The organism is Mycobacterium sp. 852002-10029_SCH5224772, assembly GCF_001667315.1.
Lineage (GTDB): Bacteria > Actinomycetota > Actinomycetes > Mycobacteriales > Mycobacteriaceae > Mycobacterium.
In genome coordinates, this window is sequence record NZ_LZHT01000084.1 from 111,730 (window position 1) to 166,377 (window position 54,648).

Sequence of the window (54,648 nt, forward strand, 5' to 3'; positions counted from 1 at the left end):
GTTCGCATGTCGTCAAGGATACGTTCCCCGCATCCGAGACCCGCAGCGGAGCGCCGCCAAAAAGCGCCTATTCGCAGGTGGTGTCGGCCGCGTTGGTCACCGTGAGGTCCTCGGGCAGCTTGGCCGGCGCGTTGCTCGAACCGCGTTCGATCTGCAAACTCATCGGCGATCCGCTGGGCGAGGGAGCGCTAACCGACTCGAAATCGGGGCCCAGTACCACCTGCACGACCTGCCCATATCCGGAAACCCGCTGGACCTTGGCGTTGGCGAACGAGGACGCCACGGTGGCCGCGGCCTCTTCGTTGCCGGGCGAGAACAGCACCGTCGTCGCGGTCACCGAACTCGGATAATCGTCGGGCGTCATCACGTTGAAGCCATCCCGCTTGAGCTGGGTGGTTGCGGTCGCCGCCAGGCCTGTCTGCGTGGTGGCGTTGGAAACCCGCACCGTCACACCGCTTGGTGAGGTCGTCGTGACCTGCTGGTGTTGGGCCTCCGGCGTCGGGGTCGGCTTCCTGGTGGTGGGCGCCTTCGACGCGCCCGTCGTCGAACCCGAACCAGGAGATGCGCTCAAATTCTTTGCGTTCTGGTCGTTTTCCTCGGGCAGCGGATCGTCGTTGATGATGGCGTCGAACAGTGCCCGCATGTCGGACATGCGCGGTGGCTCGTCGCCGTTCTCGTCGGTGACGCCGGTCGGCACCGTCACGAACGTGACGTGGCCGGCCGCCATCCCCTGCAACGACTGACCGAGCTGGACCAGGTCCTTGGACTTCACGTTGTCGACGACCGTGTCGCTGATGAACATGTTGACGACGTTGTTGAGCTTGTTGAGGTCAAGCAACGTGTCTGCGGAGATCAGCGACCTCAGCAGCGACGACAAGAACAACTGCTGGCGCTTGATGCGGCCGTAGTCCCCGTTGATCTCCGTGGTGACCTGGCGGGCCCGCACGTAGTTCAACGCGGTGGAACCGTCGAGGACCTGGCGCCCGCGCTGTTCCAGTACGGTGCCTAGCTCGTAGTCGTGCAGCGGCGTGCTCGAGCACACCTCGACGCCGCCGAGGGCATCGACCATTTTCGCGAATCCGGAAAAGTCGACGGCCATGAAGCGGTTGATGCTCAAACCGGACAGTTTCTGGATTTCCTTCACCAAACACTTCGGGCCGCCGAAGGCGAACGCCGAGTTCAGTTTGGTCTCGGTGTAGATCATCTTCGGTCCCCACGTCTGCGTCTTCGCGTCGTAGAGCGGGCCGTACTTGCCCGTAGCGGGGTTCCAGGCCTCGCATTGCAGCGGGGTGATCGCCAGGTCGCGCGGGAACGACACGGCCACCACGCGTTTGCGGTTGGCCGGGATGTTGACCAGCATGACGGTGTCCGAGCGGGCGCCGTCGGCGTCGTCGGTGTCGCCGGCGCCCATGTTGGCGTTGTCGCCGGCGCGTGAGTCGAGGCCGACGATCAAGAAGTTTTCGTCGCCGTACTGCCCATTCGCGTCGCGGATGTCATCCGAGTGCGGGTCGAGCGCATTGACCGTGTTGAGCCGGGCGTTCTTCGATGTGCTCCACTGCCATGCCCCGCCGGTCATCACCAGGGCCAGCACGGCGGCCAGCGCCGCGACCGAGCGCCCGGCCAGCAGCATCGGACGGCGGCGTTTGGGCTCCTCGGCGGCCATGTCGACGGCGCCGGAGCGCTGCTCGTCGGGCTCGTCGTCGTTCGGGTAGTCGGCGGCGATGAGCTCCCGGAGTTCGGAGACCGCGTCGAACGAGTAGGCCAGGTCGTCGATCACCTGTGTTTTCTGCAGCTCGAGTGGCGGTTCCGGCTCGGGGAACTCGGGCTCGGCCGGCTCGACCTCCGGGGCGGCGCGGCGGTGGATGGGCCGGTCGGGGGCGCCGATTTTCGCGATCAGGTCGGCGACGCTTACCCCGCCCCCGGCGTGGCTTCCGGCCTGTTCGGTGTCGTCTTCCTGCGGGTGGGCGGGCTCGATGGCGGCCTCTGGCAGCCATCGGTGGACGTTGTCGTCGGGCGGTGGTTCGGAGAATCGTTCCCAGGGAGCGGCGCTCAAGCTGGGCGACGGGCCCGCTGGAATCGGTTGGACGTGAGCCTCGCCCGGTGCGTGCCGACCGTTACGAGTGGCGTCGCGCTCGCCGTCACTCATGTCCTACCGGCCTCCGAAGCTCTGATGCAGACGTCATCGTGTCCGTGCGTAGCGGCAGCGCAGCGCAGCGCCGCATTCTCGGCGCTGCGGGCCGTGCCAACCGTGTTCCGTCGCGCTCGTGCGGCGGCGTGAAACTCTTCCGTCATCCAAGCGCATGCAACAAAGCCCACATCGTACTGAGTTATCGGCCCGGAAGCGATCTCGAGCCGGTCGGCTCAGCCGCCGGAGTGCATGACGTCGGCGCCGGCCGGCACGGTGCAGTCGTCGGGGTCGTCCAGCCACCCTTCTGGTAGCACGACGCGGGCGGGTGAACCCTGCCGGCCCCGGGGCCCGTTCGCCTCGTCCGGGAACGGCACCGTCGCGTCCAACCGGTCGAGCAGGCCGTCCAGCTCGTTCAACGTCTTGACCATCGCCAGCGCCCGGCGCAGCTCGGAGCCGGCGGGAAAGCCGTGCAGGTACCAGGCGATGTGCTTGCGGATGTCGCGCATGCCCTTGTCCTCGCCGAAGTGCGCGGCCAGCAGCTGCCCGTGCCGTCGGACGATATCGGCGACCTCGCCCAGCGTGGGCGGTGTGGGCGGCGGGCTGCCGGTGAAGGCGGCCGACAGCTCGGCGAAGAGCCACGGCCGGCCCAGGCAGCCGCGGCCGATGACCACGCCGTCGCATCCGGTCGCGGCCATCATGGTCAGCGCGTCGCTGGCGTCGTAGATGTCGCCGTTGCCGAGCACCGGGATCGTGCGAACCTGCTGCTTGAGGCGGGCGATCTCGTCCCAGTTGGCGGCACCGGAGTAGCGTTGCGCCGCCGTACGGGCGTGCAGCGCGACCGCCGCGGCACCCTCGGCTTCGGCGATGCGCCCGGCATCGAGGTGCGTGGGATGCTCGTCGTCGATGCCGATGCGGAACTTGACGGTCACCGGTATCTGCGTGCCCTCGGTGCCGCGCACGGCCGCGGCGACGATCTGGCCGAACAGCCGCCGCTTGTAGGGCAGCGCCGAGCCGCCGCCGCGCTTGGTGACCTTGGGAACGGGGCAGCCGAAATTCATGTCGATGTGATCGGCCAGGCCTTCGTCGGCGATCATCTTGGCGGCCGCGTAGGTGGTCGCGGGGTCGACGGTGTAGAGCTGCAGCGAGCGCGGCGACTCTTCGGCGGCGAACGTGGTCATGTGCATGGTGACCGGGTGACGCTCGACGAGGGCGCGGGCCGTCACCATCTCGCAGACATAGAGTCCGCTGACGGTGCCGACCTTGGCTTGCTCCAGTTCACGGCACAGCGTCCGGAATGCGACGTTGGTCACGCCCGCCATCGGTGCCAGGACCACCGGGCTGGCGAGCGCGATGGAACCGATGCGCACCGCTTGCTTACCGCCGGCTCATGACCAGCTTGCCCGCGGTCTGATGCAGCTCGAACGCGGTGGTCCTCTTGCCGGTACGGGCTTCCCGCTCGAGCTGGCGATGCTTGGACACCTCGAACTTCTCGCAGGCCTGCTCGAGCTCCTTGATCAGCACACCGAGGTCGTCGCGCATCGCCGCGGCCTCGCCGGTGAAGTCCTCGCGTTCGAAGATGCGCCACTTCTTCAGCACCGGCATCACCACGTCCTCGAGGTGGATGCGCGGGTCATACACACCGCCGACGGCGATGAGCACGGCTTTGCGGCGGAACTCGGGGACCTGGTAGCCCGGCATCTGGAAGTTGCGCAGCACCTTGTGCAGCGATCTCATCGCCTGGTTCGGCGAAGCTTCGAAACCCGCGTCGCTGACGTCGCGGTAGAAGATCATGTGCAGGTTCTCGTCGGCCGAGATCTTGGCCAGCAACTGGTCGGCGATCGTCTCATTGCAGGCCTTGCCGGTGTTGCGGTGCGAAATCCGGGTGGCCAGCTCCTGGAACGTCACGTAGATGACCGAGTCGAATAGGCTTTCGGCGAACAGATCGGCTCGAATCTGCTGGTTCTGGCCCGGGCTGAAGCCCCGGTTCACCACCTCGATGCGCAGCTTCTCCAGCTCGACCGGGTCGACCGCGCGGGTCACCACCAGGTAGTCGCGCAGCGCGATGCCATGCCGGTTCTCCTCGGCGGTCCAGCGGTTGACCCACTGTCCCCATGCGCCGTCCATGCCGAAGTTCATCGCGATCTCGCGGTGATACGACGGCAGGTTGTCCTCGGTCATCAGGTTCTGCACCATCGCCACCTGGGCGAGGTCAGACAGCTGTGATTGACCTGGCTCCCAATCCTGCCCGCCCAGCGCATAGAAGTTCTTGCCGTCCGACCACGGGATGTAGTCGTGCGGGTTCCAGTTCTTGTGCATGCTCTCGTGCCGATTCAGATACTTCTCGACGAAGGGCTCGAGTTCGTGCAGCAGCTGTAAGTCGGTCAGCCCGGCTGACATACGGCCTCCAGTTATCTGTGTCGATGGGTAGCAGTCAATATATCTGTGTACTTCAGTAGCAGCAAGTTCCTCGTCTGGCGTGGCCGGTCACGGTTTGACGTCGGTGATCGGGCCCCCGCTGTCGACAGTCTCCGTTCTACGGCTTGCCGATGCGGCGCGAATGAAAACCCGCTATTGCGACTTGCCGAGATCTCCAGCGGGGACATAGGGCGCCGCCGTGATGTACAGCATGTTGATGCAGTAGTCGATGAACTGTTTGCGAGTCGCCCCGAGCTGCCCATGCAGGTAGGCGGTGAACAAGCTCGACAGGCCACCGATCAGGCTGGTCGCGATCATCTTCTGCAGCACCGCATCGCCAATACGGGACAGCTTGCGCTGTAGCAAATCGATGAAATTGGGCATCCACTCCGCGCCCGACCGGACCAGCACCGGCTCCACCGCGGGCGCCAGCAACAGCACGCGCCCGCGCACCGGGTCATCCACCATCAACTCGACGAAGCGTTCGACGGCCTCTCGCGGGGTCGTCGCCGACGTCAGGGTGTTCATGGCGCGCGCGCAGACATCGTCGTAGACCGCGCGCACGAATTCGTCACGGTCAGCGAAGCTTTCGTAGAAGTAGCGTTCGGTCAGCGCGGCCTCGCGGCATACCGCGCGCACGGTCAGCGCCGGCCCCCCGGAACCGCCGAGCAACTGCACACCGGCGCTGATGAGGTTGTCACGGCGAAGCGCGAGTCGACTCTCCAAGGGGACGCCGGTCCAGCGGCCCCGTCGTTGACCCGTCTGCACATCGCTCCTAAGCTGAAAACTGACAACGGTTGTAGTCAAAAATCTAGATACCTACAGGAATCCAATAGTGACTCAAGATACGTCCGCATCGCACCCCCTGACCAGCGACGTCGCACGCACCGACGAGAACGGCACCGCTGAGCAGTCGATTTCGGCCGGGCGACCCGACGGGTCCGACGGTGTCACGGGCGGCTGTCCGGTATCGCCGCTGGGCTACGAGGCCCCACCCGCGCCGCTGGGGCCCGATTCCCTGACCTGGCGGTACTTCGGGGATTGGCGGGGCATGCTGCAGGGCCCCTGGGCCGGATCGATGCAGAACATGCACCCACAGCTGGGCGCGGCGGTCCTCGACCACTCCACGTTCTTCCGAGAGCGCTGGCCGCGGCTGCTGCGCTCGTTGTATCCGATCGGGGGAGTCGTTTTCGACGGTGACCGCGCCCCCGTCACCGGCGCCGAGGTGCGCGACTACCACACCGACATCAAGGGGGTCGACGACCGGGGCCGGCGCTACCACGCTTTGAACCCGGACGTCTTCTACTGGGCGCACTCCACCTTCTTTATGGGCACCATCCATGTGGCCGAACGATTCTGCGGCGGGATCAGCGAGGCGCAGAAACGTCAGCTGTTCGACGAACATGTCGAGTGGTACCGCATGTATGGCATGAGCATGCGGCCGGTGCCGAAGTCGTGGGAGGAGTTCCAGGTCTACTGGGACCACATGTGCCGCAACGTACTGGAGAGCAACGAGGCGGCCCGGGCCGTGCTCGATTTGAGCGAGCTGCCCAAACCCCCGTTCGCACAATGGATTCCGGACTCACTGTGGGTGGCACAACGCAAACTGATGGCCCCGTTTTTCGTCTGGCTGACCGCCGGCCTCTACGACCCGCCGGTGCGAGAGCTGATGGGCTACCGATGGTCGCGCCGCGACGAGTGGTTGCACCGCCGCTTCGGCGACCTCGTCCGTGCCGTCTTCGCTGTGGTGCCGAGCAGATTCCGTAAGCACCCTCGGGCGCGTGCGGGCTTGGACCGCGCCAGCGGGCGCATCCCGCTCGATACCCCATTGGTGCAGACTCCGGCGCGCAACCTGCCACCCGTCGACGAGCGCGGCGACCCCAAGCACTACTGCCCGATGGTGTCCTGAGCCGTACGACGATGCAGCCCGCGAAGCGGGGTGAGGAGGAGTACGGCAATTCTGTCTTGCCGTTCTGGCGCTGCCCGCGCTAGACGTGGGCGTGAAGGTGAACTTCCTCCAGCCCCACCTGGTGCACGTGCTGATGGATGTGTTCGGTCCCGTCGGCGTGCGCGTGGGAGTGCTCGTGCTCGACGTGGTCATGCTCGTGGGATGTGTGCGCGTGGGCGTGCGTCACGTCGCCGTGCTGATGCTCGTGCGCGTGTGGCGCGTCGTGGGTGTGCTCGTCGTTCATTCGTGTTCCTCCTTGCGTGAAATACCTTGTGCTTCCGGCTCGCTCAGCGGCTGCCGGTGCGCTGTCGGTTCGGTGGGGGCGAGGATTCGGCTACCGCCTTCAGCGCGCTGTCGCCGCGGTGATGACCGGGAACCCCGGGGCCGGCGTGCTCGGCGTTGAAAACTGCATCGATGACGAGCTGGCGGACATGGTCGTTCTCCAGGCTGTAGAAGATCGTGGTGCCCTCCCGGCGGGTGCGGACCAGGCGTGCCATCCGCAACTTCGCGAGGTGCTGGGAAACCGACGGCGCCGGCTTGCCGACGTGCTCGGCGAGTTCGTTGACCGACATCTCGTGGTCCGTCAACGACCAGAGCACCTGCACGCGAGTGGCATCGGCCAGCATCCGGAAAACCTCGACCACCAGCCCGGCCTGGTCGTCGGGCAGACGACCTTTGCTACTACCTGCATGCATACGCAGATAGTAGCGCAAGGCGGCACGGCTGCCAAGGGTGCGGTTCAGGCCGGCGGGACGACCGTTGTCTGGCGCCGTCCGCCATTGCGCTCGTTCCACAGCCGGTAGACATCGATCGCGCCTTCGTGCGGGTCATAGCGCATCGGCAGGCGCCGCCGGTCCCACTCTTTTGCGAATTCGTTGTAGAACGTAGACAACTCGAAATACCTGCGGTCATCGGCGTAGAACTGCTCGTAGCTTTCGCGGGTGGTCAAAAAGACGACCTCCCTGGGCGAGCAGTAGTACAGCGAGCCGAGGCACATCGGGCAGGGGTGGGCCAGCACGTAGATTGTGGTGTCGACGAGATGCTCGGTGCCCAGCTTCATGCAGGCCTCGCGGATGGCGAGGATTTCCGCGTGCGCGGTCGGGTCGTTCGTTTGTGCCACCTGATTGGCACTCTCGGCGAGGACCTCGCCGTCCTTGACGATCACCGTGGCGAACGGGCGCCCGCCTTCGGTCACATTTCGGCGAGCCAGTTCGATCGTTCGTTGAGCGAAGTCGGTCACGGGTCCTCCGGTGTGGACAGGAGCAGATAGGTCGGTGAGTAGCCGCGCGAGGTCGATTTCAGCCCTGTGATACTAACTAGATTATCTATCTTTTTCGGACCTGGTTAAGGGGACGTCATGGCGCGCACCGATCGTGATCGTTGGGACCTTGCGACCAGTGTCGGGGCGACCGCGACCATGGTGGCCGCCCAGCGGGCGCTGTCGTCGGACGCGAAGTTGATCGACGACCCGTATGCGGCGCCGCTGGTGCGCGCGGTCGGGATCGACGTGTATGTCCGGCTGGTGAACGGCGAAATCGCGGGCGGCGGGAACACGGAGTTCGATCCGCAGCGGATGGCACAGGGAATGGCCTGCCGAACCCGCTTCTACGACCAATTCTTTCTGGACGCGACCCGCAGCGGCATCGGCCAGGTGGTGATCCTCGCGTCGGGCCTGGATTCCCGCGCCTACCGCTTGCCCTGGCCGGCCGGGACCGTCGTCTACGAGGTCGACATGCCAGAGGTCATCGAGTTCAAGACCCTGACCCTGGGTGACCTGGGAGCCGAGCCGACCGCCGAGCGGCGCACCGTCGCCATCGATCTGCGCGACGATTGGGCCTCGGCTTTGCGGGCCGCGGGATTCGATCCGCAGGCGCCCTCCGCGTGGAGCGCCGAAGGCTTGGTGGTCTACCTGCCGGACGACGCCCAGGATGCGCTGTTCGACAACATCACCTCGCTGAGCGCCCCGGGCAGCCGGCTTGCCTTTGAATTCGTGCCTGACACTGCCGTTTTCGCCGACCCGCGGTGGCGCGCCCATCACGACCGGATGAGCGAACTCGGATTTGAGATCGACTTCAACGACCTCGTTTATCACGGCCAGCGCAGCCATATCGTCGACCACCTGAACCAGCGCGGCTGGCAGACCTCGTCGCAAACGGTTGCGGAATTGCATGCGGCGAACGGGTTCGTTTACGCCGACGACGACGTCGCCGCGGCGTTCGCCGATGTGACGTACAGCAGCGCTGTACTCGGGCGATGAGCGATCGTCGACTGCGTACAGCCGCGGCGGTGCGGATTTGGTGCCCCCACTAGGACTCGAACCTAGGACCTGCGGATTTATAGTCAACCCGTCCCGTCGGTTGCCAGCTAATCCCAAATGGCGCTGCTCAGCTGCTAGTACCAACCCTGTCGCGGTTCGCTGATTCTCGTTGATTTTGATTGCTTTTCGTTCATTAACGGTGAATTTGTGGCGGGTCGCATAGGGTCTTGGTCGTCGCGTTGAGCGGATAACAGGGAGCAATCAAAGGTGGCAACCGAAGAGCCGGGCAAGCATGTGTTCATTTCATATGTGCACGAAGACTCTGAGCAGGTCGATCAGCTATGTGCGGTGCTCGAGGCGGTGAATATCCCGTACTGGCGAGACCGCTCGAAGCTGGGCCCGGGCGATGAATGGAAGGTGAAAATCCGCGAGGCTATTCGGTCGGGATCGATGGCTTTCCTCGCGTGCTTCTCAGACCAATCGCGGGCCAAAGATAAGTCGTACATGAACGAGGAGCTGACGATCGCCACCGAAGAATGGCGTCTGCGCCCTCCTGGACGAACCTGGCTGATACCGGTCAGATTCGATGACGGCCCGGTGCCGGAGTGGGATCTCGGCGCAGGCAAGACGCTTTCCGATCTCAACTACTCCGACCTATTCGGAACGGCTGTGATGCCGAATACAGCGCAACTGGTAGACAAGATCAAAGAGGTGATGGGTCTGACGTCCGCGCTTGATCCGCGGGTTGTCCAGACCTCAGTGGAGGAGTCCGCTACCTCAGATCGCCCGGCGATTCTTCGTCGCCTGACAAAGGAGATGGTGCGGGATCGCTCGCGAGATATCGAGCTTGACGACCTGGTCAATGCCGAGCTAGCCCGAGCTCTTGCAGCCATACGAGACAGCGACCGGTTCCCCACGTCGTCACCCGGCGGCTCGGACAGCGAGATAGCTGTTCATGGCGCCGGCAGAGCCAACGATTACTGGCAACTCGTCCAACCGTTCTGCTGGTCGCTGCAAGTGGCAGCTAGGTATGGCGAGCCAGGCGCGCTAAGGCCGTGGTCCAACGGGATGAGAGCGTTGAGCGCCGAGGCATACAAGCTCGCTGGCGGTCACACCTACCTTCTTCACCTGCGGTATGTCCCGGCGCTCATCACTGTATTCGTGGCCGCGATGTCGGCCGCCGGTCAAGGCAAGTGGTCGAACTTCAAAGCATTAGTCGTGGATCCGAAAGTGACGGACCGAAGTCGTAGTTTCGGTGATTCATCAAAGCTGTCGCTAGTTGAGGCGGTAAACCCTTACAAGCCTTTCGATTCCGAACTCATAAGCCAGCTTCTCGTTAACGCGTTGGTGATGGGCAAAGGCTTTGCCGATGCACAGGAGGCCCTCGATCGGCGTGAGGGCATGCACTACCACACGCCAGTCCCGGACTGGCTCCACCGAATACTCAGGCCGATTTTCAACGAGCAGTTCCCGGACGACGAGGAATACGACGATGCCTTCGACCGGACCGAGGTCATGCTCGGCATTGTGGATGAGGACCTGGCCAATGAGCGATTTAAGGATCAGCCGACGCGGCCGTTTCATTCGTCCACCATGTGGTTCGGCCGAGCTGGATGGCGATCGAGACACGACCGAGATGATCCTGTCCGGACGCTAGCCGACGAATTAGCTGCCGACGGTGCTGGTTGGCCTCCGCTCGAGGCGGGTTTGTTCGGCGGATCAGTCGAGCGCGCCAACACAGCCATCAGCCAGTACCAAGACAGCTTCGAGAAGTACCGAAGTAATTCCAGATTCTGGTGATCCTGCGCCCGGGAGTCAAGCGAACCAAACACAGCCCGCACGGGAGGGGCGTCCAAGGCCCCCTCCCACCCCCGGCGGACACCGACAAGGTACTGGTGCCCAAGGTTTCTACGGGTCTGGGACATTCGGATGTCGACGCATCGGCGGCAGTTTCCGACACAAATCGGTTGGGCCTCGGGGCACCGTTTTTAGGTCTCCGGACCGTACAAGTCAGAATCACCAGTGCCTTGTCGGCGTGGCGCCGGACCCGGGTCGGGGTGGTGGCCCGTGGGCCAGGCGATGACCGCGCCGTCGGAGCAGCCAGGAGACGCGCCTATCCAGGCCGCCAGCACCCGCCCCGGCAAAGTTCTCGTCACGTATACGGGGTGAACATTTTGCGGAGGAAGTCGACGATTTGTTGCGGCGTTTTGGCTGGCAATTGCCCGTCAAGCCGCCAAGGTGCGGAGAGTGCGGCAGCCACGGCGAGCAACCCTGCTACCAGTTTCTCGGCGCTATCTCTGTCCACATACTTGTCATCGCCGAGGGCATCATCAAGAAGTTGCTTAGTTCCCGGTCCGTCGCCTTCTTCGAGAAGGTAGCTATAGAAGATATCCAACGCTTGGTTGGCGGCGGCGTACTGATCAGGCCGAAGAGGCCATTGACGTCGCGATTCGTCGGCGTCGTCGACGTCGTCGTCGTTGCTCATGGCCAAATTGTTTCATGAGGGCCTGGAAGGCACGATCGCTTCGCCGCGGTAGGTGTGGCCGTCGATGGTGACGACCGATGTCCGTACCCAGGCACGAAGGTTGGTCATCGCTTGCAACCAATCGGTTCTGAGGCGTCGCAGATCGTCGGATGTGTCCGTCCAGTACAGGCGTGGGGTGGCGGTGAAGTTGGTCGCGGCGTCGGCGGTTACGGCTTGCGCGTAGAGGTCAGCGATGTGTGTCGGGTTGGTGAGTGGGATTGTTTCGGTGGCTGTCCAGTAGCCGAAGACCATGAAAGCAATTGGGCTGGGCGGGAAGAAAACGCCAAAGCGGTTGAAGCTCTTGATGGTTGCTGTTCCTCGTGGGCTCTGGCCGGTGATGCGGCGGCGTGCCTTTCGGTAGCGTAGGAACGGGCACGCGGCTGCGGAGTAGAGCACACACGAGTGGTGCGCCGGCCCGAAGGCTTGCGAGAACAGGTGCCCATAGAGGTAGTTCCGGTCTGTCTCGGTGCTGACCACGTAGCCGGGAGACGCGAGTGGATAGCCGCACAACCAGCAGCGGCCCCGGATGGCGAGTATTCGCACCTTGCGCGCGTCGACGCTGAAGATGGGCTTGCCGTCGACCCAATGGGATGCGGCGTGGGAGGGCAGGCCGCGGAATGCTCTGGCGCGCTGGTGGTGTAGATCAGGCATATCCGCGAGCCAGGGCGGCGGTGCCGGCGGGTGCATGGTGTCTCCTGGTGTGGCGGCGGCAGGGCGCAGGTGTCGGCTCGGGCCCGAAAGGAGCAGAAAGCTCGCCGTCGTGGCCGGACCTTGCCCGTGTTGGCGGCGGGTTTGACGCCCGTGCCGCCGCCGGTCTTTGTTAGTCGACGATGGTTGCCCAGCCGTGGCGTTGCCAGTGTTCGGCGACGTCGGTGGGGACGCCGGTCAGTGTGCCGCCGCGCTGCTCGCCGTCGTGGTAGACGAGGTGCGGCTCGTTGACGTTGACGGTGACGGTGCTGTGGTCGCTGGCTGGTGTGCGTCGCTGGCGCTTCGTTGTCATGGTCATCAGGTCGTCGCAATCTTGACGATGGCCGCCGGGTTGGGGAAGCCGAAGCCAGCGCGCAGGATCGCCCGCACGGCAACGCGATCCGAAGTGAAGAACACGGAGCGGTCTTTCTCGACCACCGCATCTTGGCGGAGGATGAAGTACCCGAAGGCCTTCGGGATGCCCCACACGACATTGTTTGTGGTGGAGACGTATGGCGATGTGAGCAGCGGGATTCCGAGGATCTGCCGTCGCCCGGGCATCGTTGGATCCGCGCCGAGCAGCGGCACGTTGGAGTCGGCCGAGGTGTATTGCTTGACCTTCGCCAGGGCTTGCGCGGTTGCGGGATTGGTAACCCACGCGGTGATCTCGCCGTTGTGCTGCGCGGACGTGTAGATCGCGTCGCTGAACGGGTCCACATTGGTGTAGGCGCTGGCTGGGCCGCTCACGGAGGTGACCCCCGAAACACCGGGCAGGCCGCCAGGCCCGTTCGTCGTCGTGGCGGTGAACAACGCTTGGTCGACCTTGCGGGTCAGGTCGCGGACGATTCCGTCACCGACCGCTTGCGCGGCCTCGGGTGTGCTGTCGTTGGCGAGTTCGGATGAGATCACCGACAGGGCAGCCAGTTTCGACGGGGTGATGTCCAGCTCGTCGAGTGTGGCGTCGCTGGCGGCGATTTCGGCGCCTTCGGCCGTCCAGCTCGCCGCTGGGTCAGCTGTCACCAGCGGCACTCGATACGAGTGGGTGGTGATGGGGATGGTGGTGAGGACTTGGCCAGCCACGGACTGCTGAATTAGCGGCTGGATGACAAGGTCGCCCACCTGGGCGGGCGTGAGGATCGGCGCGAACGTCGATGTCGTAGAAGCCATGAGTAAACCTCCAAGGCGATAAATGCGCTGTGTGCGCGACGGATTCGATGTGATCCGGTCACTCGCCTGGAGTTCAGCCGGTTGGGCGCCTGGCCCTCGCTGTGACGTTTCGGCCCGGTCCTGCCGACGCTCCGAACGTCATTTGCGATTCTAGCTGCCCAAGACGTCAGACCAGGCGGCGCCGCGCTGCGGTGGCGGGGGCGCGTATTGCCCGAAGTTCGCCCAGCGCGGGCCAGCGGGTCTCGGCTTGCCCAGCCGGGGGCGCTCCTCGAGGAGAGTGCCGGCCGCGAGGCGCAGCATATCGGCATCGAGTTGTCCGTTGTCGTCGTAGAAGTCGTTCACGTCGATTTGCCCGATGTCGAACAGGTCGGCGGGAACGTCGAGCAGGTCGGACACCGCTGCTTCGCATTCGCGCCGCTGGTAGCCCTGCACGCGTTCGGTCAGCGCGTCGCGTTCGGCCTCCACTTCGCGGAGCTGGCGACGCCACCGCGCGGCCTCAGAATTTGGCGAGGTGTCAGGTGAGTCATCCTCGGGCGCTTCCGGTTCGGCGGCGGGATTCGTCGTCGGATCTACATCGCTGTCGGGGCCGGCGGCTGGGGTGCTCGGGTCCGTGGGGTCGGTTGGTTGAGTCATGGCTGTACTTCCTGGTTTTCGAGTTGCGGCCAGCGGCGGCGGCGCACCAGCGCGGAGGGGAATGAGACTTTGGTGGTGAGGTCGTCGGGCGCGGTGTAGCCCAATGAGGCGAGCAAGGTCTTTTCGGTGTCGGTGGCCGGCCGCTCGAAGTAGTCACATTGATAGCCGGTCGTCTCGTCCCACTCGTAGCGCCATGTGACGCCCTCGGCGCAGAAGTCGGCGTGCTGGGTGCTGTCTTCGGCGCGCTGTAGCTCGTCGGGCAGCGGCGCGGCGAACGCGAGCCATCCGCGCGGATCGGGCTGCGGTACTTGGGGCGGTATGTCAGTCATCTGCCTCTCCTGTTTGTCGGCGGGTCGCTTCGAGCCAGATCACAAGGCGTTCTTCGACGTCGATATCGAAATGGGTCAGTGTCGCGAAGAGGAAGCCGCACAGCTGTAGGGCGACGGAGTAGGGGTCGCAGTTGCCGAGGAGCACTGCGGTGGCTGCGGTGTCGTCCCGGTAGAACGACTGGGCAAGGAGCACCGCGTCGAGTGGGGCTCGGCGGGTGAGCGGATTGTCGGGGTGTCCAAGCGGATTCGTCATGCTTCGGTCCTCTCTGGGGGGTGGGTGGGCTCGCTGAAATCACGTGGGGCATACGGTCGGCCGTCACCGCTGCCGATGCCGGCGGCGGCGCGGTCGACGCAGGGGATTCGGCGGACGCGGCCATCTGGCTTGGTACACCAGTGACCCGGTAGTGCGCCGCAGTTGGGGCAACTCGCCGACAAAGCGTCTGTGTCGGAGTAGGCCGCCCAAATCGCTCCTCTCATCAGCTCGCCCCACCTCCTACGGCGGAGTTTGCTGAGCAGGTGTCGTGGTGCCCCATCGTCGGGATGTGCCAGCCGCATTCGCGGCAGCGGCCGGCGCCGGGGGGCGACTGGAAGTTGGTGCGGCGATGGTGGCCGTGGACGGCCGTCAAGTGGCGGTGCCGCGGCATGGCTGCCGGGGTGGGCGCGACCCCGTTTAGACGGCTCGCCTCGGCGGGCTCCGAAGGTGGCAGATCTTCCGAAGGTGGCGAAGGTGGCACGCTAGGTGGCATGCCTTCTTCGGTGCCACCTTCGCCACCTTCGGGTGTTTTGGTGCCACCTTCGGGCGGTGTGCCACCTTCGTGGCTGATAGCCCAGACCCATCCCTCGCTGAGTCCACTTGCCTTGCGGCTCTCGATTCGAGGCTGCCGATGGCGCCGTCGTGCATCCTTGAGTTCTTGGTCGCTGAAGCCAGCGGATCTGCCCGCTTTGAGGACGTCGGAGGCTTTGGCTTCACCGCCTTCGCGGCTGAGGTAGTCGAGTAGGAAACGCTTTGCTGGGTTGCCGCCGGGCTCTTCGCCGACTTCGGCATTTGCGGCCAGGTGCTCGCGGGCGGTCCGGTCGGACGTACCGGCGTAGACGAGTAGGGGAACGGTGCCGTCGTGCTCCTCACACGGCGTGAAGTACGGGACCGGGTTGATGGTGAACCGCGACGCGGGCAAGGGGGCTGCGCTGTTGGCCTTCTCCGGGCCGATCAGCAAGCTGCCGTCGTCGTCGCTCTGGGCGTAGAGCGTCATGCGCGCTTTCTTGCGGAGTTCACCGGTGGCTCCGTATCGGTCGCGCGGGTTGCCCGACATGATGCGGTTGGTGTGCGTCACGAGCAGCACAGCTGCGTCTGTGTAGGTCGCGAGTTCCTTCCAGGGGTGAAGTGCTTGGCGGGCCTGCTGGGGATCACGCACGGACAACATGGCGGGCACGGTGTCGAGCCAGGCGTCGACCACAAGTAGTGCGGGGGGTGGGTCGGCTTGGGCAATGAGATGGATGTCGCGCGGGAAAACTGGGGCGCCGCTGCCGTCGTGGTCGGTGCAGATGACGCTGATGCGATCGAGGTCGGCGCCGGCCACGACTAAGCGGGGTAGGACGGTGTCGGACCAACCATCTTCAGTGCAGACGATCATCACGTCAGCGGGGTCACGGGCTGGAATCCCGAACTCTGGAAGGGCGTTCCCGGTCGTGATCGGAGCGGTGAACCATACCCAGGCGAGGCTTTTTCCGATGCCCTCGTCTCCGACGAGCAGGCTGACTGCGGCCTTGGGGATCCGGTTGCGTGCCAGCCAGCGCGGCTGGGCCGCAGGTTTGAGATCGCGGGCGCGCCATACCCGCGGCATCTCGACGACTGGTGTGGTTTCGCCATCCATCATGCGACCCGCCTAGGGATGTAGATCCCGCTCCGCTGACGGCTGCTTGACGCGAACCTCGGCCAGTCGGCCGCGGCTGAAATATCCTGCGACGCTTCGGAAAGTGCGGCCTGTGCCGTGTCGACACGCAAAGTGTGATGTTGTGCCGCGTCGTAGATGGCGGCGAGTTTCGCCGGGTCGCCTTCAGCGAGGTTCTGCCAGGTGAGGGTGCCGGCCATTGGCCAGCACCCCACATCCGTCAGCAGTGGTTGGACGAACTGGTGAACGAGCCACCAATGCACTTGGCGCGAGTCGATCACCGATCCTCCCCGCTGTAGACGTTGGCGATGCGCCGAGGGGAAAGGGTTGTGCCGTCGCAGGCGGTTCTGATTGCGTTTCCGAGCTCGTTGTAGAGCAAGGTCGCTTCATCGATCCGCAATTCATAGTCGGCGTCGGCTTGGTCGACACCGCCGTGAGCGTGAACAACCACCTTAGGGGCCGGATCAAGAACCTCGTCGTACCGGAGCCCGATACCCAGCACGGTCACAAACTCCGAGATGAGCCTGCGGTCGTACCCCTTGAAGCACTTCAGCGAGTCGGCAGTGGCCGGGACGTAAACCAGGCCGCTGAAGTGCTCACGTCGGTGGACCTCGTGGGCGTCCATGTCGTTTTCACACCAGCTGAACTGGCAACCGTGGTTTGCCATCGCCTGCTCTGTGTCGGTGGGTGGCTGTAACATGAGAGTGCCTTTCTGTTCTTGCGGAGCGGTTGGTTGTGAGGGCCCTGGGGTTGCAGCCCCGGGGCCTTCGCTTTGGCTGGTGGTCGACATCAGGCGGCGCCACCAGTGGTGAATTGCCCTTCTTCCCAAGCGATTACATCGCTTAGGCGGTAACGAGAGTGCTTGCCGAAAAGTGCATAACGCGGTCCGCAACCACGCGATGCCCATTGCGCCAACGTCTTCGCAGGCACCCGCAGGCGCTGCGCGACCTCTGGCCGGGTGAGCCAGTAGTCCTCCGAAGATGGCATCGCTTCCTCCTGTAATATGTCGCAGTAACGACATTTTTTGATACAAGTACGACACTAACCGGATCTGTTGGGTTTAGTCAAGAACTGTGCAAAAATTGTCGACATGGCGACATCTTGGATGGCATCAGTAGGCGCGGCGATAACGCGCGCGAGAGAGCGTGCCGGGCTTCGGGTCACTCCGCTAGCCGAACGGACACGAGAGCTCGGAGCGCCGGTGCATCGTGTTTCTCTCCCCAAGCTGGAACGTGGCGAACGGGATATCACCATCACAGAGTTGGTCGGGCTGGCTGCTGCTCTGAACATGCCGCCAATTGCGTTGCTATTCCCCGACGTTCTCTCAGATGTGGAAGTGCTCCCCAATAAGCCGATGGACGGTCTTGCGGCCTTCGGGTGGTTCATCGGGGCTGGCCACTCCATAGGGCTCAGCTGGGACGAGAGCTACGCACCCAACGGCGTGCAGACCTCGGGTGCAATGCGAATACCGCTGGAACTACTGCAAATCGAGGCTTCATTGGCGCAGCAGCGGCATAGCTTGCTGCAGAGCGAGCGCGGGCCAGAGGTTCTGGCCATGCCGGATGTGATGCGAGACCGAGCCAAGGAAGACGCTGCTAGAACGCGCGAGGCCATACGCCTACTCGAAGAGGAGAAGTCTCGACTGATCGAGGCGTATCGAGGCCGAGATGGCCGGTAGGCCGCCGCTGCGGATCGGGCAGCATGGGAAGATCACGCGTAAGGCGTTGGGTGGTGGAGTGTGGTTGGCGCGTTGCAGATTTCGTGATCTTGACGGTGTGACGCGGGTGGTGGAGCGTCGTAGCCCATCGGGTCAGCTCGACCAGCACGGCAAGCTTTCGGAGGACCTACTGCTGGATGCTCTGAAGACGCGGCGGCCGCCTGGCGTGTCCGGAGAGATCTCGCTTGATACACGTATCTGTGTTCTGGTCGACCAGCATCTCGAGATGCTGGCGGAGAACGGTAAGTCGCCTTCGACGATGACGACGTACCGCAGTGCGGCCCGCAAGCTCCGGAAGTTCAGCGAGGCGCTGCGGGTGGGTGATGCGACTCCGGGTCGGCTCAATGCGGTGATTCGGTCGATGCGCCAGGCGCATGGCGCGAACATGGCGCGGCATGGCCGCACTCTTCTGCGCGGTGCTCTGCAGATTGCGGTGCTCGATGACGTGCTGGGGGCCAACCCGGTCGCTCAGGTGAGTCGGATCGAGTCGGACCGCAAGCCGAAGGGTGCGCCGGCCCTCGATGGTGTGCAGTTGCGCGACCTGCTGGGCAAGCTGCGAGCTTCGGAGACATGCCAGCAGAAGGATCTCGTTGACCCGATCACCCTGTTCATTGCGACCGGGCTGCGGCGGTCGGAGCTTCTGGCTCTTCGGTGGGAGGATTTCGACGAGAAGGCCGGCACCGTCACGGTGTCAGGGAAGATCGCCCGGATAGAAGGGGTCGGTCTGCGGCGCCTAGACAAGGGCAAGACCGACTCATCGGAGCGGACGGTGCCGCTACCGGAGTTCGCGATCGCTGCACTTGCTGAGCGCCGCGGTCGCCCCTTCTGGGGCGAGCAGAGGATGCTCTTTCCGTCGTCGGCGGGCACGTGCCGTGACCCGGACAACTTCGACAAACAGTGGCGCAAGGTCCGCAACGCGCTCGGCGTTCCCGAGGTCACGAGTCACAGCTTCCGCAAGTCGGTGGCCACGATGATCGACGACGCTGGCCTATCGGCCCGGATCGGCGCGGACCAGCTGGGCCACGCGAAGGTGTCGATGACGCAGGACCGTTACATGCGGCGGGGAAGGGTTCACGCCGAGGTCGCAGCCCTCCTGGACCGCGCCATAACCGACGAATAAACGTCGGCTAGCCTCTCGTTTTGGTGCCCCCACTAGGACTCGAACCTAGGACCTGCGGATTAAAAGTCCGTAGCTCTACCAACTGAGCTATAGGGGCCGCGGAGATTCAGGATACTTGGAAGCAAAACCCGGCTCGTTTGAGGATTGGGCACACCGTGACCTAAGCTGACGTGGCTCCCAACGAAACCACGTTGCGAGTACCCCGGAGTGATTCGGTTCTGGCCCCCATCGTCTAGTGGCCTAGGACGCCGCCCTTTCACGGCGGTAGCACGGGTTCGAATCCCGTTGGGGGTACGCGCGACGCGGCGACGCGGAGCAACAGCAAGGCCCTGTGGCGCAGTTGGTTAGCGCGCCGCCCTGTCACGGCGGAGGTCGCGGGTTCGAGTCCCGTCAGGGTCGCCAGCGCGGCGAGGCACTCGCTGCCTTCCGGCCAGGTAGCTCAGTCGGTACGAGCGTCCGCCTGAAAAGCGGAAGGTCGGCGGTTCGATCCCGCCCCTGGCCACCATTGTTGAGCTGCGCGGACACGGTGACGACACTCTACGGACGTTCCTGTGTGTCCGGTCCCTGTCCGTTCGCGTGATTTGCGGCAGAGCTGCGGACCGGTCGAGGTTGTGGCTACGTGGTCGAGTTCATCGGCGTAGAGGTCACGTAGATATTCGCGGTAACAGTTGGTGTGAGCGGGTGTGGCGCAGGTCGTGAATTATCAAGGGCGCCAATGACGATCTGGGGGAGCGGCAAAAGTCCGTATGGTGGCGCGCGTTTTTAACGGTCCGACGACAATCCGGCCTTCCACCGAAACACTCGGTCAGTGTCGCCGGCGTACGGGACGATGGTCAGTCTCCCGGCGGCCGTTGTCGTCTCGCCTGATCACCCGAATCCGGTAGCAGTTACCTGTAGCAGCCTCACAAGGAGTCCTCGCACTATGCTCTGGGCTTCCCTTCCTCGAAGCATGCGAAGAGATCCCATTCGCCCGGCAGGCCCTTGAGAATGTGCGTACCGCGGGGCTGGAACACAAAATCCGCGTTGCTCGCCAGTGCTCGCGTCGTGGCCGACACCAGGATCTCGTTGGCCGTCGCTGCGCTGAGGATCCGCGCCGCTTCATGCACGGCGACGCCGCGCACGTCGCTCCCCACCAGTTCCACTTCTCCGACGTGTACGCTCGCGCGGATCTGCAGGCCTCCCCGACCAGCGGCACGCCCTACCGCCGCCGCACAGCGCAGGGCGGCAACCGGCCCATCGAAGGTCGCGAGCAGGCCGTCTCCGGTCGTGTTGACCTCGTGGCCATGGTGGCGTTCTAACGCCACCCGCGTCGCTTCGTAGTGTGCGGAGAGCACATCACGCCACGCGGCATCGCCCAGTCGTTTCGCCATCACCGTCGAGTCAACGAGATCGGTGAACAGCAGCGTGACCAGCGCCCTGCTCTGGGTACCGACGAGCCGGAATCCTGCGAAGGCCCGCAACCCCGACCACTCGATCTGGATGCACGGCTCGTTCCCCAGGGTGTATCCGTCATGGCCGGGCGGAATCTCAAATATGTCGTCCGGCCCGAACTGCAGCGTCGTTCCGTCGCGCATCACGACTTCGAACCGGCCCGACACCACGACCCCCACGTGACGCGCCTCGCACCAATCCCCGCCGACATGTGGACGTACGTGGGTAGACCACCGCCATCCAGGCTGCGTCACAATCCGCCCCACGGTCAGGTCGCCCACATCGACCTGCTGAACCTTGATCCCTTCGAACTCGAGGGTCTCGTCCGGACTCATCAGGTTCTTGATTCGAACCTCGCCCATACTCGCATTTTCATGCACGGCCCGCAGACGGTCAATGATCACGAGATGCTCGCGGCTCGCTCTCGCAACCGTGGTCCGAGCCCGCTACGCACGAGGGCGGGGTAGGGGTTTGGCAGTTACGGTGCGGCCCAAAACGCGACAATGAAGCCGAGCGTGCAGGGGCCCCGCACGACCCGATACAGAAGTGGGGAACGAAAGCCCGTCTCGCTGTATGGTTCTGCGGCGATGCCGCCAGAGCTGTGCGCGAACTGCTACTTGAGCATGCTCCCGGCGTCGACGGTGACCGGAAGACCTGTGATGTAACGCGATTCGTCGGAGGCCAGGAACAGCACCGCGTTGCTGATGTCCACCGCCTCGACCCATCCGATCGGCAGCACGTGCATGAACTGCGCGGCGACCTTGAGGTCATCCGGCCCGGGATTCTTCAGGTCGGGCCGGAACAGCTTCATCGTCCCCTCGTTCATGAACATGGGCGTGTTCACGTTGGTCGGGTGAACGGAATTCACCCGGATGAAGTGCTGGCCGAGCTCGACGGCGAAGGTGCGCATCAAACCGACCACGCCATGCTTGGCGGCGATGTAATGACCGGTGTGCGGGTAGGCCTTGAGCCCGCCGACCGAGCTGGTCAGAATGATCGAGCCGCCTTGGCCCTGGGAGATCATATGCGGCACAGCGGCTTTGACGGTTTTCCAGACGCCGGAAAGGTTGACGTCGATCATGTCGCGCCAGTCGTCTTCGCTGGTTTTGTCGAGGGTCTGGCCGCCGTTGCCGATTCCGGCATTGGCACAAATGATATCCAGCCGGCCGAGTTGTTCGACGCCGCTGTCCACCGCCGCTTTCAGCGGGTCGTAATCGCGGACGTCAACTTCGGCGGTCACGATGCGGCGGTTGAGGCCTTTGATGAGGTCGGCCGTCTCGGCGAGGTCATCGGGTGTCGACGGCGGGATCTCGCTGCTGCTGCTTATCGGCGTGCAGATGTCGACCGCGATGATGTCGGCGCCTTCCTGCGCCAGGCGCACCGCGTGGCTGCGGCCCTGGCCGCGGGCCGCCCCGGTGATGAACGCGACCTTGCCCTCAACTCTTCCACCCATGACTGCACCTCACCTAGACGTAGCCGACATTTATTTGTCGATCGATCAGGAAGGTTGGCACCGTTGGGCCGCAGTGTCAACAGGCGTGTGTCTGGCGGTTGCGGTCGGATCCCGCGGCGTGGAACTGGCTGTGGCGCTCTCGCGGCAGCGCCGGCCGGTGCTAGCTGCCGAGCGTGGACGCGGCGGCAGGCGCCGTCAGCAGGCTCATTTGCCGCTCGGCGAATGCGCGCAACTCGTCGTGCCCCTGGGTGACACCGACGGCGCTCTCGTTGCACAGGCTGCGCGCCACCTGCGCGATCAGCATCGAGATAGCGACCGGCGGGAATTCCTCGAGATCGATTCCGTTAGCGCGCAGCACCATGGTCACCGCCGCCGTCTCAATGTCACGAACCCGTTCGGCATAGGCCTTGAGCTCGGTTCCAATTGCCTTGCGGTGGTTGGCCAGTGCCATGAACTCGGCGTTGAGGGTGGTCAATGCCGAGTCGCTGTTCATCACCCACAGCGCCCGCAGGGGGTCGTCCTCGGTCAGCAGGGCGCGCATGCGCGTCAGGGCAGTCTCCGCGCCGGCCCGCAGCACCTCGACGAACAGGTCGTCCATCGTCGGGAAGTAGTAATAGACCAGGGCCTGCTTGACGCCGGCCTCGGCGGCGACCCGCCGCGACGTGGCCGCCGCATAGCCTTCCTCGCGCATGATCCGGGCGGTGGCCTCGATCAGCTTGCTGCGCGCCCCGGCATCGACGGTCCTCTTGTTTTGCCGATTCGCCGCGCGGTTGGGCGCGCCCGCTTTGCTTGACCGGTCCGCGCGATCCGTGGTAGGCATACCGCATCCTAGCAATTTGGTCGATCGATCAGTTTGTGGAGGCGCGCAGGTGAGATCGAACGGACGGAGGGGACGGTGACGACAGCACGCCTGCGTGTCCGGGTGGAACCGCACCTGTGTGAGGCGCACGCCCTCTGCGCGGAGATCGCCCCCGAGGTGTTCGTCCTGGGCGACGACGCCGCGACCTGCGATGAGAAACCGGCTGAACCGTTGCGCCACAGCATGGAAGCCGCGGCGGCCGCCTGCGCGCGCCAAGCCATCAGCATTGTCACCGACGAAGCACCAGCATGATGCAGCGCGCATTTCGGCAAGGAAAAGGAATTGAACTCATGACCGATCTCGCCAACGTCGACTACTTCACCGACGCCGAGGTCGCGCAAGACCCCTACGACTACTGGGAATACCTGCGCACGCAGGGACCGGTGTTCCGTGAACCGCACTACGGGGTCGTGGCCGTCACCGGCTACCAGGAAGTCCACGCCGCCTTCAAAGATGTCGATTCGTTTTCCGCGGTCAACGCGATCGGCGGTCCGTTCCCGCCGCTGCCGTTCACCCTGGAAGGCGACGACATCAGCGAGCAGATCGAAGCGCACCGCCACGAATTCCCGATCTTCGAGCACATGGTCGTCATGGACCCACCCGAACACGAAAAGGCGCGCTCCCTTCTCGGGCGCCTGCTCACCCCGCGCCGGCTACAGGAAAACAAGGACTACATCTGGAAATTGGCCGACCGGCAGTTCGACGAGTTCATCGCCAACGGTCACTGCGAGTTCCTCAGCGAGTACGCGAAGCCGTTCGCGACATTGGCGATCGCCGATCTGCTCGGGGTTCCCGACGAGGACCGACCGGAGATCCGCCGCAACCTTGGGGCGGGCAACGCGCCGGGCTCGCGGGTGGGCGCGCTGGATCACGAGCCGGTGGGCAGCAACCCGTTGCAGTACCTCGACGACCTGTTCAGCGCCTACATCGCCGACCGGCGACAACGGCCGCGCAAAGACGTGCTGACCGGCCTGGCCACCGCCACGTACCCCGACGGGTCGATCCCGCCGCTGTTGGAGGTCGTCCGGCCGGCGACCTTCTTGTTCGCGGCCGGGCAGGAGACCGTGACCAAACTGCTGAGCTCGTCGGTGCAGGTCCTCGGCGATCATCCCGAGCTGCAAGAGCGGCTGCGGGCCGACCGCGGTCTCATCGGCACCTTCATCGAGGAGGCGCTGCGCATGCAGAGCCCGACCAAGGTGGATTTCCGCCTCGCGCGCAAGACCACGACCTTGGGCGGGGTGCACATCCCGGCCGGCACCGTCATCATGCTGTGCCTGGGAGCCGCCAACCGTGACCCACGAAAGTTCGAGAACCCCAACGAATTCCGAGTCGATCGCAAGAACGTTCGCGAACATATCGCCTTCGGTCGCGGAATCCACACGTGCGCGGGTGCGCCGCTGGCACGCGTGGAAGGACAGATCACGATCAATCGCCTCCTGGACCGGACGCGCGAGATCACGATCAGCGAGGCCAAGCACGGATCGGTTCGCGGCCGTCAGTACCAGTACGAGCCGACGTTCCTGCTGCGCGGCCTGACGGAGTTGCACATCGACTTCACGTCGGCCGGCTGACCGCATCAATCCTCCGCCACAAGGCCTTTCACCTGCTGGTAGTAGATGACATTGCCGCCGCCGGCCCAATTCCCTTCAGGGATCTCGTGGATCAACGTCCACACATGAAAGACCATCGGGCCTTGCGGCTCGATTCCCGCCGCGGCGCAGGCAACGGTGTGCACGTCGGCGGCCAGCTGTTCCTTGCGGTCCCGCGACAGTGCGCCGTCGAACACCTTGACATCGACCCTGAACCGGGGCGCGCCCGGACCCCGACCGCCCACCGAGAGCGCCTCCGGGTCTAGCGCGTGTAGATACACCCACGTGTTGTCACGCAAAAACGGTGTGTCCGGGGCGCGTTCGGCCCGCAGCAACACGGTGACCAACTCGTCGGCCAGTCGATTCAGCGCGTCCTGGTCCACCGAGCCACGCACGAACGTCACGTCGATCATCGGCATTGCCGCACCTCCTCGTGACTTCCTGCGGTATCGATGGCCCAGCATCGAGGCTAGCCGCTACGGCCGGCCACGGTCGACAGGAACTGCCCGAGATGCGCGAGTGCCGTGGTGTATTCGTTCTCGGGCGGTGTCCCGTATCCGATGACGATTCCGTCCGTGTGGCGGCTTGTGCCGTGCCAGAAGGGGTCCAGCCCGGTGAGGGCGATGTCGCGTCCGTGCGCGACCTTCAACACGTCGGCCTCCGAAATGCGCTCGGGGAGCGCGACAACGGCGTGAAGCCCGGCCGAGATGCCCAACACCGGCATCCCGGGGGCGCAGCGGCCGAGGGCTGCGACGAGGGCATCGCGGCGGTTGCGGTAGCGCCGCCGCATCCGTCTGATGTGCCGGTCGAGCGCACCGGATTCGATCAACTCCGCGAACGTCAGCTGCGCGAGGACGTCGGTTCCACGGTCGGCGCGGCGCTTGGCTTCGACCACCCCGTCGACCAATGCGGCGGGCAGCGCGAGCCAGCCAAGGCGCAGGCCGGGCGCCAGGCTCTTGCTGGCGCTGCCCGCGTAGACGACGTGCTCGGGCGCCAGGCCCTGCAGCGCGCCGACGGGGTGACGGTCGTAGCGAAATTCCCCGTCGTAGTCGTCCTCGATCAGATACGCGCCTCGGGCGGCGGCGAGGTGCGCAAACTCGGTGCGTCGGTCGGCATCGAGCGTTGCACCGAGCGGAGCCTGGTGTGCCGGGGTGAGCACCGCCGCGGCGACGCGTTTGTTGAATCCCTCGGGCCGCGCACCCCCGTGGTCGACGTCGAGGGGCTCGACGGTGAGGCCGCTCGCCACCGCCGTCGCGCGATGGTCGGGCAGGCAGGGATTTTCGAGGGCGACCGATTGGGCCCCGCTCGCGGCCAGCGCGTCACACACCAGACGCAGCCCCTGCGTGAACCCGCTGCAGACGACGATGTGCTCCCCGGTAGTGAGCACGCCGCGCACTCGACCCAGGTAGTTGGCCAGCGCCGCGCGCAAGCGCGGTGACCCCCGCGGATCCGCCGGCCCGAGCTCGGCGTGGGGAGTGACCTCGAGGACCCGGCGCAGCGCGCGTAGCCATTCGGCGCGAGGGAACATGCTGAGGTCCGGACGGCCGAGGCGAAAATCGGCCGCGTAGCGGTCGATAACCCGCGCGGGATGGGTCGGCGCCTGAAGGTGTGGGCCGCCCGCCACCTGGGTCGCCGCACCTGGACGGGTGCGGAGGTATCCCTCGGCTGCCAGTTGCGCATAGACCTCGACGACCGTTCCGCGGGCAAGCCCGAGTTGTGTGGCGAGGGCACGCGAGGACGGCAGCACTTCGCCCGCGGCGAGGCGTCCACCCCGGATAGCTTGTCGCAGAGCATCTTCGAGCGCCGCGCGCCGGCCCCGCCCCGGGGGAAGGTCAAGGTGCAGGTCGACTCCGGTATCGCGACTGGTCCAAGAATTCGCCATCGAATTGGACCTTACCGATGGGCCGGTCTGCTGGATAGCGTCGAATAGCGGGCAGTTCGTTGCAAAGGGGAGTCGATGGTTGATGTGGGCACTCGGCGCCTAGATCGCGCAGCGAGTTGGACCGCCGAAGTCAATGCGTTCCAGCGCGCAGCGGAAACGCTGCGGCCATCGGGGCGCCGCCTGGTGGACGACACGTACTCCCGGCGTTTCGTCAGGCACCGCGCGCTGCGCGCCCTGCTGACGCACTGGCGCTCAGCCGACGCCGCGCTTCGGATCTTCGACCGGCTGTGGGGCGGGCTGCACGCCCACATCGCGCTTCGGGTGCGCTACGTCGACGACGCATATGAGACCGCGATCAGCGCAGGAATCAGCCAACTCGTGCTGCTGGGTGCGGGCTTCGACACCACCAGCCTTCGCCGGGTCGACACCCCGGTGACAATCTTCGAGGTCGACGCGCCGGCCACTCAAGCGGAGAAGCGACCGGTCGTCGAACGGTTGTTGCCACCGCAGCACCACTGCCGAATGCACTGGGTTGCTTGTGATTTGGAACAGAACACGCTCCGTGAAACGCTGCTCGCCGCCGGCTTCGACCCCACCGCGGCGGCCCTCGTGGTCTGGCTTGGAGTTACTCCCTACCTGACGCGCGGCGCCATCGACGCGACGCTCGCCGACCTCGCCGGACTCTGCGCCCCGGGGAGTCGACTGGTTTTGGACCACATCGCGGCGGGCGTCGTCAGCGCCAGCACGCCGTGGAAAAGCGCGGGCCGGATCACCCGGATGGTAGCCAGGCGCGGCGAACCGTATCGCACCGACTTCACCGAGGCCGACCTGACCGTGACATTGGCAGAGCACGGATTTGAACTACGCGAGCACGTGAGTGTGCCTGCGCTCTTGCGGCGCTACGACCCGTCGCGCGCAAGCCGGCTGTCGGCCGACGACTGGCTCGCCGTCGCGACCGCAGAACGCGGATGAGGCGCGACCCGGCCACGCCCTGACGGCCCAGACAACCTGCAAGGGCCTTTCCACCTGCTGGCAGCAGATGACGTTTCCGCCGCCGGCACTGCCGTTGGCTACCCGAGCACCGGAATGAATAACCTCGAAGACGAGCGCACCGTGTTCAAGCTGGACGTGCCGACGCTGGCATGGCGGAAGTTCATGATCGCCGGTGTCGCTGGGTCCTGGTCGTCGCTGGTGAGCGTCAGGCGGATGCGCTGGCCTTTCTTGAACCGGCGAGCATTGGGCACCAACGGGATTCGGTACTCGACATCCTCGCCCAGCGGCACGGCTTGCGGGTTACGGCAGGGCAGCACCGGCGCACCGGGCCGACTGGCCGCTTCGTCGACCTCGCGCAAGCTGGCGCGCAACCAGCCCGACGTCACGTCGGTCGCTTCCCCGTCAGGCGCCACGTCGTGCAGCGTGGCCATCCACGCGGTATCGATCGCCGTCGCCGAGGCAACCAGCCGCAGCTCGACATCGCCGACCACATCGACATCCTGTCTCAGCGGCGCGCTGGTCCATGCCAACATCGACGGCGGATCGATCTCGCTGGCTTTGATGCGGCCCAGGCCTGATCCCAGCACCATGAATTCGCGACCGCCCGGCTCCCCTTCGTCGGCATCCAAAACGCCGTCGGTGCGCAGGGCCAGCTCGCGATGCGGGGCTCGCGAGGGCGGCCAGGAGTCGGCAGTTCGCCACTCGTCGGCGCCCGGCAGGAAGTAGCGGATCGGCGGCCCCTCGGTGATCCCGGTGTCGCGCCCCTTCAGCCAGTGGTCGTACCAGGCCAGCGCCTCGGTGTGCATGCTTTCCCATGGCCACGTCAGCCCGAACTCGCCGAGCATGCCCATCCGCACACACCCGTTGCCCGACAGCCCCTTCCAGGTTGCGAACGTCGAAGGCAGGTGTAACGGCACATTCTGCCAATCACACCCCAGGTAGACCGGGATGTCGATCTCCTTGAGCAGTGGCAGCAGGTTTCGCTCATCCCACCACTCGTCGCGCGTCGGGTGCTTGACCGCCGCCTCCTGCCATAGTTCGTCCCACGGATGGGGATTGTGCGGCAGCCTGAGCAGTTGGCGCAGCATGGTGACCGCCGCCTCGCCGTTCATGGTCTCGAATTTCTTGTGCACCCTCGGGCTGTTGAGCACGCGCCGCGCCAATCCGATTGGCTTGCTGCGCCACAGCTTGTCGGTGCGGTCGGCAGTCAGGCCCATCATGGCGAGAAACGGCGTGATGAAAGACGAACTCAACAGCCCGTGGTGGTTGGCGCCCTCGTAGAGGTCGCTGGTCACGGCTAGGGGAAAGATCGCTTTGAGGTGAGGCGGCCGCTCGACGGCCGCCTCGAGTTGGGTCATCGCGAAGTAGCTGATGCCGATCATCCCGACGTTCCCGTCGCACCACGGCTGAGCCGCGATCCACTCCACTAAGTCGTGCACATCCCGGCGCTCCTGCGCGTCGAAGAAGTTGAAGGAGCCCTCGGAGCCGCAGGTGCCGCGGAGGTTGGCGATGACGTGCACGTAGCCGCGTGGCACCCAGAAGTCGGTCCTGCCGGCCTCGATGAACCCCGCGGGCGCGCCGAGATCCTGCATCTGCCGCGGATATGGCGAGGCTGCCAGCAGCGCCGGGAAGCGGCCGTCGGCATCGGGCCGGTGAATGTCGGCCAAAAGTGTTGTGCCGTCTCGCATTGCGATCGCGGTGTTGATGTCGGTGCGCGACGCGTACTGCGGCTCGCTGAGATTGCGGTATTCCCGGCCCGTGGTCTGCGGGCCGTTGAGCGATGTCATAGTTTCACGCTACGTTGAGATTAGTCTCAACGCAAGATGAAACTTCGGGTATGGTGAGGCGGTGCCGACGCGATCGATCACCCCGGGTCCGCGCGACGAGCGCGGTGTGCTGGCGGCGCGTATCCTGGCCGCCGCTCGCGACGAATTCGCCGAACATGGCTGGGCCGGAACGGCAATTCGGGCCGTCGCCCGGACCGCGGACGTCGACCCGGCGCTCATCTACCACTACTTCGGTTCGAAGGAGGGCCTGCTTGATGCCGCCACCACGCCGCCGCAGAAATGGCTCGACGCGGTGGCCGCGACGTGGGCGACGCCCAAGGCCGACCTCGGCCGGCAATTGATCCGCACCGTGCTGGACACCTGGACCGACGACGAGGTCGGTCCGATCCTGCGCGCGGTGGTGCTGACCGCCGCCCATGAAGACAAGACCCGGGAGAAGCTGCGGCTGATCGTGGAGCGAGGTCTGATCGGCGGGTCCACCCTAGGGGCCGACGAGGACGAACGGCTGCGGCGCAGCGGGCTGATCGCCACCCAGCTGATCGGCTTCGCGTTGTTGCGCTACGTATGGAAGATGGAGCCGATCGCGTCCATGTCCGAGGACCAGGTGGTGGCGGCGATGGCGCCGAACCTGCAGCGCTATGTCGAGGGCGACATCTCGTAGGAGATAACGCAACTCGGGGTGACCAACTGCGACAATGGCCGAATGCGTCTTTTGCGCCCGGTCCGTGCGCTCGCGATCGTCGCGGGTCTGGTCGCTATCTCCGGCGTTGGGACCGCCCAGGCCGGACCCGACGTGCCGCCGGTCAGTGACGCCGCGCGAGCGGCCGGATTCGTCGACATCCGCACCGTCGTTCCCGACGCGGTAATCGATCTGCGCTACGCGACGACGAACAACTTCACCCACACACAGTTATATCCGTCCGACGCCAGATGCCTTGTGCACCAATCGATGGCCCCCGGGCTCGCCGCCGCGGCGACCGCGCTGCGCCCGCAGGGCCACCTCCTGGTTTTCTGGGACTGCTACCGGCCGCACGACGTCCAGGTGAAGATGTTCACGCTGGTGCCCAACCCGGCGTGGGTCGCGCGCCCGGGCCAGTATGCGCGCAGCCATGAGTCGGGACGCTCGGTCGACGTGACGTTCACAACCACGCAACAGCCGTGCTCCTCGGGGCAGCATGTAGGCGGACTGTGCCTGGCTGACATGGGCACCGACTTCGACGACTTCACCCCTCGGGCAACCGCTTTCAACACTCAGGGCATCAGCGCCGATGCCCTGGCGAATCGAACCGCGTTGCGCAAGGCCATGAACTATGGCGGGCTGAAGGTGTATTCGGGCGAGTGGTGGCATTTCGACGGCCCAGGAGCCGGTATCGACAGCCCGATCCTCGACGTACCGGTCAACTGATCTCATATACTGAGACACTAGTTTCATAGTGCGAGTCATCGCCGGTAGGCTTGCGCCATGAAGGACCGGGCCAGTTATACGCACGGGCACCACGAGTCGGTGCTGCGCAGTCACCGCCGGCGCACCGCCGAGGACTCGGCGGCATACCTGTTGCCTCACCTGAAGCCCGGCCTGTCGGTGCTCGACGTCGGTTGCGGGCCCGGCACCATCACCGCCGACCTGGCCGCTCGGGTCGCACCGGGGCCGGTCACCGCCATCGACCAAGTCGCGGATGTCCTGGGCGTGGCCCGCAACGAAGTCCAGCAGCGCAACCTGTCCAATGTCTCGTTCGGTACCGCCGACGTGCACCACCTCGAGTTTCCCGATGACACATTCGATGTCGTCCACGCGCACCAGGTGTTACAGCATGTGGCCGATCCGGTGCGAGCGCTGCGCGAGATGCGGCGCGTGTGCACGCCGGGTGGCATCGTCGCGGTCCGCGACGCGGACTACGCGGGGTTCATCTGGTACCCGCAACTTCCCGCGCTCGACCTGTGGCGAGAGCTTTACCAACGGGTCGCCCGCGCCAACCGCGGCGAACCGGACGCGGGCCGGCGACTGTTGTCCTGGGCGCGGCAGGCGGGATTCGCCGACATCACGCCCACCGGCAGCATGTGGTGCTATGCCACGCCCGAGGCGCGAGAATGGTGGGGCGGCATGTGGGCCGACCGAATTCTTCATTCCGCCGTGGCCCGCGACCTGGTGAGCCTCGAGTTGGCGACCACCGCGCAGCTCGAAGAGATCTCTGCCGCGTGGCGAGAATGGGCCGCCGCCGAAGACGGCTGGATCGCCATCCCGCACGGCGAAATCCTCTGCCGCGCTTAGCTATTCAGTCCAGGAAAAGGTCCGGAATCGGCTGCTCGCCGCCGCCATACCGGGACAGGTCGGCGATCCCGGCGGATTGCAGCACCTCGGAGTCGATGTGGCAGTTGCCGGTGGCTTCCCGGGCCGGTCGAGAGAAGATCTCGACGGCGGCGTCGCCCATGATCTCGGGGCTGCGCGACGACGCGGCCAACCGGTCACCGTCGGCCATATTGGTGACGGCCGCGGTGGCGATGTAGGTCTGGGGCCACAGGCAGTTCACGCCGATCCCGTCGTCCGCGAACTCCGCCGCCCAACCCAGCGACAGCAGCGTCATCCCGTACTTGGACAGCGTGTAGGCCGGGTGGGCGCCCAACCAGCGCGGGTTCATATTGATCGGCGGCGAGATGGTCAGCACATGCGGGTTGGCCGATTTCTGTAGATGGGGCACGCACGCCTTGGTCAGCAGGAACGTGCCGCGCAGGTTGACCTCCTGCATCAGGTCGTATTTCTTGGCCGACAGCACGGCGGTCGGTTCCACCGCGATGGCGCTGGCGTTGTTGACGCAGACGTCGATGCCGCCGAACCGCTGCACCGCCGCCTCGACCACGCGCTGCACGTCCTCTTCGCGGCGCACATCGCCGACGACGGCCAGCGCCTTCCCACCGGCGGCCTCGACGTCGGCGGCCGCAGTGTGCACCGTCCCGGGCAAGCGCGGATGGGGGGTGTCGGTCTTGGCCAGCAGCACCACGTTGGCGCCTTGCCCGGCGGCCGCGATGCCGATCGCGAGTCCGATGCCGCGGCTGCCGCCGGAGATCACCACGGTGCGATCGGCGAGCACGTTGTTAGCCATTCGTCTCCTTTGACCTGGTCAAGTGTGTGGTATTGGCATTCTCTTTTTTTGCAAGTACGTTATTCACCGATGGATAATACGGCCCACACTCCCTCCGGCATCCCGCTGCAGCCCGTATATGGGCCGGCGGATAGAGGCGCGGAGCCCCCGCAGCCCGGGGAGTTCCCCTTCACCCGTGGCAACTTCGCGTCGGGCTACCGCGGCAAGCTGTGGACCTTCCGCCAATATTCGGGATTCGGCACCGCCGAGGAATCAAATCGTCGCTACCGCTACCTGCTGGATCAGGGTGGGACGGGCCTGTCGGTGGCGCTCGACCTGCCGACCCAGTGCGGCTACGACTCCGACGACGCCGAGTTCGGTGAGGAGGTCGGCCGCGTCGGCGTCGCGGTGGATACCCTGGCCGACTTCGAGATCCTGTTCGACGGCATCCCGCTGGACAAGCTCAGCACGAGCATGACCATCAACGGCACGGCGGCGATCCTGCTGGCGTTCTACGTCGCCGCCGCCGAGAAGAAAGGCATCCCCCGCTCCAAGCTCACCGGGACCATCCAGAACGACATCCTCAAGGAGTACGCCTCGCGCGGGACCTGGATCTGGCCCCCGGAGCCGTCGCTGCGGCTGATCGCCGACACCATCGAGTTCTGCGCGGCCGAGGTGCCGAGGTTCAATGCGATCTCGGTGGCCGGGGCGCATTTCCGCGACGCCGGCGCCAACGCGGTGCAGGAAATGGCGTTCACCCTGGCCGACGGGGTGACCTACTGCGACACTGTGGTCGAGCGCGGCCGCATGACGATCGACCAGTTCGCCCCGCAGATCTCGTTCTTCTTCTACACCCACGGGGATTTCTTCGAGGAGATCGCCAAATACCGTGCGGGACGGCGCCGTTGGGCGACCATCGTGCAGGAGCGCTACGGGGCGACGACGGCCAAGGCGGCGATGTTCCGCTTCGGCTGCGTCTGTGGCGGCGCATCGCTGTATGCGCCGCAGGCCCACAACAACATCGTCCGGGTGGCCTACGAGGCCATGGCCGCCGTATTGGGCGGTGTCCAGTCGATGTTCACGGCGGCCTGGGACGAGCCGTTCGCGCTGCCCACCGAGGAAACGACGACGTTGGCGCTGCGCACCCAGCAGATCCTCGCGCACGAAACAGGGGTCGCCAGCGTCGCCGACCCACTGGGCGGCTCGTACTTCGTGGAGGCGCTGACCGATGCGACCGAGGAGCGGATCATCGAGATCATGTCCGACCTCGAGCGGCACGGCGGAATGGTCCAGGCCATCGAGGACGGTTACCTGCAGGGCTTGATCGCCGACGAAGCCTTCAATCTGCATCGGGACGTCGAGGCCGGCACCCGTCCCGTGGTCGGGGTCAACCGGTTCGTGACCGAGGAACCCGAGCACGATGTCGTCACCTATGAACTCGACGCCGAAGGCCGTGATCTTCAGCTCAAGCGGCTCTCCAAGGTAAAGTCCGAAAGGGATTCGGCTGCAGTGAAATCCAGCCTGGCCGCACTGTCGCGTTCCGCCGAAGGAGACGACAACCTGATGCACAAGTTGATCGACTGTGCCAACGCTTACTGCACGGTCGGGGAGATGGTCTCCGCGCTCAAAGCAGTGTGGGGCGAGTTCCAGCAGCCGGTGGTGTTCTAAGTGGCCGTTCGTGTTCTGGTTGCCAAACCCGGCCTGGACGGGCATGACCGCGGTGCCAAGATCGTCGCCCGCACGCTGCGCGACGCCGGATTCGAGGTCATCTACACCGGCATCCGCCAGCGCATCGAAGACATCGCCTCGATCGCCGTCCAGGAAGACGTCGCGGTGGTCGGATTGAGCATCCTGTCCGGTGCCCACCTGGCGCTCACCGCGCGCACCGTCGAAGCGCTGCGCGCCGCCGACGCCGCCGATATCTCCGTCGTCGTCGGCGGGACGATCCCGCACGCCGACGTCCCCAAACTCCTTTCCGCCGGTGCCGCGGCGGTATTCCCCACCGGGACACCGCTGGACAACCTAGTGCGCGAAATCCGCGCCTTGACCGGCACGGCGGAGCCCGCTTCGGAAGAAAAAGAGGAACAGTGCGCGTCGGAGTAATGATCGGTGCCGAGCGGGGCGACATGGCCCGCAAGGTGCACAAGCTGGCCTCCGATATCGAATGGGCCGAATCCGCGGGTCTGGACACCGCGTGGATGCCCCAGGTGCCCAACGACTTCGACTGCCTGACCATGGTGTCGCTGATGGCCGCCCACAGTTCGCGCATCGAGCTGGGTACCGCGGTGGTGCCGCTGCAGGCCCAGCACCCGATCGCGCTTGCTCGCCAATCGCTCTCGACGCACGCGGTGGCCGGTGGACGGCTGGCGCTAGGTGTGGGGCCGTCGCACCACTGGATCATCCGGGACATGCTCGGCTTGCCATATGAGAAGCCGGCCGCCTACACCCGCGACTACCTCCAAGTCCTCAACGCCGCCATCGCCGGGCCGGGACCGGTTGACGTCGAAAACGATTCGTTCGCGGTGCACAATCCGTTGGCGATCGGGGCCGACACCCCGATGCCGGTGCTGGTTGCCGCGCTGGGTCCGGTGATGCTGCAGATTGCCGGCGAACTCGCCGACGGCACCGTGTTGTGGATGGCCGACGAGCGTGCGATCGGTGATCACATCGCACCAAAGATCACCAAGGCCGCCGCGGATGCCGGGCGGCCCGCGCCGCGCATCGTCGCGGGTATCCCGGTATGCCTATGTGCGCCTTCCCAAGTCGAGGAGGCCAAGGAACGGGCCAACCGGATCCTGGGGGAGGCCGAGGTGTCGCCCAATTACCAGCGCCTGCTCGACCGCGGCGATGCCCGCGATGTCGGCGACCTGTGCGCGGCGGGCGACTCGGAACAGATCCTGGCCCGGATGCGCCGATTCGCCGACGCCGGCGTGACCGATCTGTCGGTGCGGCTCCTGCCCATTGGCGACAATCGGGACGAGCTGGTCGCCTCCAAACGCCGCACCCGCGAAATGATCGCCTCGCTCGCCGCGGAATTGCGTTGACTGGCGGCAACACCGGGCCGCTGGCCGGGATCCGCATCCTCGAGGTCGGCACCATGCTGGCCGGCCCGTACGCGACCATGCTGCTTGCCGACCTCGGCGCCGAGGTCACCAAGATCGAACCCGCCGGCGGCGAGATCTCCCGCAGCGTCGGCGCCACGTACTTCGCCAGCCTCAACCGCAACAAGTCCAGCATCTGCCTGGACCTGAATTCGGATGCGGGACAACGGCGGTTGGGCGAGCTTGTCGCCGACTCCCATGCGCTGCTGGTGAACCTGAAACCATCCGCCATCCGCCGGTTGGGGCTCACCTACGAGCAGTTGCGACGGCACAACGAGCGGATCGTCTGCGTGGCGATCACCGGCTTCGGTCTGTACGGCGGCGACGATCCCGCGTTCGATTATGTGGTGCAGGCCGGTGTCGGCACCGCCGCGCTGACCGGTGACCCCGACGGTCCGCCGACGCTGCCCGGATACTCCTCGGCCGACAACTCCACCGGAATGTCCGCAGCGCTGGGCCTTTTGGCCAAGATCATCTCCGGTACCGGCGGGCAGGTGGATGTGTCGCTGCGCGACGTCATGCTGTCGCAGCTGAACTACCACGCGTCGGCCTATCTCAACAGCGGCGTGGAGCCCCAGCGGCGCCCGCACGGGGCACATTCCTATTACGTTCCGGCCCAGCTGTTTCCGACGGCCGAGGGGTATCTGGCGCTGTTCATCACCCATGACGGGTTCTGGAAGTCGTTCGCCGCGGAGGCGGGCATCGGGGGTTTCGAGACGATGGCCGAGCGGGTCGCCCGCCGCGACGAAGTGCTCACCGTCGTCACGGCGATGCTGGCGACCGACAGCGCGGCCGGGTGGGAACGGCGACTGCGCCCGCTCGGCGTTCCGGCGGCGGCCGTCAGGACCCTGCCCGAGGCGCTTGAGGCGACCCCGGAAGTGGTTGTGACAGCGGGTGATTTCCGTCTGGTAGGCAGCCCGATCCATGTCTCCGGGTACGAGCCCGAGTACCGTCCTTCGCCCGAGCTGCCGGAACTCTAACTTCGCCGCCGAACGTCGAGTTCTTGCGTCGCCATCTCCCCCGAACTCACGCCCGATTTCGCCCAACAAAGTCGACGTTCGAGGTCAAGTTAAGTGGCGCTGGCGGGGACGATGGCCGACAGCACCAACTGCAGGTACGGGCGGTAGAGGTCGACTCCGTCGAGTTCGCTGCCCAGGGTGACACCGTCGTTGACGGCGAGGATGACGCGGGCCAGCGTCTCGGCCGGCATCGTGAGCGACGCGCCGAGTCGCGCCACATTCTTGGCGATGAATTCGGCCAGCGATCGGATCGTCTCCATTCGCTGTGATGCGAGCCGGTCGCGTGCCTCAGAGCTCCGCAGCAAGAACAACGAGAGCTCGTAGTTGAGCGCGGCGCGGTTCGGATCGCCGCTGGCCACACTCCACCGCTCGGCGAGTTCATCGATGTCGATATCGCCGAGCCGACGGAACGACTCGATGGCTCCGGCGAAGCCATCGAGAAAGCGTTGTCGTTGACGATCGGTCACCGCAAGAAACAATTCTTCCTTGGCCCCGAAGTGGGAGTAGATCGCGCCGCGTGTGTACCCGGCCGCGTCGGCGATGTCCTCGAGCGCGGCCCCGCTGAGGCCCTTGCGCGCGAACACTTCCTCGGCGGCATCCAACAAGAGGCCGCGTGTGTGCTCGAGGCGTCGCTCCCTCGTCCACCGTTCCGCCACCGGCCCATCCTCCCACACCTGCGGAGCACCCAAAGCAATTTCGGGCTGCCTGGTTAATCGAAATGATCTGCCGCGCAAACCCATTGACCGCGTACGCCTCTTCATCGCGCCACCGGGGGCGGTGCCGCACAGGACCCCGTCCGGTGATCTGGACCACTTTAATACATTCTTGTATATAGTATACATTTCTGTATATGGTGGCACCTATCACGACGCGGAAGCCACCCTCGCCAGTAGCCCTCGCCGCGTCTGACCGTCGCCACGATGAGGAGATCGTCATGAGTCAAGTGACACGACCTGGACAGTGGGTGGAGCAGGAAACGGGAATCGGGCTTGCCGACGTCGCGGCCGGTGCCTTCAACATGTGCATCTCGACCGACCGGTACAGGTCGCGCGAATACGCGCTCCGAGAGCACGCGCGCATCTGGATGCGGGTATGGCAAATCGCCGGCCGGGCTGATGAGTTGCCGAAAGTGGGTGACTGGAAGCAATACCGGATTCTGAACCAATCGTTCGTGATCGTCCGCGGTAAGGATGAGAAACTGCGCGGGTTCGTCAACGCTTGCCGCCATCGGGGAAATATCCTGTGCAACGCGGCCGCCGGGAATGCCAAGCGCGGCTTCCTGTGTCCGTACCACCTCTGGTCGTACGACTTGGACGGCAAGCTGCGCGGGATGCTACGCGAGAATCTCGCCGGTCCCATCGACAAGGACGAGAACTCGCTGCTGGAAGTGCCTGTCGACACCTTCGGTGGATTCATTTTTCTCAACCCGGATCCAAACGCACAGCCGCTCAGCTCCTTTCTCGGGCCCGAAGTCACCGAACTACTCTCTCCGTACCACCTCGACGAGATGGTCACCGTGATGAACGTTCGAGAGTCCTTGGAGTGCAACTGGAAAGTCGTCATGGACGCCTTCGAGGAGGGCTACCACATCAACGGCATCCACCCGCAACTGCTCAGCGTGCTCGAGATCGATCCGACGACCGCCCGATACCGGTTCTTCGAAAATCACAGCGTCGCGGTGGCCCCATTCGAGGTGAAAGGGGCCACCGCGGAGAAGCAGATTGAAGGCATCCTGAACCTGCCGGACACGTTCCCCTCCACCACCGCCGTGATGCCCCGCTTCCAGGAGTTGGTCGCGCAATACTGCGGGTCCGGCGACTCGGTGGAGTTCCCCGACGGCGTGACCGCCCGCAAACTGCTGCAACAGGCCACCCGCGACACCCTGACCGGTATGGGCCTCGATGTCAGTGGCCTTACCGACGACCAGATGAGCGACAACCAGGGCTGGGTGCTGTTCCCGAACTATTTCATGACGATTCGCGCCGGCGAATGCCACGTCATCATGGCCGTGCCGCACCCGGACGGCGACCCGAACCGATGCATCTGGCACGTCAGCAGCTACATGTACCTGCCGCCGGAACACCGCGACGCCTTCCGTGTTCCCCTGACCGAAGTCGAGGAACCCGGAGCCTACAAGTATTTCGAAGCGCTGCAACAGGATTACGAGCAGATGCCGCGCCAGCAACTCGGTCTGCGCAACAGCAGGCTCGACCACATGTCGCTGGTGAAGGAAGAAGTTGTCATCGGCCACTATCACTCCGTGGTGGATCGCTACATGGCCGACGGTGCATGAGCCGGGAGGAAGCCCTATGAACCTTGAAGAACGCATTGCCCACCACCGTCGCATGGCCGACGCGTATCGCGACGCGTACCTGCACCAGGGCGTGCAGGATGGTGAGACGTTCGCCGCGGCCTGGAAATTCGCCGACGACGGCGTGTACATGTCGCCCTACTTCACCGGTGACCAGGTGTTCAAGTTCAGCGAGTTTCCCGAGGACACCGCGCGGGCTTCGACGATGGAAGCCAAGGTGTACTCGCTGACGTTCCCCGACTGGAAGCCCGCCGACTTCAAATACTGGCCGGCCGAGAACGGGGTCGTCATGAAGACTCGGTGGGAAGGCCACACCACGGACGGCATCCGAATGGGCTTCTACTCATACAGTTTCATCGAGACGAACGCGGCGGGCGAGTTGACCCGCTGGGAAACCCATGTCAACGACGAGTACAACGCGTTCCTAGACGCGGCGATTGGCGTGCACGGTCCCTTCCATGGCACTGGCGAGTATGTTGAGGTGCTGGAACTTTGCCTAAAGCGAGCCGGGGTGTCGGTGTGATGGTGTTGCGCAACGTCGAGGACGTGATCGGCGGCTATACCGGTCGGGCGCGAACGGTGCTGCAGTACAGCACCGTCACCAAGCGTTTGGTGGACGAGGCGAAGAGACCGGGCTTTTCGGCGGACAGCTGGGGACCGCTGGCGGAATTGGTCGCCGTCGACGAATTCGAGCGGGTCGGTGCGTTCAAAGAGGTGATGACGTGGCCGGTCTATGTCGAATTCCTCACCAACTGGGCCACCTCTTCGGAGTGGGAGTGTTCTTTCAAGAACATCACGGAGTGCGGCGGTCGCGTGTTCCTCGAACTGGAGGAGCGAAGCGAGGTAGGTGAATTCAGCAGCGTGGTCAACTCGCTGTCGGTGTACGAGTTCACCGATGGCGACAGGATCAAGCACATCGACGTTTATCTGCAGATGACGCCGCCGCAGCCCGAGATGCTCAAAAGCTTTGAGGGAGTGGGACTGCCGCAGTGAAGGCGGCCGACATCGATAGCACGCTCGGCCACACACCCGATTCGACTAGCAAGATGTCCATTCGCGAGACAACCGCAATCGTGACCGGCGGGGCCATGGGACTGGGCTTGGCCATCACCGAGGCGCTCGCGGCGCGCGGCGTCAAGGTCGCGATGTTCGACATTGCCGCTGACGCGGTGCGGAGCCAGGTGGCTCGACTGAACCGCAACGGCGCCCATGTCAGTGGCTACGTGCTCGACGTCTCCGACCGCGACCAAGTCGAGACCGCCGTGTCAAAGCTGCGAGACGAACTCGGACCGGTCCTGATCCTGGTGAACAATGCCGGCATCGAGCAGTTCGGGAAGTTCGCTGAGATCTCCGATGATCTGTGGGATCGCGTCATGGCTGTCAACCTGCGCGGACCCTTCATCTGCGCGCAGGCGGTCCTGCCGGACATGCTCGAGGCGCAATGGGGCCGCATCGTCAACATCTCGTCATCCAGCGCCCAAGGCGGCCAGCCGCGGATGGCTGCGTACGTCAGCTCCAAAGCCGGTCTGATCGGGCTGACCAAGAGCCTGGCTCTGGAATTGGGTTCGAAAGGCATTACCGTCAACACGATCCCACCGGGCATGGTTGTGACGCCGATGCTCGAGAAGGCGATCGCCGAAGGCAGGTTCACCGCCAGCTTGGAACATTTCGCCGGCATCACACCGGTGCGTCGGGCAGGCCGACCGGAAGATATCGCCAACGCGGCCGTGTTCCTGTGTCAGGACGAGTCCTCCTACATCACGGGACAGGTGCTCGGGGTCAACGGAGGGCGCAGAACATGACCGAGGACGACGGTACTGCGCGGCCAACGCTGGCACCCCTGGCCGCCGACCAGTGGGGCGATGCCGAGTATGCGGCTTTCGGTGTGCTGTTGGGCATTCCGGGGGCGAGAGTGCCCCGCGCCGGTTCCGGGCACGCCTTGGACCCGTTGAAATTCGACATCATCGGCCTGCTCGCCCGCCACCCCGAGATGGCTCAAGCCTTTTTGACCTTCAATGGTTTCCTGCTGCGCCGCGGCGAGCTTTCGCCGCGCCTACGGGAGTTGGCCATCTTGCGAGTCGCCCGGACTCGCCGCTCGGCCTTCTTCTGGGGCGAGCACACCAAACTCGCGCTCGACAGTGGTGTACCCGGGGATGACATCGCGCGGCTCGCCGAAGGCAATGAGGGGTTCTCCGGCGTGGATTCGCTGGTGCTGAGCGCAACCGACGAGTTGCTCGCCGACGGCCGCGTCGACGCTGGCACCTGGGAGCGGCTCGCCGGCGCGCTGCAGACCCGCGCCGCGATGGAACTAATCTTCGTCGTCGGCACATATGTCATGTTGGCCATGGCCTTCCAGACCTGGGGCCTCTTACCTCCTGCCGGCAGCGCGGTGTTGCCAGAGCTTCCACCACGCCAGGAGCTTCCGGAGGGCTGATCGCCGCAGAACTTCGAGTTGTTGCGCCAAAATCGCTTGATTCGCCCAACAAGTCGACGTTCGACGCCAAAGATATAAGGTGCAACCATGGATCTGCAGCGGGTCGCTGACGAACTCGAAATCGCCGCGCTACTCAACAGATACGCTCGTGCGGTCGATGCCAAGGACTGGGAGCTGTACCGCTCGGTCTTCACCGACGATGCGCATATCGACTACTCGTCGGCGGGTGCCGCGGCGGGCCCTCGCGACGAGGTGGCCGCGTGGTTGGAGCAGGGCTTCGGCGCGATCCCGATGTCGATGCACTACATCACCAACGTGGAAATCCTGGTGCTCGACGGTGATCTCGCGACGGTGCGTGCCATGTTCTACAACCCGATGCGGCTGCCCGGTATGGCGGATCTGAGCTACTGCGGCGGCTACTACCACCACGAGCTGACGCGCACGGCCGACGGTTGGCGCAGCCGCAGCCTGCGCGAGGAGAATGTCTGGTTCGTCAACCCGCCGACGGGCTGACGGAGCCCCGACGTTGGGCGTTAAGACTTGGCCAGCTGCTTTTCCTGATAGCGCCGCGCCCACTCGGCGCGCGACCGGATGGACACGTCCACGTCGGTCGCCCTGGTGCGCAAGGCTTTAACGGTCGCCTGCTCGCGGGGTGTTCGGGCGAACGGGTCCCAGCCGAAGAACTTGCTCGAGTTCTCCCAGGTGATCTTGTTGATGTCGGAGTCATCGGCTCCAACGGCGTTCAGTTCGGCCAGCACCTGCTCGGGCGCGTCGGGCCAGAAGCAGTCCGAGTGCGGATAGTCGCATTCCCAGGCGATGATGTCGATGCCGATCTCGTGACGCAGCTTCAGCGACGTCTTGTCGGTGACGTAGCAGGCCAGCGAGTGCTCCCGGAAGACGTCGCTGGGCAGCTTGTCGCCGAAATCGCGGCGTAACCATTTCTGGTTGGTGTAGTGGCGGTCGCTGCGGTCGAGGTAGAAGGGGATCCAGCCGATACCTCCTTCGGAGAAGGCGAATTTCAGGTCGGGGTAGTTGCGCATGGCCGGACCCCACAGCAGGTCTTGCGCGCACATCGCCGAGATCTGGGTGGCCAGGATGATCAGGTTGTCGATCGGCGCGTCGGGCGCCATGCTGATCGCCCCGAAGCCGGTGCCGATGTGCAGACACATCACCACGTTCTCTTCGGACAGCGTGCGGAACACCGGCCCCCAGTAGTCCTCGTCGTGGTAGCTCGGAAGCCCTTCCAGGTGAGGCAATTCCGGCATGGTGACCGCGCGGCAGCCCTTCGCGGCGACGCGGCGGATCTCGGCGCACATCCCCTCGGGAGTCCAGGTCGGCAGGATCGCGATCGGGATGAAGCGGTCCGGGTAGGAGCCGGCCCATTCGTCGATGTGCCAGTCGTTGTAGGCCGACACCATCACCAGGGTGACGTCCTCGCGCGTCATGTTGAGGTGACGGGCCGAAAAGCCGGTGAACGTCGGGAAACACATCGACGCGAGGATGCCGTTGCGGTTCATGTCCCGGACGCGCTCGTGCACGTCGTACACGCCGGGACGCATCTCGGCGAACCCGGCGGGATCGCGACCCCATTCCTCGGCCGGCCATGACACGACGGCGTTGAGGCCGCTGACGCCCTGCGGCCTGCCCTGGTACATCCACTGGTCGACGCCCTTGTCGTCGGTGACGACGATGGGCGCCTCCTCCTTGTATTTGGCGGGCACGTGGCGCAGGAACATGTCCGGCGGCTCGACCACGTGGTCGTCAATGCTCACCAGGATCAGGTCGTCGGCCTTCATCAAAAAACGCTCCTCTTCCGTGCGCGACGCGAACTTCCTCAGCCGCTGCACTCGGTGGTGGTTTCGAGCAGTCGTGGGATCGGCGCCGGGTCCAGTTGCAGGGCATCGGACATGTGCAGCTGTGGCCCGTTGGCGATCATGTTGTCCAGAATTGCCTGCAGGTCGTCGCCCTCGACCTCGTAGATGGCGACGTAGGGACCGTCGCCGTCCAGGGGCCGCAGCCGGCGCGCGGAGACGATTCCGTCCAAGGCCACGAGTTCGCCGAGGTGCACCTCGTCGTACCAGGTGTTGTACTCGTCTTCCCGTTCGGGCGAGCTGGGACGACTTTCCACGAGGATGATGCCCTTGGCCATCGCTATCTCTCCTGGCTGCTACTCGTAGCGCACCGTGACCGAGTCCGTATCCGGAACGCCCTGGCACGTCAGAATGTAGCCCTCGGCGACCTCGTCGGGTTCGAGGGCGTCGTTGACGCGCATGGTGACATGGCCGTCTTCAAGCTTGGCCATGCATGTCCCGCAGTTGCCGGCCTCGCAACTGAACGGCGGCTCCAGGCCGGCCCGCCGCGCGGTCTCCAGCAGCGTCTCGCCCGGAACCCTGGGTACCGAGACCTTCTTGCGGTCGAGATGGATCGTCACCGTTCCGGCGCCGGAGCCGTTTGTGGCCGGATCTGTCACCGCTGCGGTCTCCTCGATGATCCGGGTGACCGTCACGCGGACCGCCCCCTTCCCGTACTTGCATTCTTCAGTATAGAGAATACTATTCTCACGAAGCGATAGCATCTTCTCAAGACTTGTATGGATGTCGGGTCAGCCCGGTCTGTCAGGGAAGGACGGGACGTGACCGAGCCGGCGGCGCTCGTGTTCGAGGAACGGCGATTCAGCGCGCCCGAACTCGACGCGCTGGCCGGCGGGTGGGCCGCCGCCCTGGCGAAAGACGGTGTCACGGCAGGTCAACGCGTCGCGGTCATGGCGTCCAACCGGCCGGAGTTCCTCGCAGCGGTGCTCGCGATCTGGCGGCTGGCCGCCACCGCCGTCCTCATCAGCCCCGCGTGGAAACGTGACGAGGTCGACCACGCGCTCGCGCTGACGGGGCCCGCGCACGCCGTCGGGGACCACCCGGTGCTGGCCGGCCTGATGCCGATGCTGTACCTGGATGAGCCGGCCCCACCAGCCGAGCCGGCCGCCGGTTCTCCGCCGCCCGCTGACGCCGACGCGGCGCTGGTGTTCAGTTCCGGCACCACCGGCCTGCCCAAGGCTGTCAGGCACACCCACGCCTCGTTGGGCGAGGCCGTGCGGCACTGGCGCCACGCGCTGCAGTTGACGCACCGCGACCGGATCCAAGTTGCCACACCCCCGTCGCACATCCTCGGGCTGCTGAACCTGCTGACCGCGCTGAGGGCCGGCGCGTGCGTGCGGATGCACCCCAGGTTCGACATCGACCGCGTGCTCCACCACATCGAAAGCGACCGCATCACAGTGGAAATGGCGGTCGCTCCGATCGCACTGGCCCTCGCCTCGCATCCCGGCCTGGAGTCCTATGACCTGTCGTCGCTGCGCTACATCATGTGGGGCGCGACACCGGTCAATACCCACGTCGCGCAGACGGTCACCCGGCGCACCGGCGTGAGTTGGCTGCCCGCCTACGGGACCACGGAATTGCCTGTCATCGCGTGTAATCCGATCGGGGACGCACGGCTCGATACTGTCGGCCGGGCGGTGCCCGGTGTGGACCTGCGAGTGGCTTCGCTGGAGACGGGAGAGCCGGTCGGCCCCGGTGAGGTCGGTGAGATTCAGGCCCGCTCGGCGTCGCTCATGGCCGGCTACCTGCCGGCCGCGGCGACCGGCGAGGCGATCCGCGACGGCTGGTATCGGACCGGAGACGTCGGCTGGCTCGACGCCGGAGGCTGGCTGCGGATCACCGACCGTCTCAAGGAGATGATCAAAGTCCGCGGCTTCCAGGTCGCGCCCGCCGAGATCGAGACGGTGTTGCACGGTCATCCGTCGGTCAAAGACTGTGCGGTGTTCGGGATTCCCGACGGCATCAATGGCGAGGCGATCGTCGCCGCGGTCGCGGCCACCGAACCTGTCGACGCGGCCCAGCTGACCGCCCTGGTGGATGAGAAGTTGGCGTCCTATAAACATCTGAGCCAAGTGGTGTTTGTGCCTGAAATTCCCCGCCTGCCCTCGGGCAAGGTGCTGCGCCGAGTGCTGAAGGAGCGTTATGGATGTACGTCTGACAACTGAGCAACAGCAATTACGCGACGCCGCCGCCAAGCTGGCCGACGACCTGGGGCCGGGGGCGGTGCAGGATCTCGACGACCAGACTCGAATCGCACGCCTGGACAAGCAGATCGGGTCCACCGGCTGGCGCTCGCTGCGCTCCGACGGGGCCTCGGGCGTCGAAGTCGCCATCGTCGCCGAGGAATTCGGGCGCCGGCTGGTTGACACGCCGTTTCTCGGCCCGGTGCTGGCCGACGATCTCGCCCGCCACCTCGGCGAAGACGCGTCGGGGACGACCGTCGCCGTCGATGGCCGAGTGATCGACGCCCGAGGTTCGCGGCGCGCGTTAGCGCTCTCGGGCCGCGCCGTCTCGGCCGTCGATGTGCAGGCGTTGACCGTTGGCGTCGACCTGACGCGGGCGGAGGCGAAGATCGTGGGGTCGCCGGCGGCGTTGGGTGAGGTCTCCTCTGAGGTCGCCGAGCAATGGCGGGCGCTGGCTCTGGTCACGACGACGGCGGACCTGGTCGGCATCGCCCGCGGCGCGCACGCCGTCGCCTGCGACTACGCCAAGATTCGCGAACAGTACGGCAAGCAGATCGGGTCCTACCAAGCCATCGCGCATCTGCTGGCCGAAAGCCTTGCGCTGATTGAAGGTTCGGTGAGCGTGTTGCGGCACGCCGCGTGGGCAGTGGATGAGCTGGCGCCCGCCGAAGCGATTCGGGCCGCCCAAATCGCCAAGGTCTATTGCGCGCGCGCCACCCGAACCGTCTGCGAGACGGCCATTCAGGTGCACGGCGGCATCGGCAACACCTGGGAATGCGTGGCGCATGTCTACCTGCGCCGCGCCCTGACCTCGACCGAGCTGTGGCCGGTCGCGTTGAAGGAGATCGATCTTGGACTTTCGTGACTCACCCGATGAGGCCGCCTTCCGGGAGCGGCTGCGCACGTGGCTTTCGGCGCACGCCAAGGAGTTCTCCGGCTCGGGAGACGAGTATTGGGCGCGCATGGCCGACTGGCATCGCGCCCTGTACGACAACGGCTTTTTCGGCCTGTCATGGCCACGCGATTGGGGCGGGCAGGACCTGGCGCCGGTGTACGACGTCATCGTCGATGAGGAGCTGGTACGCGCCGGCGCGCCACCGCGCCCCAGCGTCGGTTATCTCGTGTATGGCATCGGCGAGCACGCCGGCGATGAGCTACGCAAGCGCTTCCTGCCCGGCATCATCAACGGCACCGAACGCTGGTGTCAGGGCTTCAGCGAACCGGGCGCCGGCTCGGATCTGGCGTCGCTGACCACCACCGCCCGCCTGGAGGGCGACAACTATGTGGTCAACGGGCACAAGATCTGGACCAGCTATTCCGATGTGGCCGACTGGTGCCTGCTGCTGGCGCGCACCGACCCAGAGGCCAAGCGCCACCGCGGACTGTCGGCGTTTGTCATAAAGATGAAACAGCCTGGCGTGCAACAGCGCCCGCTGCAGATGATCAACGGGGTGACCAACGAATTCGGTCAGGTGTTCTTCGACGATGCCACGGTGCCTGCGGACCGGATGGTCGGTGGTCCCGGTGACGGCTGGGCCGTGGCCATGACCGTCGTGGGGCACGAACGCGAACCCTCCACGCTCGGCTACGCCGCCCGCTACGGCAAGCTCGTCCGAGAGTTGTTGTCGCGCAACGATGGTGACGTTCCCGAAGAGCTGGCGTGGGCGGCGGTTCAGTCGGACATGCTGACCCATCACGTGCGGCGCCGGCTGTCCGAACAGCTCGACGGGGTATCGCACGGATCGGAAGGATCGCTGGACAAGCTGCTGATGACCTGGGTCGAGCAATCGGTCGGGCACGCCGCCCTGGCCGTCGCCGGCACCCGCGATCCCGAGCTGCTCAGCGACTACCTGTACAGCCGGGCGCAGAGCGTCATGGGCGGGACATCACAAATACAGAAGAACATCATCGCTTCACGAATCTTGGGATTGTAGGAGTGATCGCGAACGCGGGCGAAGCCCGGGTGAAGCGGGTCACGACCATTGAAGGAGTCTGACGTGTACGACATGCCTACCGAAATCGATGTCCAGGCCGACGGCGCGCTGCGCATCATCACGCTCAACCGTCCGGATTCGCTGAACTCGGTCAACGACAACCTGCACGTCGGCCTGGCCAGGTTGTGGCAGCGATTGACGGATGACCCCACGGCCCGCGCGGCGGTGATCACCGGCGCCGGCAGGGCGTTTTCGGCCGGCGGCGATTTCACGTATCTCGAAGAGCTGGCGAATGACGCTGAGCTGCGCGCCAAAACCATCCGGGACGGGCGCGAGATCGTGCTGGGCATGGCGCGGTGCCGAATTCCCGTGGTAGCGGCCGTCAATGGCCCCGCCGTCGGGCTGGGCTGCAGCCTGGTCGCGCTCAGCGACATCGTGTACATCGCCGAGGACGCCTATCTGGCCGACCCGCATGTGCAGGTGGGGCTGGTGGCCGCCGACGGCGGGCCGCTGACCTGGCCGCTGCACATCAGCCTGCTGCTCGCCAAGGAATTCGCCCTGACCGGAACCCGCATCAAGGCGCCGCGCGCCGTCGAGCTCGGACTGGCCAACCATGTGGCGGCCGACCCCTTCTCGGAGGCAATCGCCTGTGCGAAGAAGATTTTGGAGCTGCCCCAGCAGGCGGTCGAGAGCACCAAACGGGTGCTCAACATCCATCTGGAGCGCGCCGTGCTCGCCAGCCTCGACTACGCTCTGTCGGCCGAGAGCCAGTCATTCGTCACCGAGGACTTCCGGGCCAACGTCGCGAAATTCAACGCGGCCAAGAAAAACTGAGGTTGCTGCCGCGCGGGCGGTCTCAGGCGTCGTGGTGGCGCAGGAAGTCACGCATCACGGCATCGAAGCGGTCCGGCTCCTCGATGAACGGCATGTGGGCGCTGGACTCGAACAGCTCGAATTGTGAACCCGCGATGCGCTGGTGCATTTCCCACATGTGTTCCGGCACGCATTCGTCGTAACGGCCCGCGATCACCAGTGTCGGCACGGCGATTTCGTTGAGCCGGTCGACTACGTCCCAGTCCCGGATCGTTCCGACGATGTGAAAATCGCTGGGGCCGAACATCGTCTCGAAGACTTCGGCACCCATGTTCCTGAACGCGTCCTCGAGATCACGCGGCCAGGGACGGACCCGGCACAGGTACGTTTCGTTCCAGGTGCGTATCGCGGCCTGGTATTCGGGCGCGTGCGTCGTGCCCGCCGCCTCATGCCGGTCGATGGCGGCCTGGGTCGCCGGATCGAGCTCGGACTTCAAGCGCGCCACCATGTTCGCGAACTCGGGGATCGACGCGATGCTGTTCGAGATGGTCAGGCTGGCGACGCCCGCGGGGGCCGCGTCGAGCACGTACTGCTGGGCCAACATCGCGCCCCAGGAGTTGCCGAACACGTGGAAGCGTTCCAAACCCAGCGTTCGCACTACGACGTCCACCTCGGCCACCGAGCGATCCATCGTCCAAAGCTCGAGATTCGGCGGACATTTGGAGTTCCCGCAGCCAAGCTGATCCCAGAAGATGACCTCGCGCTGCGTGGCCAACCGCCCCAGTGACCGCAGGTAGTTGTGCGGCAAACCCGGGCCGCCGTGAATGACGAGCAGTGGCAGGCCCGTGCCGCCGCCGGTCCGCTGGAACCACACGTCGCCACCCGGGACCGGTATCAGCCCTTGGGGAGTAGTCGTCGCGTTCGCCATCTGCAGCAGTGTAGGCATCCCCGGCCACCTGCACCCGCCGCCGGGGCGCGCTCCTTGCGACTCGTACTCTCGTAATGAGAGAATACGATTCTCGTGAATTTGCGGAAGGCTCTCACCGTTCCGCGCCTGCTGGCCGAATTGGAGAAGACCCGTGCCTGAAGCCGTCATCGTGTCCGCCCTGCGCACCCCCATCGGCACCGCCCGTAAGGGGACGCTGCGCGACACCAGCGCTTTCGATCTGGCGCACCACGTCGTCACCGAGGCGGCCAGGGACCTGAATCCGACGCAGGTCGACGACGTGGTCCTGGGCGAAGGCCTCTACGGCGGCGGCGTGCTGGCCCGCCACGCGGCCGTCACCGCGGGCCTGACCCAGGTGCCCGGCTTGGCCAACAATCGCCACTGCGCGGCGGGCCAGGCTGCCGTGCAGAGCGCTGCGGCGAGCGTGCGCGCCGGAATGGACGAACTCGTCATCGCCGGCGGGGTGAACTCGGCATCCACCTCGCCGCGGTCGCGGATGCAGGTCGACGGCGACTGGGTCGACTGGTTCCCGCCGACCCACCCGGACCGGCCCGACGCACCCAACATGGACATGTCGATCACCGTCGGCTGGAACGCCGCCGTCAAAGCCGGTGTGAGCCGCGAGGAGATGGACGCCTGGGCGCTGCGCTCGCACCGCAACGCGATCGCCGCCATCGACGAAGGACGTTTCAAAGAGGAGATCGTCCCCATCGACACACCGCACGGGATGTTCTCGGTCGACGAACACCCGCGCCGCGACACCAGCATGGAGAGGCTGGCCGCGCTCAAGCCGCTGCACCCGGAAATCGAGGGTTTCTCCATCACCGCCGGCAACGCGTGTGGCGCCAACGACGGTGCCGCCGCGCTGACGATCGCCAGCGACCGGCTGGGGCTGCCCGCGCTGGCCACCGTCCGGTCCTGGGCATCGGTCGGTGTGGACCCGGCGATCACCGGCCTGGCGCCGGTCGAGGCGATTCCGAAAGCCCTTGGGCGCGCCGGTCTTTCGATATCCGATGTCGACCTGTTCGAAATCAACGAAGCCTTTGCGGCGATGTGCGTGGCCACCATCAAGCTCCTCGACCTTGACGCCGAGAAGGTCAATGTCAGCGGCAGCGGCTGCTCGCTGGGGCACCCCGTCGCGGCGACGGGTGCCCGGATGCTGGTCACCCTGGTGCACGAATTGCGCCGCCGCGGCGGCGGCATCGGTGTCGCGGCGATGTGCGCGGGCGGCGGAATGGGCTCGGCGACGGTGATCGAGGTCGCGGCTCCATAATGCGTACATGACCATCGCTGACCTGATTGACCGCGCGCGCAACGGATCTACCCGCGCGGCAGGTCGGCTGCTCAGCCTCGTCGAGGGTGAGCAGCGCGACGAGGTCCTGGGGGCCATCGGACCCGCACCGGAGGGCATGGGGCCGGTCATCGGCATCACCGGGCCGCCGGGTGCGGGCAAGTCGACGACGGTCGCCGCGCTGGTCGGCGCCTACCGCACGCGCGGCTGCCGGGTGGCGGTGCTGGCCGTGGACCCGTCGTCGCCGTTCAGTGGCGGCGCGCTGCTGGGGGATCGGATTCGAATGGCCGCGCATATCAACGACTCCGACGTCCTCATTCGCTCGGTGGCGACCCGAGGCCATCTCGGCGGGCTGGCCGCTGCGGTTCCGGCGGCCATCCGCCTGCTGGGGGCGATCGGCTACGACGTTGTCCTCCTCGAGACCGTGGGGGTGGGACAGTCCGAGATCGAGATCGCCGCCGTCGCCGACCCGACCGTCGTCATTCTCAATCCCGGCGCGGGCGACGCCGTTCAGGCCGCCAAGGCCGGGGTGCTGGAAGTCGCCGACATCGTGGCGGTCAACAAGGCCGACCGGGAGGGCGCCAAGCAGACCGTCCGCGATCTTCGGGCCGAAACCAGCGCCCCGATCGTTTCGCTGATCGCCGCCCGGGGCGAGGGCATCGAGGACCTGATGGCCGTTATCGAGGACCACCGCCGCACCGACAGCCGCGACCGGCGCCTGGCCCGCGCCCGCGCGCAGATCCTGTCGCTCGCCCAGACCCGGCTGCGGACCCAGCCGGATCTCGACCGGCTCGCCGAGGCGGTCGTCGACGGCGATCAGGATCCCTACACGGCGGCCGAGCGGCTGCTCTCACCGCCCGCACGTCAGACGGACTGACGGCTCTGACGCCGTCGATCGCGCCGCTTCGGCGGTCACACGAGTCACGCGGGTATCAGTTTGGCTGGCATGAAGTGAGTTTGATTTGCGCTATCACCGGCGCTATCACAGATGAGACTCACCTAGTGGTCGGGCACGCAGCTGGCTTGACGGCTAACGAAGGCGGGCGCCTCAGCCGCAATCGCTGACGAGTAGGCGGTAGCCTGCGTCGAGCTGTTGTCTTTCAAGCAGTTCCGCGTGTCGATGCTGCCACCGTCCGGAGCGCAGGTCGGCCGCGAGCCGATCCAGCCCTTCGGCCAGATTGGCCTCATCTGCGTATGCGAGCATGGAGATACCGGCGCGGACGGTGGGGTCGAGATAGGCCTGGGGCCGGCGCCAGTAGGCGGCGCCGAATCCGTCGGTGCAGTCGTGCGGTACGGGCACCGTGTGCACCTGCGCTCCGCCCAGCAGCTCCACCAATCGCTCGATCGGCACGTACAGCGCTTCGTTGATCCGTGCCGCCTCGGGCAGATATTCACGCAGCAACCAGAAGTCACCGGTCACTTCTTGATCCCAGGTGAAAACCACGACGCGCCGGCGGCTGACCCGGCGCAGCTCGCCGATCCCGGCGGCCAGATCGCCCCAGTGATGCACGGTCAGCAAGGCGATTGCGGCGTCAACGCACTTGTCCCGCAGCGGCAATGCCTCCGCCACGGCCTGCACACACGGTGCTGATCCCGGTGGACGCTGGGCGATCATCACCATGCTGGGCTCGACCGCGGCGACGGTCTCGGCCGGCTCATAGGAGCCGGTACCGGCCCCGACGTCGACGACGGTGCCCATCGCGGCGAGCGCCGCGCGCACCTGCGAAGCGATCCGCGGGTCGGGCCGGCGAGTGCTGCGATAGGTAGCACCGATCCGGTCGTAGGCAACCATCAACTCAGGATGACGCAGGCCGGACCGAACGCGCCAGCACCATCGCCCCGATCACCCTGGCACCGAGTGGCGCCGATGGACGAATCCACGGCGATTTTCGTACCTAGGGCCCACGCTCGGCGCGCAAGGCATGCACGCACTATTTCAGATCGACAGATTTCCCGGTCGCGGCCGCATGGCCCGCTCGGTACCCGAAAACCATTGCCGGACCGAGTGTTCCGCCGGCGCCGCCGTATGCCCGCCCGGTCACGCCGCCCATCGCATTGCCGGCGGCGAATAGCCCCGGTATCGGCTCGCCGCCGACGTGCAGAACGCGCGCATCGTGATCGGTGCGCGGGCCGCCCTTGGTGCCCATCGCGCCGATGCTCACCGGCACCGCATAGTAGGGAGCGGTGTCGATCGGGCCGAGCGTCTTCCCGGCCTGTGTGGTCGCGCTGTCGTCGCCCCAGTAGCCGTCATAAGCGCTGGAACCCCGCCCGAATTCGGGGTCTTCGCCGGCGGCCACGTGACGGTTGAAGCTCTCGACGGTGCGGGTCAAACCGTCGGGGTCGATGCCGGTCTTGGCGGCCAGCTCCGTAAGGCTGGCCGATTCGCAGAACCAGTCCGGGACGGGTTGTCCCGGTTCGATACCGAGAAATCCATAGCGCTGCAGGTGAACCGCATCGAACACCATCCATCCGCGATCGTTGACATACCCGCCGCGAGGATCCAAATAGTGGAAGGCGCCGGCCATCGAGTTGTAGTCGCACGCTTCGTTGACGAATCGCTGGCCCGCGGAGTTGACGATGATGCTGCGCGGTCGCGTCCTTTCCAGTCGCACGCTGCGGCTGCGTGGTTTGCCCTCGATGGTGTCGCCGGGGATCTGCACGATCGGCACCCACCACGCCTCGCCCATGTTGGCCAGGTCGGCCCCGTGGGCCATCGCCATGCGCAGCCCGTCGCCGGTGTTGTTGGGCGGCGAGACAGCACCACGCATGGGGCCGCGCAGAAAGGCCTGTGCCAGAGCCGGATCCCATTCGAACCCACCGGTGCCCAGGATGATCCCGCGGCGGGCGCGAACGCTGATCGTCCGGTCCGGGAGGGCGACACGCACCCCGGTGATCTCTTTGCCCTCGGCAATGAGTTCCTCCGCGCGCGCGTTCACCCGCGGCCTCACCCCGGCGTCCAGCAGACCCTTGAGCAACCCCGCGATCAGCGCCGTCCCGGCGACGCACAGGTGGCCGGTCCGTTCGTCGATCGCCGCGTGCAGGCGCGCCCTGGTCTCGGCGTCGAAACCGACGTTGGACCAGTCGGCCGGGAAAGATGTTATCCGCGTTGCCCATTCGCCCAATTGGGCCAGATCGAAGGGAGCCGCACTCAGCGAGCGACCGCCGGCCGGCTGTCCTCCCGGCAACTCCGGCCGATAGTCGGGAAAGCCGGTCGCGATCTCGAAGTGCAGGCCGCTGTGCGCCTCGATGAAGTCGAGCATCGCCGGGCCGGTGCGTACGAACGTTTCGACCAGCTCGTCGTCCATGGAGCCGAGCGACTGTGCGCGCAGGTATTTCAACGCGTCGGCGGGCGTCAAATCCCCGTCGGGAGAACGGTTGTGGGCGGGGATCCACACGATGCCGCCGGACACGGCGGTGGTCCCGCCGACAGTCGCGGCCTTTTCGTAGACCTCCACCGAAGCGCCCGCCACGACCGCGGTCAGCGCGGCGGTGAGGCCGGCGCCGCCACTACCGAGCACGACGACATCGACTTCGTGGTCCCATGACATGGACTGTTATCCCTTCAGCTCAGTGGCTAGCTCAGGAGCTCGGCCAACTGCTTGGCGGCCTTGACGACCGCGTCTTTCCCGCGCATCACGACGTCTTCTCGGTGCGAGATGAGGTTGATGCACGTCGGTGGGGACGGCGCCGGGCGACGCACCCCCACGGCCAGGCCGTAGGTATTCGGTTCGATCTCGCCGTACGTCGTCACCCAGCCGCGCTCGCGCGCCCGCGAGACCAGCTCTCGCTCGCCCGGGCGCGGCGGCATGCACGCCAGCAAGGCGATGCCCGCCGCGCCGCGGTCGAGCGGGTATCGACTGCCCTCGTGAAAGGACAGCTGGTAGGCGACGTGGCTGGGCACGATGACCGCGATCGCGACCTGCTGGTCGCCCTCGGCGATGAGCAACGACACCGTTGTGCCGAGATCGTCAGCCAGCGCGCGCAACGTCGGCAGACTCAGTTGGCGCACGTTGCGGTCGAAGGACGCGCCGAGCACGGCGAGCCCGGCCGCGGGACGGTAGCGGCCGTCTTCTCCCTTGGCCACCAGCCGGAACTCGGCCAGCGTCGTGAGCAATCGGTAGGCGATGGTGCGATGCACCCCGATCTGATCGGCGAGCTGTTGCACCGTGAGCCCGGCAGGGGAGTCGGCCACCATCTGCAATGCGGACAGACCCCTGGCCAGGGTTTGCGACCCGGTGCCGGAACCCGTCACAGCCTTGACAGACCTTCCCGCGAGAGCCAAGCTCTATATATAACGCACATCAGTGTGCGATATTAGCACACAAGGTAAGTCGAAGACGAGACGAGATTTCCCCGATCTGGAGGCCGGACAGGACCGTGACGGAGTTCGAGAGCATCTGGAGCGATCTCCAGGGCGTCGCGTTTGAGCAGGGCTACCTCGACGCCGCAGGAATACGAACCCGCTACCTACGGGCCGGGGACCCCGGCAAGCCGGTGCTGGTTCTGTTGCACGGATCGGGCGGTCACGCCGAGGCCTACGTGCGCAACCTGGCGGCCCACGCGGATCATTTCTGGACCTGGTCGATCGACATGCTGGGCCACGGTTACACCGACAAGCCGGGCCACCCGCTGGAGGTACACCACTACGTCGAGCACCTGATGACCGTGCTGCGCACCATCGGTGTCGATCGCGCGTGCGTCAGCGGTGAATCCCTCGGTGGCTGGGTGGCCGCCCGCGCGGCCGTCGACCACCCCGACGTGGTCGACCGGCTGGTGCTCAACACCGCCGGCGGCTCGCAGGCCGATCCCGTTGTGATGCAACGGATTATCACGCTGTCCATGGCGGCCGCCGAGGAT

At 65.6% G+C, this 54,648-nt stretch carries 62 protein-coding genes, 4 tRNA genes and 1 pseudogene (2 of these 67 cut by a window edge); 31 read left to right on the plus strand and 36 right to left on the minus strand.

Translation table 11 applies throughout. The features are described 5' to 3' along the window. From phoU to A5775_RS14725, 5 genes are all read right to left on the minus strand, one after another. A protein-coding gene (gene phoU, locus A5775_RS14705) for a phosphate signaling complex protein PhoU (RefSeq protein WP_067253377.1) crosses the window boundary here: on the minus strand, positions 1–8 show its 5' portion. 661 nt of this gene lie to the left of the window's left edge; the window shows 8 of its 669 coding nt (coding positions 1–8); it begins with the start codon at positions 6–8; its stop codon lies beyond the left edge, outside the window. Between the two features lie 59 nt (positions 9–67). After that, positions 68–2,146, minus strand: a complete 2,079-nt coding sequence (locus A5775_RS14710; RefSeq protein ID WP_067253379.1) for an LCP family protein — start codon at positions 2,144–2,146, stop codon at positions 68–70. Positions 2,147–2,361: 215 nt separating this feature from the next. Beyond that, positions 2,362–3,495, minus strand: a complete 1,134-nt coding sequence (dusB, locus tag A5775_RS14715; RefSeq protein WP_067253381.1) for a tRNA dihydrouridine synthase DusB — start codon at positions 3,493–3,495, stop codon at positions 2,362–2,364. A gap of 7 nt (positions 3,496–3,502) precedes the next feature. After that, complete coding sequence (locus A5775_RS14720) at positions 3,503–4,525, minus strand: acyl-ACP desaturase (protein WP_067253383.1); 1,023 nt, start codon at positions 4,523–4,525, stop codon at positions 3,503–3,505. A 171-nt stretch (positions 4,526–4,696) separates the two neighbouring features. After that, complete coding sequence (locus A5775_RS14725) at positions 4,697–5,311, minus strand: TetR/AcrR family transcriptional regulator (RefSeq protein WP_156660699.1); 615 nt, start codon at positions 5,309–5,311, stop codon at positions 4,697–4,699. Positions 5,312–5,378: 67 nt separating this feature from the next. Between A5775_RS14725 and A5775_RS14730 the strand changes: the two genes are divergently transcribed. After that, positions 5,379–6,452 carry an oxygenase MpaB family protein gene (locus A5775_RS14730; protein ID WP_067253385.1) on the plus strand — a complete coding sequence of 358 codons (1,074 nt, stop codon included), beginning with the start codon at positions 5,379–5,381 and terminating at the stop codon, positions 6,450–6,452. Positions 6,453–6,531: 79 nt separating this feature from the next. On the opposite strand, the gene A5775_RS14735 is transcribed toward A5775_RS14730, so the two are convergent. The 3 genes from A5775_RS14735 to A5775_RS14745 are packed head-to-tail and all read right to left on the minus strand — an operon-like array spanning position 6,532 to position 7,731. After that, positions 6,532–6,735 (minus strand): zinc transporter Slc39a7, encoded by a 204-nt coding sequence (locus tag A5775_RS14735; RefSeq protein ID WP_067253386.1) that lies wholly within the window; start codon positions 6,733–6,735, stop codon positions 6,532–6,534. Between the two features lie 43 nt (positions 6,736–6,778). After that, positions 6,779–7,186: a metalloregulator ArsR/SmtB family transcription factor gene (locus tag A5775_RS14740; protein ID WP_156660700.1), complete on the minus strand. Its 408-nt coding sequence runs from the start codon at positions 7,184–7,186 to the stop codon at positions 6,779–6,781. A gap of 44 nt (positions 7,187–7,230) precedes the next feature. Further along, positions 7,231–7,731 (minus strand): nucleoside deaminase, encoded by a 501-nt coding sequence (locus A5775_RS14745; protein ID WP_067253390.1) that lies wholly within the window; start codon positions 7,729–7,731, stop codon positions 7,231–7,233. A 117-nt stretch (positions 7,732–7,848) separates the two neighbouring features. Between A5775_RS14745 and A5775_RS14750 the strand changes: the two genes are divergently transcribed. Further along, positions 7,849–8,748: a class I SAM-dependent methyltransferase gene (locus A5775_RS14750; protein WP_067253393.1), complete on the plus strand. Its 900-nt coding sequence runs from the start codon at positions 7,849–7,851 to the stop codon at positions 8,746–8,748. A 267-nt stretch (positions 8,749–9,015) separates the two neighbouring features. Further along, the gene (locus A5775_RS14755) at positions 9,016–10,548 is read left to right on the plus strand and encodes a toll/interleukin-1 receptor domain-containing protein (protein WP_082953022.1); all 1,533 of its coding nucleotides are present in this window, start codon (positions 9,016–9,018) and stop codon (positions 10,546–10,548) included. A 352-nt stretch (positions 10,549–10,900) separates the two neighbouring features. On the opposite strand, the gene A5775_RS14760 is transcribed toward A5775_RS14755, so the two are convergent. From A5775_RS14760 to A5775_RS24945, 11 genes are all read right to left on the minus strand, one after another. Then, positions 10,901–11,233, minus strand: coding sequence for a hypothetical protein (locus tag A5775_RS14760; RefSeq protein WP_067253399.1), 333 nt, complete (start codon positions 11,231–11,233; stop codon positions 10,901–10,903). Positions 11,234–11,245: 12 nt separating this feature from the next. After that, positions 11,246–11,959: a hypothetical protein gene (locus A5775_RS14765; RefSeq protein ID WP_156660701.1), complete on the minus strand. Its 714-nt coding sequence runs from the start codon at positions 11,957–11,959 to the stop codon at positions 11,246–11,248. 133 nt (positions 11,960–12,092) lie between these two features. Beyond that, positions 12,093–12,278, minus strand: a complete 186-nt coding sequence (locus tag A5775_RS14770) for a hypothetical protein (protein WP_067253406.1) — start codon at positions 12,276–12,278, stop codon at positions 12,093–12,095. Next, complete coding sequence (locus tag A5775_RS14775) at positions 12,278–13,126, minus strand: phage major capsid protein (RefSeq protein ID WP_067253409.1); 849 nt, start codon at positions 13,124–13,126, stop codon at positions 12,278–12,280. The genes A5775_RS14770 and A5775_RS14775 overlap by 1 nt, the downstream gene beginning before the upstream one ends. A gap of 150 nt (positions 13,127–13,276) precedes the next feature. Continuing rightward, positions 13,277–13,759 carry a hypothetical protein gene (locus A5775_RS14780; protein WP_156660702.1) on the minus strand — a complete coding sequence of 161 codons (483 nt, stop codon included), beginning with the start codon at positions 13,757–13,759 and terminating at the stop codon, positions 13,277–13,279. Then, positions 13,756–14,088 (minus strand): hypothetical protein, encoded by a 333-nt coding sequence (locus A5775_RS14785; protein ID WP_067253412.1) that lies wholly within the window; start codon positions 14,086–14,088, stop codon positions 13,756–13,758. The genes A5775_RS14780 and A5775_RS14785 overlap by 4 nt, the downstream gene beginning before the upstream one ends. Beyond that, complete coding sequence (locus A5775_RS14790; protein WP_156660703.1) at positions 14,081–14,341, minus strand: hypothetical protein; 261 nt, start codon at positions 14,339–14,341, stop codon at positions 14,081–14,083. The genes A5775_RS14785 and A5775_RS14790 overlap by 8 nt, the downstream gene beginning before the upstream one ends. 223 nt (positions 14,342–14,564) lie before the next feature. Further along, complete coding sequence (locus tag A5775_RS14795; RefSeq protein WP_082953023.1) at positions 14,565–15,962, minus strand: AAA family ATPase; 1,398 nt, start codon at positions 15,960–15,962, stop codon at positions 14,565–14,567. Beyond that, complete coding sequence (locus A5775_RS14800) at positions 15,959–16,258, minus strand: DUF2742 domain-containing protein (protein ID WP_197512588.1); 300 nt, start codon at positions 16,256–16,258, stop codon at positions 15,959–15,961. Before A5775_RS14800 ends, A5775_RS14795 begins: the two co-directional genes overlap by 4 nt. After that, the gene (locus tag A5775_RS14805; protein ID WP_156660704.1) at positions 16,255–16,602 is read right to left on the minus strand and encodes a hypothetical protein; all 348 of its coding nucleotides are present in this window, start codon (positions 16,600–16,602) and stop codon (positions 16,255–16,257) included. Before A5775_RS14805 ends, A5775_RS14800 begins: the two co-directional genes overlap by 4 nt. Before the next feature lie 164 nt (positions 16,603–16,766). After that, on the minus strand, positions 16,767–16,964 hold the full coding sequence (locus A5775_RS24945; RefSeq protein ID WP_082953024.1) for an AlpA family transcriptional regulator: 198 nt from the start codon (positions 16,962–16,964) through the stop codon (positions 16,767–16,769). A gap of 214 nt (positions 16,965–17,178) precedes the next feature. On the opposite strand from A5775_RS24945, the gene A5775_RS14810 reads away from it, so the two are divergent. Both A5775_RS14810 and xerC read left to right on the plus strand, forming a co-directional pair. Beyond that, entirely contained in the window at positions 17,179–17,655 is a 477-nt protein-coding gene (locus A5775_RS14810) for a hypothetical protein (protein WP_067253424.1), read from the plus strand. Then, the gene (gene xerC / locus A5775_RS14815) at positions 17,645–18,814 is read left to right on the plus strand and encodes a tyrosine recombinase XerC (RefSeq protein WP_067253427.1); all 1,170 of its coding nucleotides are present in this window, start codon (positions 17,645–17,647) and stop codon (positions 18,812–18,814) included. The genes A5775_RS14810 and xerC overlap by 11 nt, the downstream gene beginning before the upstream one ends. A 21-nt stretch (positions 18,815–18,835) precedes the next feature. Here xerC and A5775_RS14820 read toward each other — a convergent pair. After that, a tRNA-Lys gene (locus tag A5775_RS14820) sits at positions 18,836–18,911 on the minus strand. 124 nt (positions 18,912–19,035) lie between these two features. On the opposite strand from A5775_RS14820, the gene A5775_RS14825 reads away from it, so the two are divergent. The 3 genes from A5775_RS14825 to A5775_RS14835 all read left to right on the plus strand — a co-directional run bounded on the left by A5775_RS14825 (position 19,036) and on the right by A5775_RS14835 (position 19,319). After that, a tRNA-Glu gene (locus A5775_RS14825) sits at positions 19,036–19,108 on the plus strand. A 31-nt stretch (positions 19,109–19,139) separates the two neighbouring features. Beyond that, a tRNA-Asp gene (locus A5775_RS14830) sits at positions 19,140–19,216 on the plus strand. A gap of 26 nt (positions 19,217–19,242) precedes the next feature. After that, positions 19,243–19,319: transfer RNA gene (locus A5775_RS14835), tRNA-Phe, on the plus strand. A 415-nt stretch (positions 19,320–19,734) separates the two neighbouring features. Here the strand turns inward: A5775_RS14835 and A5775_RS14840 are convergent. The 4 genes and pseudogenes from A5775_RS14840 to A5775_RS14850 all read right to left on the minus strand — a co-directional run bounded on the left by A5775_RS14840 (position 19,735) and on the right by A5775_RS14850 (position 22,413). Beyond that, the gene (locus tag A5775_RS14840; protein WP_067253430.1) at positions 19,735–20,607 is read right to left on the minus strand and encodes an adenylate/guanylate cyclase domain-containing protein; all 873 of its coding nucleotides are present in this window, start codon (positions 20,605–20,607) and stop codon (positions 19,735–19,737) included. 119 nt (positions 20,608–20,726) lie between these two features. Continuing rightward, a pseudogene (locus A5775_RS26250) lies at positions 20,727–20,804 on the minus strand (isoprenylcysteine carboxylmethyltransferase family protein); the annotation flags it as partial. Between the two features lie 54 nt (positions 20,805–20,858). Then, entirely contained in the window at positions 20,859–21,698 is an 840-nt protein-coding gene (locus tag A5775_RS14845) for a mycofactocin-coupled SDR family oxidoreductase (protein ID WP_067253433.1), read from the minus strand. A gap of 160 nt (positions 21,699–21,858) precedes the next feature. Then, complete coding sequence (locus A5775_RS14850) at positions 21,859–22,413, minus strand: TetR/AcrR family transcriptional regulator (protein WP_156660713.1); 555 nt, start codon at positions 22,411–22,413, stop codon at positions 21,859–21,861. A 195-nt stretch (positions 22,414–22,608) separates the two neighbouring features. Between A5775_RS14850 and A5775_RS14855 the strand changes: the two genes are divergently transcribed. Both A5775_RS14855 and A5775_RS14860 read left to right on the plus strand, forming a co-directional pair. After that, positions 22,609–22,809, plus strand: coding sequence for a ferredoxin (locus A5775_RS14855; protein WP_067253807.1), 201 nt, complete (start codon positions 22,609–22,611; stop codon positions 22,807–22,809). Between the two features lie 38 nt (positions 22,810–22,847). After that, positions 22,848–24,128, plus strand: coding sequence for a cytochrome P450 (locus tag A5775_RS14860; protein ID WP_067253437.1), 1,281 nt, complete (start codon positions 22,848–22,850; stop codon positions 24,126–24,128). Between the two features lie 5 nt (positions 24,129–24,133). Here the strand turns inward: A5775_RS14860 and A5775_RS14865 are convergent, their stop codons facing one another. Together A5775_RS14865 and A5775_RS14870 are read right to left on the minus strand one after the other, a co-directional pair. After that, positions 24,134–24,565 carry a tautomerase family protein gene (locus tag A5775_RS14865; RefSeq protein WP_067253439.1) on the minus strand — a complete coding sequence of 144 codons (432 nt, stop codon included), beginning with the start codon at positions 24,563–24,565 and terminating at the stop codon, positions 24,134–24,136. A 50-nt stretch (positions 24,566–24,615) separates the two neighbouring features. Then, a complete protein-coding gene (locus A5775_RS14870) occupies positions 24,616–26,028 on the minus strand; it encodes a PLP-dependent aminotransferase family protein (RefSeq protein WP_067253442.1) in 1,413 nt (470 codons plus the stop codon). A gap of 84 nt (positions 26,029–26,112) precedes the next feature. On the opposite strand from A5775_RS14870, the gene A5775_RS14875 reads away from it, so the two are divergent. Next, complete coding sequence (locus tag A5775_RS14875) at positions 26,113–27,000, plus strand: SAM-dependent methyltransferase (protein ID WP_067253810.1); 888 nt, start codon at positions 26,113–26,115, stop codon at positions 26,998–27,000. 98 nt (positions 27,001–27,098) lie between these two features. Here A5775_RS14875 and A5775_RS14880 read toward each other — a convergent pair whose 3' ends face one another. Further along, positions 27,099–28,808, minus strand: coding sequence for a CocE/NonD family hydrolase (locus tag A5775_RS14880; protein WP_067253446.1), 1,710 nt, complete (start codon positions 28,806–28,808; stop codon positions 27,099–27,101). A 61-nt stretch (positions 28,809–28,869) separates the two neighbouring features. Here A5775_RS14880 and A5775_RS14885 point away from each other — a divergent pair, with 61 nt between their 5' ends. From A5775_RS14885 to A5775_RS14895, 3 genes are read left to right on the plus strand one after another with little or no spacing between them, the layout of a single operon-like run. Beyond that, the gene (locus A5775_RS14885; RefSeq protein ID WP_156660706.1) at positions 28,870–29,469 is read left to right on the plus strand and encodes a TetR family transcriptional regulator; all 600 of its coding nucleotides are present in this window, start codon (positions 28,870–28,872) and stop codon (positions 29,467–29,469) included. A gap of 42 nt (positions 29,470–29,511) precedes the next feature. Further along, positions 29,512–30,213, plus strand: coding sequence for a M15 family metallopeptidase (locus tag A5775_RS14890; RefSeq protein WP_067253819.1), 702 nt, complete (start codon positions 29,512–29,514; stop codon positions 30,211–30,213). Positions 30,214–30,270: 57 nt separating this feature from the next. Further along, complete coding sequence (locus tag A5775_RS14895; protein WP_067253448.1) at positions 30,271–31,077, plus strand: methyltransferase domain-containing protein; 807 nt, start codon at positions 30,271–30,273, stop codon at positions 31,075–31,077. A 4-nt stretch (positions 31,078–31,081) separates the two neighbouring features. Here the strand turns inward: A5775_RS14895 and A5775_RS14900 are convergent, their stop codons facing one another. Then, entirely contained in the window at positions 31,082–31,906 is an 825-nt protein-coding gene (locus tag A5775_RS14900) for an NAD(P)-dependent oxidoreductase (protein WP_067253450.1), read from the minus strand. A gap of 69 nt (positions 31,907–31,975) precedes the next feature. Here A5775_RS14900 and A5775_RS14905 point away from each other — a divergent pair, with 69 nt between their 5' ends. Genes A5775_RS14905 through A5775_RS14920 form a run of 4 tightly spaced genes read left to right on the plus strand, consistent with a single transcriptional unit; the run spans position 31,976 to position 35,966 of the window. Further along, entirely contained in the window at positions 31,976–33,553 is a 1,578-nt protein-coding gene (locus A5775_RS14905; RefSeq protein ID WP_067253458.1) for a methylmalonyl-CoA mutase family protein, read from the plus strand. Continuing rightward, positions 33,554–33,988 carry a cobalamin B12-binding domain-containing protein gene (locus A5775_RS14910; RefSeq protein ID WP_067253461.1) on the plus strand — a complete coding sequence of 145 codons (435 nt, stop codon included), beginning with the start codon at positions 33,554–33,556 and terminating at the stop codon, positions 33,986–33,988. It abuts the gene before it with no gap. Beyond that, on the plus strand, positions 33,973–34,929 hold the full coding sequence (locus tag A5775_RS14915) for an LLM class F420-dependent oxidoreductase (RefSeq protein WP_067253464.1): 957 nt from the start codon (positions 33,973–33,975) through the stop codon (positions 34,927–34,929). The genes A5775_RS14910 and A5775_RS14915 overlap by 16 nt, the downstream gene beginning before the upstream one ends. Beyond that, on the plus strand, positions 34,926–35,966 hold the full coding sequence (locus A5775_RS14920) for a CaiB/BaiF CoA-transferase family protein (RefSeq protein WP_067253467.1): 1,041 nt from the start codon (positions 34,926–34,928) through the stop codon (positions 35,964–35,966). The genes A5775_RS14915 and A5775_RS14920 overlap by 4 nt, the downstream gene beginning before the upstream one ends. Positions 35,967–36,055: 89 nt before the next feature. Here A5775_RS14920 and A5775_RS14925 read toward each other — a convergent pair whose 3' ends face one another. Then, the gene (locus A5775_RS14925; RefSeq protein WP_067253468.1) at positions 36,056–36,661 is read right to left on the minus strand and encodes a TetR/AcrR family transcriptional regulator; all 606 of its coding nucleotides are present in this window, start codon (positions 36,659–36,661) and stop codon (positions 36,056–36,058) included. 278 nt (positions 36,662–36,939) lie between these two features. Between A5775_RS14925 and A5775_RS14930 the strand changes: the two genes are divergently transcribed. The 6 genes from A5775_RS14930 to A5775_RS14955 all read left to right on the plus strand — a co-directional run bounded on the left by A5775_RS14930 (position 36,940) and on the right by A5775_RS14955 (position 41,263). Continuing rightward, positions 36,940–38,298, plus strand: a complete 1,359-nt coding sequence (locus tag A5775_RS14930; protein ID WP_067253471.1) for an SRPBCC family protein — start codon at positions 36,940–36,942, stop codon at positions 38,296–38,298. A 16-nt stretch (positions 38,299–38,314) separates the two neighbouring features. Further along, entirely contained in the window at positions 38,315–38,839 is a 525-nt protein-coding gene (locus A5775_RS14935; RefSeq protein ID WP_067253473.1) for a hypothetical protein, read from the plus strand. Next, a complete protein-coding gene (locus A5775_RS14940) occupies positions 38,839–39,309 on the plus strand; it encodes a hypothetical protein (RefSeq protein WP_067253476.1) in 471 nt (156 codons plus the stop codon). Before A5775_RS14935 ends, A5775_RS14940 begins: the two co-directional genes overlap by 1 nt. 53 nt (positions 39,310–39,362) lie before the next feature. Further along, on the plus strand, positions 39,363–40,118 hold the full coding sequence (locus A5775_RS14945; RefSeq protein WP_067253822.1) for an SDR family NAD(P)-dependent oxidoreductase: 756 nt from the start codon (positions 39,363–39,365) through the stop codon (positions 40,116–40,118). Further along, positions 40,115–40,750, plus strand: a complete 636-nt coding sequence (locus A5775_RS14950; RefSeq protein WP_067253490.1) for a carboxymuconolactone decarboxylase family protein — start codon at positions 40,115–40,117, stop codon at positions 40,748–40,750. Before A5775_RS14945 ends, A5775_RS14950 begins: the two co-directional genes overlap by 4 nt. An 87-nt stretch (positions 40,751–40,837) precedes the next feature. Further along, positions 40,838–41,263, plus strand: coding sequence for a nuclear transport factor 2 family protein (locus A5775_RS14955; protein ID WP_067253491.1), 426 nt, complete (start codon positions 40,838–40,840; stop codon positions 41,261–41,263). Positions 41,264–41,283: 20 nt separating this feature from the next. Here the strand turns inward: A5775_RS14955 and A5775_RS14960 are convergent, their stop codons facing one another. From A5775_RS14960 to A5775_RS14970, 3 genes are read right to left on the minus strand one after another with little or no spacing between them, the layout of a single operon-like run. After that, positions 41,284–42,546 (minus strand): amidohydrolase family protein, encoded by a 1,263-nt coding sequence (locus A5775_RS14960; protein WP_067253827.1) that lies wholly within the window; start codon positions 42,544–42,546, stop codon positions 41,284–41,286. A gap of 38 nt (positions 42,547–42,584) precedes the next feature. Continuing rightward, positions 42,585–42,899 carry a DUF4286 family protein gene (locus tag A5775_RS14965; RefSeq protein ID WP_067253494.1) on the minus strand — a complete coding sequence of 105 codons (315 nt, stop codon included), beginning with the start codon at positions 42,897–42,899 and terminating at the stop codon, positions 42,585–42,587. A gap of 18 nt (positions 42,900–42,917) precedes the next feature. Then, the gene (locus tag A5775_RS14970) at positions 42,918–43,256 is read right to left on the minus strand and encodes a 2Fe-2S iron-sulfur cluster-binding protein (protein ID WP_067253495.1); all 339 of its coding nucleotides are present in this window, start codon (positions 43,254–43,256) and stop codon (positions 42,918–42,920) included. A gap of 126 nt (positions 43,257–43,382) precedes the next feature. Here A5775_RS14970 and A5775_RS14975 point away from each other — a divergent pair, with 126 nt between their 5' ends. The 4 genes from A5775_RS14975 (at position 43,383) to A5775_RS14990 (ending at position 47,575) form a co-directional block, all read left to right on the plus strand. Continuing rightward, entirely contained in the window at positions 43,383–44,789 is a 1,407-nt protein-coding gene (locus tag A5775_RS14975; RefSeq protein WP_067253498.1) for a class I adenylate-forming enzyme family protein, read from the plus strand. Next, on the plus strand, positions 44,767–45,672 hold the full coding sequence (locus A5775_RS14980; RefSeq protein ID WP_067253501.1) for an acyl-CoA dehydrogenase family protein: 906 nt from the start codon (positions 44,767–44,769) through the stop codon (positions 45,670–45,672). Before A5775_RS14975 ends, A5775_RS14980 begins: the two co-directional genes overlap by 23 nt. Continuing rightward, positions 45,659–46,741, plus strand: a complete 1,083-nt coding sequence (locus A5775_RS14985; RefSeq protein WP_067253504.1) for an acyl-CoA dehydrogenase family protein — start codon at positions 45,659–45,661, stop codon at positions 46,739–46,741. Before A5775_RS14980 ends, A5775_RS14985 begins: the two co-directional genes overlap by 14 nt. 63 nt (positions 46,742–46,804) lie before the next feature. After that, positions 46,805–47,575 (plus strand): enoyl-CoA hydratase/isomerase family protein, encoded by a 771-nt coding sequence (locus A5775_RS14990; RefSeq protein ID WP_067253507.1) that lies wholly within the window; start codon positions 46,805–46,807, stop codon positions 47,573–47,575. Between the two features lie 22 nt (positions 47,576–47,597). Here A5775_RS14990 and A5775_RS14995 read toward each other — a convergent pair whose 3' ends face one another. Further along, positions 47,598–48,500: a proline iminopeptidase-family hydrolase gene (locus A5775_RS14995; protein ID WP_369827872.1), complete on the minus strand. Its 903-nt coding sequence runs from the start codon at positions 48,498–48,500 to the stop codon at positions 47,598–47,600. Between the two features lie 133 nt (positions 48,501–48,633). Here A5775_RS14995 and A5775_RS15000 point away from each other — a divergent pair, with 133 nt between their 5' ends. Continuing rightward, on the plus strand, positions 48,634–49,773 hold the full coding sequence (locus tag A5775_RS15000; RefSeq protein WP_067253513.1) for a thiolase family protein: 1,140 nt from the start codon (positions 48,634–48,636) through the stop codon (positions 49,771–49,773). A gap of 7 nt (positions 49,774–49,780) precedes the next feature. After that, positions 49,781–50,668, plus strand: coding sequence for a methylmalonyl Co-A mutase-associated GTPase MeaB (gene meaB, locus A5775_RS15005; RefSeq protein WP_067253516.1), 888 nt, complete (start codon positions 49,781–49,783; stop codon positions 50,666–50,668). Positions 50,669–50,839: 171 nt separating this feature from the next. On the opposite strand, the gene A5775_RS15010 is transcribed toward meaB, so the two are convergent. The 3 genes from A5775_RS15010 to A5775_RS15020 form a co-directional block, all read right to left on the minus strand. Further along, positions 50,840–51,583 (minus strand): class I SAM-dependent methyltransferase, encoded by a 744-nt coding sequence (locus A5775_RS15010; protein WP_067253519.1) that lies wholly within the window; start codon positions 51,581–51,583, stop codon positions 50,840–50,842. A gap of 139 nt (positions 51,584–51,722) precedes the next feature. Then, positions 51,723–53,339, minus strand: a complete 1,617-nt coding sequence (locus A5775_RS15015) for an FAD-dependent oxidoreductase (RefSeq protein ID WP_067253523.1) — start codon at positions 53,337–53,339, stop codon at positions 51,723–51,725. A 26-nt stretch (positions 53,340–53,365) separates the two neighbouring features. After that, entirely contained in the window at positions 53,366–54,043 is a 678-nt protein-coding gene (locus A5775_RS15020) for an IclR family transcriptional regulator (protein ID WP_067253526.1), read from the minus strand. A gap of 125 nt (positions 54,044–54,168) precedes the next feature. Here A5775_RS15020 and A5775_RS15025 point away from each other — a divergent pair, with 125 nt between their 5' ends. Further along, positions 54,169–54,648, plus strand: the 5' portion of a protein-coding gene (locus tag A5775_RS15025; RefSeq protein ID WP_067253529.1) for an alpha/beta fold hydrolase. 384 nt of this gene lie beyond the right edge of the window; 480 of the gene's 864 nt are visible here — the first part of the coding sequence; its start codon is at positions 54,169–54,171; its stop codon lies beyond the right edge, outside the window.

Excerpts from the sequence above, each read along its gene's own strand:
- A5775_RS14710 (WP_067253379.1), bottom strand. The coding sequence starts at position 2,146 with ATGAGTGACGGCGAGCGCGACGCCACTCGTAACGGTCGGCACGCACCG.
- A5775_RS14720 (WP_067253383.1), bottom strand. The coding sequence starts at position 4,525 with ATGTCAGCCGGGCTGACCGACTTACAGCTGCTGCACGAACTCGAGCCC.
- A5775_RS14735 (WP_067253386.1), bottom strand. The coding sequence starts at position 6,735 with ATGAACGACGAGCACACCCACGACGCGCCACACGCGCACGAGCATCAG.
- A5775_RS14740 (WP_156660700.1), bottom strand. The coding sequence starts at position 7,186 with ATGCATGCAGGTAGTAGCAAAGGTCGTCTGCCCGACGACCAGGCCGGG.
- A5775_RS14750 (WP_067253393.1), top strand. The coding sequence starts at position 7,849 with ATGGCGCGCACCGATCGTGATCGTTGGGACCTTGCGACCAGTGTCGGG.
- A5775_RS14760 (WP_067253399.1), bottom strand. The coding sequence starts at position 11,233 with ATGAGCAACGACGACGACGTCGACGACGCCGACGAATCGCGACGTCAA.
- A5775_RS14765 (WP_156660701.1), bottom strand. The coding sequence starts at position 11,959 with ATGCACCCGCCGGCACCGCCGCCCTGGCTCGCGGATATGCCTGATCTA.
- A5775_RS14770 (WP_067253406.1), bottom strand. The coding sequence starts at position 12,278 with ATGACCATGACAACGAAGCGCCAGCGACGCACACCAGCCAGCGACCAC.
- A5775_RS14775 (WP_067253409.1), bottom strand. The coding sequence starts at position 13,126 with ATGGCTTCTACGACATCGACGTTCGCGCCGATCCTCACGCCCGCCCAG.
- A5775_RS14780 (WP_156660702.1), bottom strand. The coding sequence starts at position 13,759 with ATGACTCAACCAACCGACCCCACGGACCCGAGCACCCCAGCCGCCGGC.
- A5775_RS14785 (WP_067253412.1), bottom strand. The coding sequence starts at position 14,088 with ATGACTGACATACCGCCCCAAGTACCGCAGCCCGATCCGCGCGGATGG.
- A5775_RS14790 (WP_156660703.1), bottom strand. The coding sequence starts at position 14,341 with ATGACGAATCCGCTTGGACACCCCGACAATCCGCTCACCCGCCGAGCC.
- A5775_RS14795 (WP_082953023.1), bottom strand. The coding sequence starts at position 15,962 with ATGATGGATGGCGAAACCACACCAGTCGTCGAGATGCCGCGGGTATGG.
- A5775_RS14805 (WP_156660704.1), bottom strand. The coding sequence starts at position 16,602 with ATGGACGCCCACGAGGTCCACCGACGTGAGCACTTCAGCGGCCTGGTT.
- A5775_RS24945 (WP_082953024.1), bottom strand. The coding sequence starts at position 16,964 with ATGCCATCTTCGGAGGACTACTGGCTCACCCGGCCAGAGGTCGCGCAG.
- xerC (WP_067253427.1), top strand. The coding sequence starts at position 17,645 with ATGGCCGGTAGGCCGCCGCTGCGGATCGGGCAGCATGGGAAGATCACG.
- A5775_RS14840 (WP_067253430.1), bottom strand. The coding sequence starts at position 20,607 with ATGGGCGAGGTTCGAATCAAGAACCTGATGAGTCCGGACGAGACCCTC.
- A5775_RS14845 (WP_067253433.1), bottom strand. The coding sequence starts at position 21,698 with ATGGGTGGAAGAGTTGAGGGCAAGGTCGCGTTCATCACCGGGGCGGCC.
- A5775_RS14860 (WP_067253437.1), top strand. The coding sequence starts at position 22,848 with ATGACCGATCTCGCCAACGTCGACTACTTCACCGACGCCGAGGTCGCG.
- A5775_RS14865 (WP_067253439.1), bottom strand. The coding sequence starts at position 24,565 with ATGCCGATGATCGACGTGACGTTCGTGCGTGGCTCGGTGGACCAGGAC.
- A5775_RS14870 (WP_067253442.1), bottom strand. The coding sequence starts at position 26,028 with ATGGCGAATTCTTGGACCAGTCGCGATACCGGAGTCGACCTGCACCTT.
- A5775_RS14880 (WP_067253446.1), bottom strand. The coding sequence starts at position 28,808 with ATGACATCGCTCAACGGCCCGCAGACCACGGGCCGGGAATACCGCAAT.
- A5775_RS14890 (WP_067253819.1), top strand. The coding sequence starts at position 29,512 with ATGCGTCTTTTGCGCCCGGTCCGTGCGCTCGCGATCGTCGCGGGTCTG.
- A5775_RS14895 (WP_067253448.1), top strand. The coding sequence starts at position 30,271 with ATGAAGGACCGGGCCAGTTATACGCACGGGCACCACGAGTCGGTGCTG.
- A5775_RS14900 (WP_067253450.1), bottom strand. The coding sequence starts at position 31,906 with ATGGCTAACAACGTGCTCGCCGATCGCACCGTGGTGATCTCCGGCGGC.
- A5775_RS14905 (WP_067253458.1), top strand. The coding sequence starts at position 31,976 with ATGGATAATACGGCCCACACTCCCTCCGGCATCCCGCTGCAGCCCGTA.
- A5775_RS14930 (WP_067253471.1), top strand. The coding sequence starts at position 36,940 with ATGAGTCAAGTGACACGACCTGGACAGTGGGTGGAGCAGGAAACGGGA.
- A5775_RS14935 (WP_067253473.1), top strand. The coding sequence starts at position 38,315 with ATGAACCTTGAAGAACGCATTGCCCACCACCGTCGCATGGCCGACGCG.
- A5775_RS14940 (WP_067253476.1), top strand. The coding sequence starts at position 38,839 with ATGGTGTTGCGCAACGTCGAGGACGTGATCGGCGGCTATACCGGTCGG.
- A5775_RS14945 (WP_067253822.1), top strand. The coding sequence starts at position 39,363 with ATGTCCATTCGCGAGACAACCGCAATCGTGACCGGCGGGGCCATGGGA.
- A5775_RS14950 (WP_067253490.1), top strand. The coding sequence starts at position 40,115 with ATGACCGAGGACGACGGTACTGCGCGGCCAACGCTGGCACCCCTGGCC.
- A5775_RS14955 (WP_067253491.1), top strand. The coding sequence starts at position 40,838 with ATGGATCTGCAGCGGGTCGCTGACGAACTCGAAATCGCCGCGCTACTC.
- A5775_RS14960 (WP_067253827.1), bottom strand. The coding sequence starts at position 42,546 with ATGAAGGCCGACGACCTGATCCTGGTGAGCATTGACGACCACGTGGTC.
- A5775_RS14965 (WP_067253494.1), bottom strand. The coding sequence starts at position 42,899 with ATGGCCAAGGGCATCATCCTCGTGGAAAGTCGTCCCAGCTCGCCCGAA.
- A5775_RS14980 (WP_067253501.1), top strand. The coding sequence starts at position 44,767 with ATGGATGTACGTCTGACAACTGAGCAACAGCAATTACGCGACGCCGCC.
- A5775_RS14995 (WP_369827872.1), bottom strand. The coding sequence starts at position 48,500 with ATGCCTACACTGCTGCAGATGGCGAACGCGACGACTACTCCCCAAGGG.
- meaB (WP_067253516.1), top strand. The coding sequence starts at position 49,781 with ATGACCATCGCTGACCTGATTGACCGCGCGCGCAACGGATCTACCCGC.
- A5775_RS15010 (WP_067253519.1), bottom strand. The coding sequence starts at position 51,583 with ATGGTTGCCTACGACCGGATCGGTGCTACCTATCGCAGCACTCGCCGG.
- A5775_RS15015 (WP_067253523.1), bottom strand. The coding sequence starts at position 53,339 with ATGTCATGGGACCACGAAGTCGATGTCGTCGTGCTCGGTAGTGGCGGC.